General features: G+C 67.1%; 60 protein-coding genes (1 of these 60 cut by a window edge). 31 read left to right on the forward strand and 29 right to left on the reverse strand.

What is annotated here, in order from left to right:
* A partial coding sequence (locus BLQ70_RS25870; protein WP_210184348.1) for a hypothetical protein occupies window positions 1–482 on the reverse strand: 482 nt, incomplete at its 3' end.
* Between the two features lie 137 nt (window positions 483–619).
* Here BLQ70_RS25870 and BLQ70_RS23965 point away from each other — a divergent pair.
* Together BLQ70_RS23965 and BLQ70_RS23970 are read left to right on the forward strand one after the other, a co-directional pair.
* Window positions 620–2,644, forward strand: a complete 2,025-nt coding sequence (locus BLQ70_RS23965; RefSeq protein WP_091862462.1) for a M23 family metallopeptidase — start codon at window positions 620–622, stop codon at window positions 2,642–2,644.
* A gap of 112 nt (window positions 2,645–2,756) precedes the next feature.
* Window positions 2,757–3,674, forward strand: a complete 918-nt coding sequence (locus BLQ70_RS23970) for an AEC family transporter (protein ID WP_091862467.1) — start codon at window positions 2,757–2,759, stop codon at window positions 3,672–3,674.
* A 5-nt stretch (window positions 3,675–3,679) separates the two neighbouring features.
* Here the strand turns inward: BLQ70_RS23970 and gluQRS are convergent, their stop codons facing one another.
* Window positions 3,680–4,576 carry a tRNA glutamyl-Q(34) synthetase GluQRS gene (gene gluQRS, locus BLQ70_RS23975; RefSeq protein ID WP_091862470.1) on the reverse strand — a complete coding sequence of 299 codons (897 nt, stop codon included), beginning with the start codon at window positions 4,574–4,576 and terminating at the stop codon, window positions 3,680–3,682.
* 85 nt (window positions 4,577–4,661) lie between these two features.
* On the opposite strand from gluQRS, the gene BLQ70_RS23980 reads away from it, so the two are divergent.
* Window positions 4,662–5,306, forward strand: a complete 645-nt coding sequence (locus tag BLQ70_RS23980) for a DNA-3-methyladenine glycosylase family protein (protein ID WP_091862473.1) — start codon at window positions 4,662–4,664, stop codon at window positions 5,304–5,306.
* 61 nt (window positions 5,307–5,367) lie between these two features.
* Here the strand turns inward: BLQ70_RS23980 and BLQ70_RS23985 are convergent, their stop codons facing one another.
* Window positions 5,368–6,147 (reverse strand): HpcH/HpaI aldolase family protein, encoded by a 780-nt coding sequence (locus tag BLQ70_RS23985; RefSeq protein WP_091862476.1) that lies wholly within the window; start codon window positions 6,145–6,147, stop codon window positions 5,368–5,370.
* 149 nt (window positions 6,148–6,296) lie between these two features.
* Window positions 6,297–6,620: a DUF1476 domain-containing protein gene (locus BLQ70_RS23990; RefSeq protein WP_061966535.1), complete on the reverse strand. Its 324-nt coding sequence runs from the start codon at window positions 6,618–6,620 to the stop codon at window positions 6,297–6,299.
* Between the two features lie 315 nt (window positions 6,621–6,935).
* Between BLQ70_RS23990 and purC the strand changes: the two genes are divergently transcribed.
* The 4 genes from purC (at window position 6,936) to purQ (ending at window position 9,385) form a co-directional block, all read left to right on the forward strand.
* Entirely contained in the window at window positions 6,936–7,730 is a 795-nt protein-coding gene (purC, locus tag BLQ70_RS23995; protein WP_061966534.1) for a phosphoribosylaminoimidazolesuccinocarboxamide synthase, read from the forward strand.
* 41 nt (window positions 7,731–7,771) lie between these two features.
* Window positions 7,772–8,359 carry a hypothetical protein gene (locus BLQ70_RS24000; protein ID WP_091862479.1) on the forward strand — a complete coding sequence of 196 codons (588 nt, stop codon included), beginning with the start codon at window positions 7,772–7,774 and terminating at the stop codon, window positions 8,357–8,359.
* An 84-nt stretch (window positions 8,360–8,443) separates the two neighbouring features.
* Window positions 8,444–8,686: a phosphoribosylformylglycinamidine synthase subunit PurS gene (purS, locus tag BLQ70_RS24005; RefSeq protein WP_061966532.1), complete on the forward strand. Its 243-nt coding sequence runs from the start codon at window positions 8,444–8,446 to the stop codon at window positions 8,684–8,686.
* A 3-nt stretch (window positions 8,687–8,689) separates the two neighbouring features.
* A complete protein-coding gene (gene purQ / locus BLQ70_RS24010) occupies window positions 8,690–9,385 on the forward strand; it encodes a phosphoribosylformylglycinamidine synthase subunit PurQ (protein WP_091862482.1) in 696 nt (231 codons plus the stop codon).
* 128 nt (window positions 9,386–9,513) lie between these two features.
* Here purQ and BLQ70_RS24015 read toward each other — a convergent pair whose 3' ends face one another.
* The 4 genes from BLQ70_RS24015 to BLQ70_RS24030 form a co-directional block, all read right to left on the reverse strand.
* A complete protein-coding gene (locus tag BLQ70_RS24015; protein ID WP_091862485.1) occupies window positions 9,514–10,107 on the reverse strand; it encodes a DsbE family thiol:disulfide interchange protein in 594 nt (197 codons plus the stop codon).
* A complete protein-coding gene (gene ccmD / locus BLQ70_RS24020; RefSeq protein ID WP_091862489.1) occupies window positions 10,104–10,289 on the reverse strand; it encodes a heme exporter protein CcmD in 186 nt (61 codons plus the stop codon). The genes BLQ70_RS24015 and ccmD overlap by 4 nt, the downstream gene beginning before the upstream one ends.
* On the reverse strand, window positions 10,286–11,047 hold the full coding sequence (locus BLQ70_RS24025; RefSeq protein ID WP_091862492.1) for a heme ABC transporter permease: 762 nt from the start codon (window positions 11,045–11,047) through the stop codon (window positions 10,286–10,288). The genes ccmD and BLQ70_RS24025 overlap by 4 nt, the downstream gene beginning before the upstream one ends.
* A gap of 109 nt (window positions 11,048–11,156) precedes the next feature.
* Window positions 11,157–11,396, reverse strand: coding sequence for a hypothetical protein (locus tag BLQ70_RS24030; protein ID WP_061966527.1), 240 nt, complete (start codon window positions 11,394–11,396; stop codon window positions 11,157–11,159).
* A 201-nt stretch (window positions 11,397–11,597) separates the two neighbouring features.
* Between BLQ70_RS24030 and BLQ70_RS24035 the strand changes: the two genes are divergently transcribed.
* Entirely contained in the window at window positions 11,598–11,825 is a 228-nt protein-coding gene (locus BLQ70_RS24035) for a hypothetical protein (protein ID WP_061966526.1), read from the forward strand.
* Between the two features lie 5 nt (window positions 11,826–11,830).
* On the opposite strand, the gene ccmB is transcribed toward BLQ70_RS24035, so the two are convergent.
* Together ccmB and ccmA are read right to left on the reverse strand one after the other, a co-directional pair.
* A complete protein-coding gene (gene ccmB, locus BLQ70_RS24040) occupies window positions 11,831–12,499 on the reverse strand; it encodes a heme exporter protein CcmB (protein WP_061966525.1) in 669 nt (222 codons plus the stop codon).
* The gene (gene ccmA / locus BLQ70_RS24045; RefSeq protein WP_061966524.1) at window positions 12,496–13,119 is read right to left on the reverse strand and encodes a heme ABC exporter ATP-binding protein CcmA; all 624 of its coding nucleotides are present in this window, start codon (window positions 13,117–13,119) and stop codon (window positions 12,496–12,498) included. The genes ccmB and ccmA overlap by 4 nt, the downstream gene beginning before the upstream one ends.
* Window positions 13,120–13,354: 235 nt before the next feature.
* Between ccmA and acnA the strand changes: the two genes are divergently transcribed.
* From acnA to BLQ70_RS24090, 9 genes are all read left to right on the forward strand, one after another.
* Window positions 13,355–16,054, forward strand: coding sequence for an aconitate hydratase AcnA (gene acnA, locus BLQ70_RS24050; protein WP_091862497.1), 2,700 nt, complete (start codon window positions 13,355–13,357; stop codon window positions 16,052–16,054).
* Between the two features lie 205 nt (window positions 16,055–16,259).
* Complete coding sequence (locus BLQ70_RS24055; protein WP_047580420.1) at window positions 16,260–16,541, forward strand: acyl carrier protein; 282 nt, start codon at window positions 16,260–16,262, stop codon at window positions 16,539–16,541.
* Window positions 16,542–16,669: 128 nt separating this feature from the next.
* A complete protein-coding gene (locus BLQ70_RS24060) occupies window positions 16,670–17,134 on the forward strand; it encodes a 3-hydroxyacyl-ACP dehydratase FabZ family protein (protein WP_061966522.1) in 465 nt (154 codons plus the stop codon).
* Window positions 17,131–18,264 (forward strand): beta-ketoacyl-ACP synthase, encoded by a 1,134-nt coding sequence (locus tag BLQ70_RS24065; protein ID WP_091862500.1) that lies wholly within the window; start codon window positions 17,131–17,133, stop codon window positions 18,262–18,264. Before BLQ70_RS24060 ends, BLQ70_RS24065 begins: the two co-directional genes overlap by 4 nt.
* 11 nt (window positions 18,265–18,275) lie before the next feature.
* On the forward strand, window positions 18,276–19,556 hold the full coding sequence (locus BLQ70_RS24070; RefSeq protein ID WP_091862503.1) for a beta-ketoacyl-ACP synthase: 1,281 nt from the start codon (window positions 18,276–18,278) through the stop codon (window positions 19,554–19,556).
* Window positions 19,553–20,299 (forward strand): SDR family oxidoreductase, encoded by a 747-nt coding sequence (locus BLQ70_RS24075; RefSeq protein WP_091862506.1) that lies wholly within the window; start codon window positions 19,553–19,555, stop codon window positions 20,297–20,299. Before BLQ70_RS24070 ends, BLQ70_RS24075 begins: the two co-directional genes overlap by 4 nt.
* 28 nt (window positions 20,300–20,327) lie before the next feature.
* Complete coding sequence (locus BLQ70_RS24080; protein WP_091862509.1) at window positions 20,328–21,350, forward strand: zinc-binding dehydrogenase; 1,023 nt, start codon at window positions 20,328–20,330, stop codon at window positions 21,348–21,350.
* A 108-nt stretch (window positions 21,351–21,458) separates the two neighbouring features.
* A complete protein-coding gene (locus BLQ70_RS24085; protein WP_425284637.1) occupies window positions 21,459–22,439 on the forward strand; it encodes a lipid A biosynthesis lauroyl acyltransferase in 981 nt (326 codons plus the stop codon).
* Window positions 22,440–22,507: 68 nt separating this feature from the next.
* The gene (locus tag BLQ70_RS24090; protein ID WP_091862512.1) at window positions 22,508–23,275 is read left to right on the forward strand and encodes a DUF1223 domain-containing protein; all 768 of its coding nucleotides are present in this window, start codon (window positions 22,508–22,510) and stop codon (window positions 23,273–23,275) included.
* A gap of 18 nt (window positions 23,276–23,293) precedes the next feature.
* Here the strand turns inward: BLQ70_RS24090 and BLQ70_RS24095 are convergent, their stop codons facing one another.
* From BLQ70_RS24095 to BLQ70_RS24105, 3 genes are all read right to left on the reverse strand, one after another.
* Complete coding sequence (locus tag BLQ70_RS24095) at window positions 23,294–23,899, reverse strand: TPM domain-containing protein (RefSeq protein ID WP_091862515.1); 606 nt, start codon at window positions 23,897–23,899, stop codon at window positions 23,294–23,296.
* The gene (locus BLQ70_RS24100; protein WP_091862518.1) at window positions 23,899–24,702 is read right to left on the reverse strand and encodes a TPM domain-containing protein; all 804 of its coding nucleotides are present in this window, start codon (window positions 24,700–24,702) and stop codon (window positions 23,899–23,901) included. Before BLQ70_RS24100 ends, BLQ70_RS24095 begins: the two co-directional genes overlap by 1 nt.
* 106 nt (window positions 24,703–24,808) lie before the next feature.
* The gene (locus BLQ70_RS24105; RefSeq protein ID WP_244492769.1) at window positions 24,809–25,360 is read right to left on the reverse strand and encodes a LemA family protein; all 552 of its coding nucleotides are present in this window, start codon (window positions 25,358–25,360) and stop codon (window positions 24,809–24,811) included.
* A gap of 175 nt (window positions 25,361–25,535) precedes the next feature.
* Between BLQ70_RS24105 and ggt the strand changes: the two genes are divergently transcribed.
* The gene (gene ggt / locus BLQ70_RS24110) at window positions 25,536–27,272 is read left to right on the forward strand and encodes a gamma-glutamyltransferase (RefSeq protein ID WP_210184349.1); all 1,737 of its coding nucleotides are present in this window, start codon (window positions 25,536–25,538) and stop codon (window positions 27,270–27,272) included.
* A 6-nt stretch (window positions 27,273–27,278) separates the two neighbouring features.
* Here ggt and BLQ70_RS24115 read toward each other — a convergent pair whose 3' ends face one another.
* The 4 genes from BLQ70_RS24115 to BLQ70_RS24130 form a co-directional block, all read right to left on the reverse strand.
* Window positions 27,279–27,758 (reverse strand): hypothetical protein, encoded by a 480-nt coding sequence (locus BLQ70_RS24115; RefSeq protein WP_091862524.1) that lies wholly within the window; start codon window positions 27,756–27,758, stop codon window positions 27,279–27,281.
* A gap of 3 nt (window positions 27,759–27,761) precedes the next feature.
* Window positions 27,762–28,988, reverse strand: coding sequence for a dual-specificity RNA methyltransferase RlmN (rlmN, locus tag BLQ70_RS24120; protein ID WP_244512143.1), 1,227 nt, complete (start codon window positions 28,986–28,988; stop codon window positions 27,762–27,764).
* 102 nt (window positions 28,989–29,090) lie between these two features.
* Window positions 29,091–29,513 (reverse strand): GFA family protein, encoded by a 423-nt coding sequence (locus tag BLQ70_RS24125; protein WP_091862531.1) that lies wholly within the window; start codon window positions 29,511–29,513, stop codon window positions 29,091–29,093.
* Window positions 29,514–29,526: 13 nt separating this feature from the next.
* Window positions 29,527–30,123 (reverse strand): hypothetical protein, encoded by a 597-nt coding sequence (locus BLQ70_RS24130; protein WP_061966510.1) that lies wholly within the window; start codon window positions 30,121–30,123, stop codon window positions 29,527–29,529.
* Between the two features lie 183 nt (window positions 30,124–30,306).
* Here BLQ70_RS24130 and BLQ70_RS24135 point away from each other — a divergent pair, with 183 nt between their 5' ends.
* Window positions 30,307–31,281, forward strand: a complete 975-nt coding sequence (locus tag BLQ70_RS24135; RefSeq protein ID WP_091862534.1) for an NADPH:quinone oxidoreductase family protein — start codon at window positions 30,307–30,309, stop codon at window positions 31,279–31,281.
* A gap of 7 nt (window positions 31,282–31,288) precedes the next feature.
* Here BLQ70_RS24135 and BLQ70_RS24140 read toward each other — a convergent pair whose 3' ends face one another.
* Window positions 31,289–31,663, reverse strand: a complete 375-nt coding sequence (locus BLQ70_RS24140; protein WP_091862537.1) for a YkvA family protein — start codon at window positions 31,661–31,663, stop codon at window positions 31,289–31,291.
* A 178-nt stretch (window positions 31,664–31,841) separates the two neighbouring features.
* On the opposite strand from BLQ70_RS24140, the gene BLQ70_RS24145 reads away from it, so the two are divergent.
* A complete protein-coding gene (locus tag BLQ70_RS24145; protein ID WP_091862539.1) occupies window positions 31,842–32,627 on the forward strand; it encodes an SDR family NAD(P)-dependent oxidoreductase in 786 nt (261 codons plus the stop codon).
* 3 nt (window positions 32,628–32,630) lie between these two features.
* On the opposite strand, the gene BLQ70_RS24150 is transcribed toward BLQ70_RS24145, so the two are convergent.
* The 4 genes from BLQ70_RS24150 to ftsY all read right to left on the reverse strand — a co-directional run bounded on the left by BLQ70_RS24150 (window position 32,631) and on the right by ftsY (window position 35,727).
* On the reverse strand, window positions 32,631–33,344 hold the full coding sequence (locus BLQ70_RS24150) for an RES family NAD+ phosphorylase (RefSeq protein WP_091862542.1): 714 nt from the start codon (window positions 33,342–33,344) through the stop codon (window positions 32,631–32,633).
* Window positions 33,341–33,754, reverse strand: coding sequence for an MbcA/ParS/Xre antitoxin family protein (locus BLQ70_RS24155; protein WP_091862599.1), 414 nt, complete (start codon window positions 33,752–33,754; stop codon window positions 33,341–33,343). The genes BLQ70_RS24150 and BLQ70_RS24155 overlap by 4 nt, the downstream gene beginning before the upstream one ends.
* A 69-nt stretch (window positions 33,755–33,823) precedes the next feature.
* Window positions 33,824–34,462, reverse strand: coding sequence for a septation protein A (locus tag BLQ70_RS24160; protein WP_091862545.1), 639 nt, complete (start codon window positions 34,460–34,462; stop codon window positions 33,824–33,826).
* Window positions 34,459–35,727: a signal recognition particle-docking protein FtsY gene (gene ftsY / locus BLQ70_RS24165; protein WP_091862548.1), complete on the reverse strand. Its 1,269-nt coding sequence runs from the start codon at window positions 35,725–35,727 to the stop codon at window positions 34,459–34,461. Before ftsY ends, BLQ70_RS24160 begins: the two co-directional genes overlap by 4 nt.
* A gap of 70 nt (window positions 35,728–35,797) precedes the next feature.
* Here ftsY and BLQ70_RS24170 point away from each other — a divergent pair, with 70 nt between their 5' ends.
* The 3 genes from BLQ70_RS24170 to BLQ70_RS24180 all read left to right on the forward strand — a co-directional run bounded on the left by BLQ70_RS24170 (window position 35,798) and on the right by BLQ70_RS24180 (window position 38,442).
* The gene (locus BLQ70_RS24170) at window positions 35,798–36,547 is read left to right on the forward strand and encodes an RluA family pseudouridine synthase (protein WP_091862551.1); all 750 of its coding nucleotides are present in this window, start codon (window positions 35,798–35,800) and stop codon (window positions 36,545–36,547) included.
* A 99-nt stretch (window positions 36,548–36,646) separates the two neighbouring features.
* Window positions 36,647–37,282: a DUF6875 domain-containing protein gene (locus tag BLQ70_RS24175; RefSeq protein WP_091862555.1), complete on the forward strand. Its 636-nt coding sequence runs from the start codon at window positions 36,647–36,649 to the stop codon at window positions 37,280–37,282.
* Window positions 37,283–37,290: 8 nt separating this feature from the next.
* Window positions 37,291–38,442, forward strand: coding sequence for a GNAT family N-acetyltransferase (locus BLQ70_RS24180; protein ID WP_170843516.1), 1,152 nt, complete (start codon window positions 37,291–37,293; stop codon window positions 38,440–38,442).
* Window positions 38,443–38,450: 8 nt separating this feature from the next.
* Here the strand turns inward: BLQ70_RS24180 and BLQ70_RS24185 are convergent, their stop codons facing one another.
* From BLQ70_RS24185 to BLQ70_RS24200, 4 genes are all read right to left on the reverse strand, one after another.
* Window positions 38,451–38,747 carry a 4a-hydroxytetrahydrobiopterin dehydratase gene (locus BLQ70_RS24185; protein WP_061966499.1) on the reverse strand — a complete coding sequence of 99 codons (297 nt, stop codon included), beginning with the start codon at window positions 38,745–38,747 and terminating at the stop codon, window positions 38,451–38,453.
* Window positions 38,744–39,316 carry an RNA 2',3'-cyclic phosphodiesterase gene (thpR, locus tag BLQ70_RS24190; RefSeq protein WP_061966498.1) on the reverse strand — a complete coding sequence of 191 codons (573 nt, stop codon included), beginning with the start codon at window positions 39,314–39,316 and terminating at the stop codon, window positions 38,744–38,746. The genes BLQ70_RS24185 and thpR overlap by 4 nt, the downstream gene beginning before the upstream one ends.
* 222 nt (window positions 39,317–39,538) lie before the next feature.
* Window positions 39,539–40,594, reverse strand: a complete 1,056-nt coding sequence (locus BLQ70_RS24195; RefSeq protein WP_091862561.1) for an aldo/keto reductase — start codon at window positions 40,592–40,594, stop codon at window positions 39,539–39,541.
* A gap of 80 nt (window positions 40,595–40,674) precedes the next feature.
* On the reverse strand, window positions 40,675–41,283 hold the full coding sequence (locus BLQ70_RS24200; RefSeq protein WP_091862602.1) for an arylesterase: 609 nt from the start codon (window positions 41,281–41,283) through the stop codon (window positions 40,675–40,677).
* A gap of 180 nt (window positions 41,284–41,463) precedes the next feature.
* On the opposite strand from BLQ70_RS24200, the gene BLQ70_RS24205 reads away from it, so the two are divergent.
* From BLQ70_RS24205 to BLQ70_RS24220, 4 genes are all read left to right on the forward strand, one after another.
* Window positions 41,464–42,165 carry an ABC transporter ATP-binding protein gene (locus BLQ70_RS24205; RefSeq protein ID WP_091862564.1) on the forward strand — a complete coding sequence of 234 codons (702 nt, stop codon included), beginning with the start codon at window positions 41,464–41,466 and terminating at the stop codon, window positions 42,163–42,165.
* A 2-nt stretch (window positions 42,166–42,167) separates the two neighbouring features.
* A complete protein-coding gene (locus tag BLQ70_RS24210) occupies window positions 42,168–44,753 on the forward strand; it encodes an ABC transporter permease (RefSeq protein ID WP_091862567.1) in 2,586 nt (861 codons plus the stop codon).
* A 219-nt stretch (window positions 44,754–44,972) separates the two neighbouring features.
* Window positions 44,973–45,755 (forward strand): Bax inhibitor-1/YccA family protein, encoded by a 783-nt coding sequence (locus BLQ70_RS24215; RefSeq protein ID WP_061966494.1) that lies wholly within the window; start codon window positions 44,973–44,975, stop codon window positions 45,753–45,755.
* 107 nt (window positions 45,756–45,862) lie between these two features.
* Window positions 45,863–46,399, forward strand: a complete 537-nt coding sequence (locus BLQ70_RS24220) for a GNAT family N-acetyltransferase (protein ID WP_091862570.1) — start codon at window positions 45,863–45,865, stop codon at window positions 46,397–46,399.
* 20 nt (window positions 46,400–46,419) lie between these two features.
* Here BLQ70_RS24220 and BLQ70_RS24225 read toward each other — a convergent pair whose 3' ends face one another.
* Both BLQ70_RS24225 and BLQ70_RS24230 read right to left on the reverse strand, forming a co-directional pair.
* Entirely contained in the window at window positions 46,420–46,788 is a 369-nt protein-coding gene (locus BLQ70_RS24225; protein WP_061966492.1) for a DUF2794 domain-containing protein, read from the reverse strand.
* A gap of 347 nt (window positions 46,789–47,135) precedes the next feature.
* Window positions 47,136–47,684 carry a peroxidase-related enzyme gene (locus BLQ70_RS24230; RefSeq protein WP_061966491.1) on the reverse strand — a complete coding sequence of 183 codons (549 nt, stop codon included), beginning with the start codon at window positions 47,682–47,684 and terminating at the stop codon, window positions 47,136–47,138.
* A 181-nt stretch (window positions 47,685–47,865) separates the two neighbouring features.
* On the opposite strand from BLQ70_RS24230, the gene BLQ70_RS24235 reads away from it, so the two are divergent.
* From BLQ70_RS24235 to BLQ70_RS24250, 4 genes are all read left to right on the forward strand, one after another.
* On the forward strand, window positions 47,866–52,698 hold the full coding sequence (locus BLQ70_RS24235) for an NAD-glutamate dehydrogenase (protein WP_091862578.1): 4,833 nt from the start codon (window positions 47,866–47,868) through the stop codon (window positions 52,696–52,698).
* A 108-nt stretch (window positions 52,699–52,806) separates the two neighbouring features.
* Window positions 52,807–53,004 carry a Trm112 family protein gene (locus BLQ70_RS24240; RefSeq protein WP_061966490.1) on the forward strand — a complete coding sequence of 66 codons (198 nt, stop codon included), beginning with the start codon at window positions 52,807–52,809 and terminating at the stop codon, window positions 53,002–53,004.
* A 64-nt stretch (window positions 53,005–53,068) separates the two neighbouring features.
* On the forward strand, window positions 53,069–53,338 hold the full coding sequence (locus BLQ70_RS24245; protein ID WP_091862580.1) for a CopG family ribbon-helix-helix protein: 270 nt from the start codon (window positions 53,069–53,071) through the stop codon (window positions 53,336–53,338).
* A complete protein-coding gene (locus tag BLQ70_RS24250; RefSeq protein ID WP_091862582.1) occupies window positions 53,335–53,640 on the forward strand; it encodes a type II toxin-antitoxin system RelE/ParE family toxin in 306 nt (101 codons plus the stop codon). Before BLQ70_RS24245 ends, BLQ70_RS24250 begins: the two co-directional genes overlap by 4 nt.
* Before the next feature lie 9 nt (window positions 53,641–53,649).
* Here BLQ70_RS24250 and BLQ70_RS24255 read toward each other — a convergent pair whose 3' ends face one another.
* Window positions 53,650–53,824, reverse strand: the final stretch of a protein-coding gene (locus BLQ70_RS24255) for a ubiquinone biosynthesis hydroxylase (RefSeq protein WP_091862585.1). It continues 1,076 nt past the right edge of the window; 175 of the gene's 1,251 nt are visible here — the last part of the coding sequence; its start codon lies beyond the right edge, outside the window — the gene reads right to left on this strand; it ends in the stop codon at window positions 53,650–53,652.

Consider the following 53,824-nt stretch of genomic DNA (forward strand, 5'->3'; position numbering starts at 1 on the left):
CCGTCCGGCGAACCGGCATCAGCCTCAGCGTCCTTAGGAAGCGCAGAAGAGGCGCCGCTCAGCGGCGGCGCCGTCTCGATGGCCGGTTTATAGGCCAGGCCCGGATTGGAAGTCAACACGCTCGATGAAGTTTTTTTGACGAAGCGCGTTTCTTTTTCCCGAGGCTGCCAAAACCCGCCTGGAGAGCCTGTTTCCTGGGGTTTTGGACAGGTTCGGCACCGGGCTTGGCTTTGCCCGCCGCAGCTAGCTTGCTCTGCCGCTGTCGGCGCGCGCAGATTTTGCCAGGCAAGGACCGGGGGATCGAGAAGCCTGGATGTCCCGCCTCGCTCGCCTTGCCTTTTCCGATCGATGAGCCGGCGCTTGGAAAGCCGGTATTCAGTACGTGTGGGCATGCGCGCGCAAGCATCGCGCGGGATCCCGCGAAGGCCGCACAGGCCGTTTCCCAAAACAGCCGCAATCTCTCCGCAGAGGAGATCGTCCACGACCGAGCGGATTGATTCCGGCTTCCGGCGCGGGCATGGTCCTGGCGCGCTTTCGTCAGGACGCGCTCAGGGCGCCTTCGCTGTGCGGAGTTGCCACCAAGGTCTCGAGACAGCCCGCAAGAAGCAGCCGCCACGATATGAACGCCCATCCCGAGTTCGCACAGCCGGTCGAGCCGCTTGCCCCCGAGGCGGCGGCCCTGCTGGTCGATCTCGGCATCGAGCCGCCGATCCAGCCCGGCGACTCGCGCCAGCAGCCGCTCGACCGTCGCGGCGTCTCGCTGCGCTGGCTTTTTGCCTGCGCCCTCGTCGGCTCCTGCGGCGCAGCCCTGCTCGGCGCTGCGATCCTCGTGGCGATGCGCGGCGACACCAGCTATCCCGAGCAGCCCGAGACGGTCGCCATCCGCGCATCCTCGGCCGCGGGCGATGGCGGCGGGGCCCGCAAGGCCGACAAGCTGGTCACCGACCAGCCGGTCATGTCGGCGCGCCATGCCATGCGGGCGCCGATGTCCCAGCGGACCGGCGACCGCGAGGTCATCCGCGTCCGGCCCTTCGTCCGCCTCGCTTCCAATCTGTCGCTCACGACCGGCGTCTACGCTTCCAATATCCCGCCCTTCAACCCGCTTCGCCTCTTCGCCGAAGGCGGGCAGCCCGAAGAGCGCTATGCCGAGCCGGCCCAGGACATGCCGGATGCCGACGTCACCATCGTCAAGCGCGACCTCGACGATCTGACCCTGCCCTCCGGCAAGCCACAGCTCAGCGATGCCGAAGTGATCTCCCAGATCGAGGAAGAGCGCGCCAACATGGCGAATTCCGGTCGCCAGCGTGCGCTGCCGATCCCGCCGCAATTGATGCTCAGCCGGACGCTGACCGGTGCGGCGGCGCCGGGCACCGACCTCCTGGCTTATGCTCCGGCGACCGATACCCGATTCTCGGGGATCGAGGTCCGCGTCGTCCCGGAGAACCTGACCAACGCACCGAAGACGCCGATCCCGGCTTCGCGCGAGCCCCTCGTCGAGGACAAGCTGCTGATGGCCAAGCGCGGCGAGAATTTCGAACAGGTCATGCGCGGCGCCGGCGTCGCCCCCGAGCAGATCCGCGCGATGATCACCGCCTTCGGCGGCAAGGTCCGCACCTCGGCCCTGCCCGATGGCCAGGTCTTGCAGGTGCTCTACGCGCCGGGCCCTCGCCCCGGCGATTCCCGCCAGATCATGCGCATCTCGCTGCTCAGCAACGGCCAGCCCGACAGCACGATCGCGATGAACGACAAGGGCGCCTTCGTGCCGGTCGACCTGCCGCGCCAGGATGTGGTCGGTCCGCAGAAGCCGCAGCGGCGCAATACCGAGGACGGCGACGAGGATGAGGGTTCAGGCGGCGCCCGGCTCTACGAAAGCCTCTACGAGACCGGCGCGCGGCACGATCTGCCGCGGCCGCTGGTCGACGAGCTCGTCCGGATCTTCTCCTACGATCTCGATTTCCAGCAGCGCGTCCATGGCGGCGACAATCTGGAGGTGATCTTCACCGAGGAAGATGAAGGCGAGCGTGCCGAGATCCTGTCCGCAACCCTGACCGTCAATGGCGAGGCGCGCCGGGTCTTCCGCTACCAGGCGCCCGATGACGGGCTGATCGAGTATTTCGACGACGAGGGCAAATCGCTCAAGAAGTTCCTGCTGCGCAAGCCGGTCGCCGATGGCGAGCTGCGCTCCGGCTTCGGCATGCGCTACCACCCGATCATGCGCTATTCGAAGATGCATACCGGCATCGACTGGGCGAACCGGATCGGCACGCCGATTCTTGCCGCCGGCAACGGCACCGTGCTCAAAGCCGGCTGGTCCTCCGGCTACGGCAAGCATACCGAGATCCAGCACGCCAACGGCTATGTCACCACCTATTCGCATCAATCGAACTTCGCGGCCGGCATCGTGCCGGGCGCCAAGGTCCGCCAGGGCCAGGTGATCGGCTATATCGGCACCACCGGCCTCTCCACCGGTCCGCACCTGCATTACGAGGTCCTGGTCAACGGCAACTTCGTCAACCCGATGAAGATCCGCGTGCCGCGCGGGCGCGAATTGCAGGGTACGACGCTGGCCGAATTCAAGCGCCAGCGCGATGAGATCCGCAGCCTGATCGAGAAAGCCGGCGGCACGCTCGCTCAATTGCGTTGAGCGCATGACGGCAGGGCGTTCCGCCGCCCGCTGCGCTTCAGCAACTTGACAGTACGCGCGCAAGCGGACACCGCGGAAGCAGGCATTCCTCTATCGCGCGAGTTCCGAAGCCATGGTCGCTTCCCTCCTCGTCGTCCTGCCCGTCTTCGGGCTGATCGGCCTCGGCTATCTCGCGCGCTGGACGAAGCTCCTCCGCGAGACCACGGGTGAGGGTCTGTCGGATTTCGTCTTCGTCCTCGCCGTGCCCTGCCTGCTGTTCCGCACGCTCGCCAAGGCCGACATTCCCCTGACCCAGCCATGGGGGTACTGGGTCGCCTATTTCGCCGGCCTCGCCGTGGTCTGGGCGCTGGCCATGGTCATCGCCTCCCGGTTCTTTGCCCGCAAAGGGCCTGAGCTTGTCGTTTCCGGCTTTGCCGCCGCGCAGTCGAACACCGTCTTCGTCGGCGTGCCGATGATCCTGAAGGCCTATGGCGATGCCGGCGCCGTGCCGCTCGGCCTGCTGCTCGCCGTCCATCTGCCGGTCACGATGACGGCAGCGACCTTGCTGGCGGAGGGACGCTCGGCCTCGATCCCGCTGCTGATCAAGCGCCTCTTCACCCATCCGATCATCATCGGCATCATCCTGGGCTCGGCGGTGCGCCCGATCGTCGCCTTCATTCCCACGCCGGTCTGGACGCTGGTCGACCTGCTCGCCGGCGCCGCCGTGCCCTGCGCGCTCATCAGCCTGGGCATCGCCATGCGCCGCTACGGCCTCGAATCGGGGCTCGCCCTGCCGACGGTGCTGAGCGGGCTGAAGCTCGGCCTGCATCCGCTCCTGGTCTATTGGCTGGCGACATGGGTCTTCGAGATGCCGGCCCACTGGTCCGGGGTGGCGGTGCTGTTCGCCGCCTGCCCTTGCGGGATCAACGCCTATCTCTTCGCCGAGCGCTACCGGCAGGGCGTGGCCGATGCATCGAGCGCGATCACGCTCTCGACCCTGCTTTCGCTGTTCTCGACCGCGGCTTGGCTGACTTTCCTCGGCGTCGGCTGAGTTCTTCAGGCGAAGCCGAGCTGCCGGCGGATATCCGCCGCGGTGACGCCATCGTTTCGGAGCGCCGCGAGGCTTTGCGAATCCCGGCTCTTGGCGAGCTTCTGCCCGTCATCGTCGAGCAGCAGGCGATGGAAGTGATAGAGCGGCGTCGGCAGGCCGAGCAGATGCTGCAGCAGGACATGGACATCCGTCGCCGCTTCCAGATCGCGGCCACGCACGACATGGGTCACGCCCTGCAAGGCATCATCGACAGTGACAGCCAGATGATAGCTTGTCGGTACGTCCTTGCGGGCGAGCACCACGTCGCCCCAGCGTTCCGGCGCGATCTGGACAACGTGCCGGACGTCATCCGCATCGAACACCGTATAGCCCAATGATCCCCCCGCCGCGGCGATCGCCGCCGCCATGTCGAGGCGCAACACATGCGGCTCCCCGGCCGCGATACGCCGCTCCGCCTCGTCCGGACCGAGCACCTTGCAGAGATTAGGGTAGAGCGGCGCGCCATCGGGATCGACCGGCCAGGGCCGTCCAGTGACCGCTTCCCGGGCCACGACCGCGTTGCGGATCTCCTGCCGGGAGCAGAAGCAGGGATAGATCAGCCCGCGCTGGCGCAGACTGGCCAGCGCTCCGGCATAATCGTCGAAATGCGCGGATTGCCGGCGGAAGCCGGGCTCGAACCCGATGCCCAGCCACCCCAGATCCGTCTCGATGCCCTCGACGAATTCCGGCCGGCACCGTGTCAGGTCGATATCCTCGATCCGCAATAGCAGGCGCCCGCCGAAACGCCGGGCCAGCGCCTCGTTGGTCAGGGCCGACAGCGCATGGCCGAGATGGAGGCGGCCGTTCGGGCTCGGAGCGAAGCGGAAAACCGGCCGGCTGGAATCGGGTGGAGCGGACGCCATCTCTCCTGTCTAGGGATTGCGCGCACCTGCGCCAAGCCGCTCCCTGCTGACGAAACCCGTCGCCTCTGCCATCGATACCGGGACCATGATCGAGAGAATCACATCCAATGCCGATCTCGAGGAGGGGATGGCCGCGCTGGTCGCCCTCCACCCGGACTGGCAGCCGATCGTCGCGCGCACCGGCCTGCCGCCGCTGAGACTGCGCGAAGGCGGCTTTCCCGGCCTCGCCGCGATCATCGTCTCGCAGCAATTGTCGGTCGCCAGCGCACGGGCCGTCTGGAACCGCTTCGCCGCGGTCTTCGTGCCGCTGACGCCGGAGCGCGTGCTGGCCGCGACGGATGATGATATGCGCCTCTCCGGCCTGTCGCGGCCGAAGCAGCGGACCTTGCTCGCGCTCGCAAGCGCACTGGTCGAGCGGCGCTTCGCCTTCGAGGCGCTCGAACACGCCTCTCCGGAGGAGGTCCATGCGCAGATGACAGCGATCTCGGGCATCGGTCCCTGGACTGCCGATGTCTATCTGCTGTTCTGCCTCGGACATCGCGACGGCTTCGCGGCCGGCGACCTCGCCATCCAGGAAGCCGCCCGCCACGCCTTCGGTCTGAGCGCTCGCCCGAAACCGGCCGAGCTTCAGGCGATGGCGGAGGCCTGGCGCCCCTGGCGCGGCGTCGCGGCGCGGCTGCTCTGGGCGGATTATGCCCTGCTGAAGCGCCGCGAGGGCATCAACGCCTGAGCATCACGCCCTCGCGTGGAAACGCGGGTCATCCCGGAGGGGGCGAAGCGGAAATCCGGGATCAGCTCCGCGTGATCTTCAGCGCCGTCTGTGCGGCGGCGCGCAGCATCGACGAATCGCTCATCACGGTGACCATGCGCGCGCCCATGGCAAGGCCCTGCTTGGCGCGCTCCGCCGTCGCGCAATAGAACGCGACCGGCTTGTTCACCGCCGAGGCGCGGGCGACGACATGCTTGAGCGCTTCATCGACCTCGCGCGCGGTCGCATCGACCTTCGCCCCGCCGGACAGCGCGATCGACAGGTCGGACGGCCCGACGAACAGGGCATCGATCCCGTCCAGCGCCAGGATGTCGTCGACGATCGCCATCGCCTCGCGGGTCTCGATCATCGCGAAGGTCAGCGAGAAGCGATTCGCTTCCTTCAGATAGCTGTTCTGGTCGAGGCCGGAGGCGCTCAGGCCCCCGTAGCTGCCCCAGCTCCGCTCGCCCATCGGCGGATACTTGGCATAGGCCGCGAAGCGGCGGGCGTCCTCCATCGTGTTGATCATCGGTGCGATGACGCCGGAGACGCCGCTGTCGAACAGCTTCGAGACGTTCTGGAACTCGCCGACCGCGATGCGGGCCACCACCGGCTTGCCGGCAGCGTTGATCAGCGGAATCGCCCGGATGACCTCGGCCAGCGTGATCGGCCCGTGCTGCATGTCGAGCGTGATCGTATCGAAATCCTCCTGCGCGAGCGTCGCCGAGACGGAGGGGTCCGGCAGGCCGCACCAGGCCGAGACGATGCTGTCCCCTTTGGCGAAGCGATCGGCAAGGGAGGACAGGACGGTGGGCTTGGCCATGGTGCGTTCATCCGGTTCGAAGCCGCGCTTCGGACGTCGCGGCCATCGACGCAAGGTTGACCAGTGCGGAGCCGGAAAAGCAAACGGGCGCCCATGCGCCCGTTTCAGAGACGTCCTGCGTCAACCGGGATGCGCCCGGCAGGTGTAACTTACCGACCGGCCTGGATGTCGTCGGCCGCCTTGATCAGCAGCTCGGTCATCACGGTGCGGATCTCGGTATCCGCGACGGTGATCCCGGCGAGCGCGAAGTCGTTCTTGACCTTGCGCACCACGTCCTCGTCGCCGGCCTCCTCGAAATCGGCCACGACGACCGACTTGGCATAGGCTTCGGCATCCGCCCCGCTCTTGGCGAGCTTCTCGGCAGCCCAGAGCCCGAGCAGCTTGTTGCGCCGGGCGGTCGCCTTGAAGCGCAGCTCCTCGTCATGGGCGAACTTGTTCTCGTAGGCGTCCTTGCGCTGGTCGAAGGTCGTCATGCGGCGTCCATGTCCTCGTCTGGGGAAATACCGTTCAATCATATAGGTCGCCGGTCGAGCGAGGGCCAGCCTCGATCCGTGTCTTCAGCGGTCTTTAAGCGTCCGCAGGCACGCAAATGCCGGTTTGTTGCGTTTGCGGCGCGGAGGCTCCATATAGCAGGCGCGGGGCCACCTCCGGTGTTTCCGCACGCAACCGGCACCGTTGCCGCCGCTGGATTCGCACCCGCCGAGTCCGACAGGCCGACGACGCCGGCAAGAACAGAACAGGGGCCAGATCCCGCCGCGACCCCATCGCGTCCAGAGAAGGGCCGACCTTTGGATTTCCTCAAGCCACGGTACATACCCATGAATCGCCGCCGTCGCATTTACGAAGGCAAGGCGAAGGTCCTCTATGAAGGACCCGAGCCCGGTACGCTGATCCAGCATTTCAAGGATGACGCCACCGCCTTCAATGCCAAGAAGCATGAAGTGATCGACGGCAAGGGCGTGCTCAACAACCGCATCTCCGAGCACATCTTCTCGAATCTCAACGATATCGGCGTGCCCACGCATTTCATCCGCCGGCTGAACATGCGCGAGCAGCTCATCCGCGAGGTCGAGATCATCCCGCTCGAGGTCGTTGTGCGCAACATCGCCGCCGGTTCGCTGGCGACGCGCCTCGGGCTCGAGGAAGGCACGCAGCTGCCGCGCTCGATCATCGAGTTCTACTACAAGAACGACGCGCTCAGCGACCCGATGGTCTCGGAAGAGCACATCACCGCCTTCGGCTGGGCAACGCCGCAGGAGATCGACGACATCATGGCGCTCGCCATCCGCGTCAACGACTTCCTCTCCGGCCTGTTCTTGGGCGCCGGCATCCGCCTCGTCGACTTCAAGATGGAGACGGGCCGCCTCTGGGAAGGCGAGATGATGCGCATCGTCGTCGCCGACGAGATCAGCCCCGATTCCTGCCGTCTCTGGGACATCAAGTCCAAGGACAAGATGGACAAGGACCGCTTCCGCCGCGACATGGGCGGCCTGATCGAGGCCTATTCCGAGGTGGCCCGCCGCCTCGGCATTCTCGGCGAGAACGAGAACCCCGGTCCGGCCGGCCCGCGCCTGGTGCAGTGAGCGCCATCGCACGGCCACGATTGCGAATGAAACGGGAGCGCATGCGCTCCCGTTTTCATGTCGCGGCCCTGCTTCTTGCGAGTAGCCTCCTGCTCGGCGCCTGCTCGCATCATTTCGGGCCGGGCATTGCCGACCTGCCGGCCTCGCAGGGTTGGGAGCCCCTGCCGATCGGCTCCTGGGTGCTGAACGACGGGCTCGAAGCCCGCTCGATGGTGTTCTGCCCGCGCGACAGCTGCACGCGGCAGGGCTTCGCCGCGGTCATCGCCCTCGAAGGCGATCAGGCCCGCGACATGGAAAAGGCCCTGTCGGAAAGTCCGGCGAGCCTCGGGCAGGCCTTCGCCCGCTTGGCGGCAGCGAAGGCGGCCGAGCGCCGCAAGGCGCAGCGCAAGCAGAAGAAGAAGCCGGATGCGAAACCGGAAGCCCGCAGCGCGACCGATGTCGCCCGCATCGATTCGACCGAAGCCAAGGGCGTTCTCGTCACGATCCGCTCGCTCGACAGGACGGATCGCCAGGCCGTCACCGCGATCATCTATGGCCGCGAAAGCGACCGTCTCGTTCTGGCCCTCGCCGTGAGCGAGACGGCCGAGGCCGCTCGCCGCGATGCCCAGGCCGCCTGGCGCAGCCGCTGATTCACGTGAAACCGCGGGAAACGGTTGAGCCCGCCCCGATTCGCCTCTAAAGCACCCCGATAAAGCCCGCGCTCGGAGAACCCCATGAAAGCCCGCGTCACCGTCACCCTGAAGAACGGCGTGCTCGATCCGCAGGGCAAGGCGATCGAGGGCGCGCTCAAGTCGCTCGACATCGCCGGCGTCGAGTCGGTGCGCCAGGGCAAGGTCTTCGACATCGAGCTCTCGGGCTCGGACAAGGCCGCTGCGGAAGCCGCCCTCAAGGCCGCCTGCGAAAAGCTCCTCGCCAACACCGTGATCGAGAACTACCGCGTCGAGATCGGAGCCTGAGCGATGAAAGCCGCCGTCATCACCTTCCCCGGCTCCAACCGTGACGGCGACGTCGCCAAGGCGCTGAAGCAGGCCGGCGCCGAGGTCAATCATGTCTGGCACGGCGATACCGAACTGCCCGATGGGACCGACCTCGTCGTGCTGCCGGGCGGCTTCTCCTATGGCGACTATCTGCGCACCGGCGCCATCGCCGGCCGCGCCCATATCATGGACGCGACCCGCGCCCATGCCGCCCGCGGCGGCTATGTGCTGGGGATCTGCAACGGATTCCAGATCGCCTGCGAAGCGGGGCTCCTGCCCGGCATCCTCGTGCGCAACGCCCATCTGAAATTCGTCTGCAAGCGCCAGCATCTGAAGGTCGAGCGCAACGACACGCCCTATACGAGCGCCTATGCCAAGGGCCAGGCGATCGATGTCTGCATCGCCCATGGCGAAGGCAACTACATCGCCGATACCGAGACGCTCGCGCGCCTCGAAGGCGAGGGCCTCGTCGCCTTCCGCTATGCGGATGAGCAGGGCAACGTGACCCCGGCAGCGAACCCGAACGGCTCGCTCAACAACATCGCCGGCATCTACTCGCCCGGCTTCAACGTGCTCGGCCTGATGCCGCACCCGGAAAACCTGATCGATTCGCTGGTCGGCGGCACCGACGGGCGCGGCCTGTTCCAGAGCCTGGTCGGCAGCCGCAAAGCGGCCTGAAGAAGGCGGCGTGCGGGAACACGCACGTCATTCTCGGGCGAAGCGAAGCGCAGACCCGAGAATCTCTGTCAGGATAAATCGCCCTTTTCGGCATGAGATGCTCAGGCCAAGCCGAGCATGACAGCAGTTTAGCGCGCCTTCAGCGCCCGCTGCAGCAGCCGGCTCGCCGCCGCCTGGTCGAGCGGGCCGACATGCTTTTCCAGGATATGGCCGTCCGGCCCGATGACGAAGGTCTCAGGCACGCCGTAGACGCCCCACTCGATCGCGCCGCGCCCGGCCCGGTCTGCGCCGACCGCCGAGAACGGATTGCCGAGCGCGCCGAGGAATCGGCGCGCATTCTCGGCCTCGTCCTTGTAGTTCATCCCGACGAGAGCGACCTTGCCCTGCTTCACCGCATCGGTTTCGGCGAGGCCCATCAGTACGGGATGCTCGACGCGGCAGGGCGCGCACCAGCTCGCCCAGACATTGACCAGCGTCGCCTTTCCCTTCGCGAGATCGGCATTGCCGAAGGCCGGCACGGGCTTGCCGTCCCGTTGGAGCCCCTCCAACGGCGCGAGCGCGATCGTCGGTGCGATGCGTCCGATCAGGGCGGAGGGCACCTTGCTCTTGTCGCCGCTGAACAGCCCGATGCCAAAGACGATCGCGAGCCCGCCGAAAATGATCAGCGGCGCGAGGAAAACCAGCGGCGAGCGCCGTTGCGGTGCGGCCTCAGTCTGGCTCATGCCGCCTCCCGGCCCGAACGGCGGCCGGCGCCGCGCCGCTCCAGCGCATCGAGCGCCCGCTTCTGGGCGGCATGATCGCGCAGGATCGCCAGCGTCAGCCCGGCGAGAACGAGCGCCGCCGCGCCATAGGAGGCCAGGATGAAGCCGGCATGCGGCCCGATTGCGTCGAGAAAGCCGCTCATGCCGGCACTCCCTGCGCCGCCAGCCGGTCGAGCCGCTCGGCTTCGAGGATGGTCAGCGTCCGCACGCGCCGGCGCATGATCTCGGCGCGCATCGCGACCATGTGCAGCGACAGAGCCATCAGCGTAAAGCCGACCGCCAGGATCAGGAGCGGCCAGAGCATCGCGGGATGGATCGTCGGCCCGCCCATGCGCAGCACCGAGGCCGGCTGGTGCAGCGTGTTCCACCAGTCGACGGAGAACTTGATGATCGGCACGTTGACGAAGCCGATCAGCGTCAGGATGGCGACAGCCCGCGCCGCCCGCGAAGGCTCGTCCAGCACCCGCCAGAGCGCGATCAGGCCGAGATAGATCAGCAACAGCACGAGCATCGATGTCAGCCGCGCATCCCAGACCCAGTAGGTGCCCCACATCGGCTTGCCCCAGAGCGCGCCGGTAACCAGGCAGACCAGCGCGAAGCAGGCCCCGATCGGGGCCGCCGCCTTCTGCGCGACATCGGCGAGGGGATGGCGCCAGACCAGCGTACCGAGCGCCGAGAGCGCCATCATCGAATAGAACATCATCGCGAGCCAGGCGGCCGGCACATGGATGAACATGATGCGGATGGTCTCGCCCTGCTGGTAATCGGCAGGCGCCTTGAACCAGGCGAGATAGAGCCCGACGACGATCAGCAGTGTTGCAATGGCGGCAAGCCACGGCAGCACTACGGCCGAGAAACGCATGAAGCGCGTCGGATTGGCGAGGTCGATCAGGCTGGCCATGATGCCGGCGATGTCAATTGCGGGGGCTTGAGCGCCATGAGCGCAGCTTTAGCAATCTCGACGGGTTCCAAGCAATGCATGCTTGAGGGATGCGACAATCACGCTTCGGCTAGGCATCCTCGTCTGCCGAGGCATCCGCGCCGCCCTTGTCGACGATACCGAACTGCTTGGACCGGATGCCTTCGCCGGCCAGATCGAACCCCTCGGCCGCCAGACCCCGCCGCAGAAGCTCGCGCACGGCCGCCGCCCGACTCGGCATGCGCTTGTCGAATCGCCAGTTTTCCAGGGCCCGCAACTCGTCCTGGTTGAGCATGATCTGGAGGCGTTCGCCCCGTTCTTCGGATGGCATTTTGTTGCAACCACATCAAAATGAGTAAGTGACGATAACAGCGCCTGGGACTGGGATGCAAGAGCCTGCGCCGGTGCCGTCATCAGCAGCAGTTCCTGCAATTTATTATCTTGCTAAACTATTGAATTAATTCGTTTATTTATCGAATCCGCATTGCTTTCGGCAGCACGCCGCGCTAGCTTGCCTGCAGGAGGATCGACCATGTTGATCAAGCTGTCGGAGGACATGCAGCGCGCCGTCGAGACGAAGGTGCGCAGCAAAATCGACGAGGTGCTCGTCCTTGACGTCAACGCCACCGCCGAGGAAATCCGCCGCGCGTTTGTCGAGCGGAACGTCGCACTTGAGGATATCGCGGTATCCGTCGCCAAGTTCGCGACCCAATGCGGCTACCCGATCGAGTTTGCGCCGCAGGCACCCCAGCGCGACTGAGCCGCCTATTCGGCCGATCTCAGGGCTGCCGCCGCAGCCACCGTGCCCACCACGATCGCACCCAGCGAGATCGCGCACAGGATCAGGAACGGCGTCAGGAAGGGCACGGTGCCCCCCACAGCCGCATTGGCAGCGGAAACACCGAAGATCAGGACCGGCACCGTCAAGGGCGCGACCAGCACAGGCACGATCAGCCCACCCCGCCTGAGGCTTGCGGCAAGTGCCGCTCCGCCCGCCCCGATGAAACTCAAGGCCGGCGTGCCGACCAGAAGCGTCGCGACCAGCGGCAGGACGCCTTCGCCCGGCAACGCCACCAGCAAACCGAGCAACGGCGAGACCAGCGCCAGAGGCAGGCCCGTCGTCAGCCAATGCGCCAGCCCCTTGGCCAGCACCGCGAGTTCGAGCGGCAGGGCGGAAGCCCGGATCAGGTCGAGCGAACCGTCCTCCTCGTCGCTCTGGAACAGCCGATCGAGCCCGATGAGGACAGACAAAAGCGCCCCCAGCCAAAGGATCGCCGGGCCGATCCGCGAGAGCAGGTTGAGATCGGGCCCGAGCGCGAAGGGCACGAGCACGACCATTGTCAGGAAGAAGACGAGCGCCAGCTCGCCACCACCGCCGGCCCGGCTCGCAACGGCAAGATCGCGCTTCAGGATCGCCAGGAAAGCGCGCCTCATGGCCCGATCCTGACTTCGCGCGCACCCTCGATCCCGAGCGGACCATGGGTGGCCGCCAGGATCGCACCGCCCTCGGCGAGATGATCGCGCATCAGCCCGGCGACCATCGCCTGCGAAGCCGTGTCGAGCGCCGAAAGCGGCTCGTCGAGCAGCCAATAGGGCCGGCGCGAGACCAGAAGCCGCGCCAGCGCGACGCGCCGCCGCTGCCCGGCCGAGAGATAGCCGGCCGGCAATTCCGCCGCATGGCCCAGCCCAACCACCGCCAAGGCTTCGTCCGGCGTCGCCGCGGCGTCGCCCAGCACATCCTGTGCGAAGGCGAGATTCTCGCGCGCCGTCAGCGCCGTCTTGAGCCCGTCGCGATGGCCGACAAGATGCGAAAGCTCGGCGAGATCGGCCTCATCCTCCGAGCCGGTCAATCGGATACGGCCGCCATCAGGCCTCAGCCGCCCGCAAAGCATGGCGATCAGGCTCGACTTGCCGGCGCCGTTGCGGCCGGTCAGCGCGATCGCCTCGCCGGGGCGAAGCACAAAGCTCAAGCCTTCGAAGATCAATCGGCCGCCGCGGCGGCAGGCGAGATCTTCGGCGTGAAGGCTGGTCGGTGGGAAGGAGGCGGGTTTCAAGCCAGCGCTGCCGCAGATGCGTTCGAGCTCATTTCGTTCATCTAGCGCGCTTCTTGGAATTGCTCTATAGAACCCGCGGCTACGCCGCACGCCGATCCGGCGCGGGGCTCGGGCACTCCCGAGGCGGCGCGCGCGTCATGCGCATTAGGCCTTCGAACGGCATCGTCCGCAAGGGCAGTATCCCTTGAAGACATGTCGGTCGCGACCGCAACCCCTTGATCAGGATCAAGCCCGAATGGCCTCGCTCGACTCATTCAAAGCCCGCAAGACGCTCACCGCCGGCGGCAAGACCTACACCTATTACTCCCTGCCCGATGCCGAGAAGAACGGCCTCGCCGGCATCTCGAAGCTGCCCTTCTCGATGAAGGTGCTGCTCGAGAACCTGCTGCGCTTCGAGGATGGCCGCTCGGTCACCAAGGCCGATATCGAGGGCTTCGTCGCCTGGCTCGACGACAAGGGCACCGCCGGCAAGGAAATCGGCTTCCGCCCGGCCCGCGTGCTGATGCAGGACTTCACCGGCGTTCCCGCCGTGGTCGACCTCGCCGCGATGCGCGACGGCGTCAAGGCGCTCGGCGGCGACGCCCAGAAGATCAACCCGCTCGTTCCCGTCGATCTCGTCATCGACCATTCGGTCATCGTCGACGAGTTCGGCACGCCGAAGGCCCTCGCGCAGAACGTCGAGCTCGAATACGAGCGCAACGCGGAGCGCTACAAGTTCCTCAAGTGGGGCCAGGGCGCCTTCGACAATTTCCGCGTCGTCCCGCCCGGCACCGGCATCTGCCACCAGGTCAATCTCGAATACCTCGCCCAGACCGTCTGGACCCGCAACGAGACGATCGACGGCGCCGAGGTCGAGGTCGCCTATCCCGACACGGTCGTCGGCACCGACTCGCACACCACCATGGTCAACGGCCTGGCTGTCCTCGGCTGGGGCGTCGGCGGCATCGAGGCCGAGGCCGCCATGCTCGGCCAGCCGCAGTCGATGCTGCTGCCCGAGGTGATCGGCTTCAAGCTGACCGGCTCGCTCAAGGAAGGCATCACTGCGACCGACCTCGTGCTCACCGTCACGCAGATGCTGCGCAAGAAGGGCGTCGTCGGCAAGTTCGTCGAGTTCTTCGGCCCCGGCCTCTACAACCTGACGCTGGCCGACCGCGCCACCATCGCCAACATGGGCCCGGAATACGGCGCGACCTGCGGCTTCTTCCCGGTCGATGCCGAGACGCTGGATTATCTCACCACCACCGGCCGCAAGTCCGACCGCATCGCACTGGTCGAGGCCTACAGCAAGGCGCAAGGCCTCTTCGCGACCCGCGAGACGCCGGATCCGGTCTTCACCGACACGCTGGAGCTTGATCTCTCGACGGTCCAGCCCTCGATGGCCGGCCCGAAGCGTCCGGAAGGCCGCGTCGATCTCTCCGGCGTCAAGGCCGGCTTCGCTGCCGCGATGGACACCGAGTACAAGAAGGGCGCCGAGCTTTCGCGCCGTGTCGAGGTCGAGGGCGAGGATTTCGATCTCGGCCATGGTGACGTCGTCATCGCGGCGATCACCTCCTGCACCAACACCTCGAACCCATCGGTGCTGATGGCGGCGGGCCTGCTCGCCCGCAACGCGGTCGCCAAGGGCCTCAAGGTCAAGCCCTGGGTGAAGACCTCGCTGGCGCCCGGTTCGCAGGTCGTCGCCGAATATCTCGCCAAGTCGGGCCTGCAGAGCGATCTCGACAAGCTCGGCTTCAACCTGGTCGGCTTCGGCTGCACCACCTGCATCGGCAATTCCGGCCCGCTGCCGGCACCGATCTCGAAGACGATCAACGAGAAGGGCCTGATCGCGGGCGCCGTCATTTCCGGCAACCGCAACTTCGAAGGCCGCGTCTCGCCGGACGTGCAGGCGAACTACCTGGCCTCGCCGCCGCTGGTCGTCGCCTACGCGCTCGCCGGCTCGGTCCAGATGGACCTGACGACGCAGCCGATCGGCACGGGCTCGGACGGCAAGGACGTCTACCTGAAGGACATCTGGCCCTCCAACAAGGAGATCCAGAGCTTCATCCAGCAGAACGTCACCCGCGCCATCTTCGAGGCCAAGTATGCCGACGTCTTCAAGGGCGATCAGCACTGGCAGGCGGTGAATGCGCCGACTTCGGAGACCTATGCCTGGGACGACGATTCGACCTATGTGCAGAACCCGCCCTATTTCCAGGGGATGCACCGGAAGCCCGATGCGATCACCGATATCAAGGGCGCGCGCATCCTCGGCCTCTTCGGCGACAAGATCACCACCGACCACATCTCGCCGGCCGGTTCGATCAAGGCGGCCTCGCCGGCCGGCGCCTATCTCACCGAGCATGGCGTTGCGGTCGCCGACTTCAACCAGTACGGCACGCGCCGCGGCAACCATGAAGTCATGATGCGGGGCACCTTCGCCAATATCCGCATCCGCAACCACATGCTCGGCCCGAACGGCCGCGAGGGCGGCTACACCATCCATTATCCGACGAAGGAAGAGCTGCCGATCTACGACGCGGCGATGAAGTACCAGGCGGAGAAGGTGCCGCTGGTGATCTTCGCCGGCGTCGAATACGGCAACGGCTCCTCGCGCGACTGGGCGGCCAAGGGCACCAACCTGCTCGGCGTCAAGGCGGTGATCGCCCAGAGCTTCGAGCGCATCCACCGCTCGAACCTGGTCGGCATGGGCGTCGTTCCCTTCACCCTGCAGGAGGGCACGAGCTGGGCTTCGCTCGACCTGAAGGGCGACGAGATGGTCACCATCCATGGGCTGGCCAACGTCAAGCCGCGCCAGATGATGGAAGCCGAGATCACCTATGCCGACGGCTCGGTGAAGAAGGTGCCGATCCTCTGCCGCATCGATACGCTGGACGAGATCGACTACTACAAGAATGCCGGCATCCTGCATTACGTGCTGCGCGGCCTCGCCGCGTAAGCCGCAAACGCAGCAACGAGACAGGTCATGGCCGGCGCAAGCCGGCCATGATGCATGGGGGACGCCTCCCGGTTGTCCTCGCGCCCGCCGCAGTGTAAGGGGGCGGTTCAGTCATCCTCGGTGGCGACTTGGGGCAGGCGCAGGGCGATATCCCGCGCTCGGATGTCGTCCGCCATCACCGATACCAGACGGGAGCACCCGCAGCATGTCCGCCACGTTCGAGACGGTCGCCGGCATCATTTCCGAAACCTGCGATATTCCGCGGGAGAAGATCACGCCGCAGAGCCACGCGATCGAAGATCTCGGCATCGATTCGCTGGCCTTCCTCGACATCGCCTTCGCGATCGACAAGGCCTTCGGCATCAAGCTGCCGCTCGAGCAGTGGACGCAGGAAGTCAACGAGGGCAAGGCTCCGGCCGAGCAGTATTTCGTGCTCGAGAATCTCTGCAAGCGCATCGACGACCTCGTCGCCGCCAAGAAGGCGTGACGCCTGCGCCGAACCGCCGGACTTGAGCCGGCGCTTCGCTCCCGATAGAGCATAGGGGCCGTCGCGCGGATCACCCGATCCGTGCCGCGGCCTTGCGCCGTTCTGGCGCTCATCAGGCCAAGGATCGCATGCGCCTCGAATATTTCGACATGATCGACAGGGTCGTGACCTTCGATCCGTCGCAGAAGCGCATCGTGACGCGCTCCACCGTCCCCGCCGAAAGCCCGGTCTTCGAGGGTCATTTCCCCGGTCACCCGCTGGTGCCCGGCGTACTCTTGACCGAGACCATGGCGCAGGCCTCGGGCTATCTCCTGCTCGGCCTCAACGGCCTCTCGCAGATGCCGTTCCTGATGACGGTCGACAAGGCGCGCTTCCGCACCTTCGTCGAGCCCCGTACTGAGCTGGAGACCAGCGCCGAGCTGGTGATCGAAGGTTCCGGCTACGCCGCGACCAAGGTGAAGCTGACCAGCGCAGGCAAGCCGATCTGCGATGCCGAGCTGCGCTTCCGCCTGATGCCTTTCCCCGCCGATATGCGCGCGCTGATGCTCAGCCGCATCGAGACAATCGGCCTGACGCCGGAGCCCGCCCCATGAACCGCCGCGACGTGGTGATCACCGGCATCGGCATCGTCTCCAGCCTCGGCGAGGGCATCGAGACGCATGCCGCCGCGCTCGCGGCAGGCGGCCCGCCGGTCGTCGATACCGAAGGCTTCAAGCCCTATCCGGTCCATCCGCTTGCTGCACTGGAGCTGGACAGGCAGATCCCGAAGAAATCCGACCAGCGCCAGATGGAGCCCTGGCAGCGGCTCGGCGTCTACGCGGCCGGCCTCGCCCTCGATTCCGCCGCACTGAAGGACGACACCGAGGCGAAGAGTGCCCTGCAGGTCATCGTCGCCGCCGGCGGTGGCGAGCGCGACCATGCCGTCGATGCGACCATCCTGGAAGGGTTACGTGGTGCGGGCGAGCCGGGCGCCTTCCTCAACGAACGCCTGATGAGCGATCTCCGGCCGACGCTCTTCCTCGCGCAGCTCTCCAACCTGCTCGCCGGCAATATCGGCATCGTCCACGGCATCACCGGTCCGTCCCGCACCTTCATGGGCGAGGAGCAGGCCGGCGTCGACGCGATCCGCACGGCCCATGCCCGCATCGCGTCGGGCCAGTCCGACCTGATGCTGGTCGGCGGCGCGTACAATGCCGAGCGCCGCGACATGCTGCTGCTCTTCGAGCTCGGCGGCTATCTGCACCGCGACGACTTCAAGCCGGTCTTCGAGCGCGAGAAGGCGCCAGGCCTGATCACCGGCAGCGCCGGCGCCTTCCTCGTTCTCGAATCGGCCGAGCGCGCCGCAGCGCGGAGCGCCAGGGCCTATGCGAAACTGAGCCATGCCGGCGCCGCCCGCAGCCGCCGTGCCGCCGGCACCGTCGAGACCGCTCTGAACGGCTTGCTGGCCGGCTTCGGCCCGATTGCCGGCGATGCACTGGCCATCTCCGCCGCCACCGGCTGCGCCGGGATCACGGGCGAGGAAGCCGCGGCCATCGCCGCAGCCGCTCCGACCGCCAAGCGCATCGCGGCCGGCGATCTGGTCGGACATGGCGTCGAGGCGGCCTTCCCGGTTTCGGTGGCGCTCGCCGCGATCGCGCTGTCAGTCGGGCAGGCCAGGGAGGCGATCGTCACCGGCGCCGGCCATTGGCGCGGCGAAGGCGCCGCGCATCTCGTTCAAGCGTGAGGGTTGAAGCCATGACCACGCATCGCGACGCCAAGGGCCGTCCGCTCATCGCCGTCACCGGGCTGGGTGTCGTCACCTCGCTCGGCCAGGGCAAGGACGTCAACTGGCAGGCCCTGACATCGGGAAAATCCGGCATTCACCGCATCGACCGCTTCCCGACCGAGGGGCTGAAGACCAGCATCGGCGGCACCGTCGATTTCCTGTTCGACGGCCCGTTCACGGCCCCTCAGCTCTCGGAGAAGCTCGCGACGCTGGCGGCCGAGGAAGCCGTCGGCCAGAGCGGCATCGGCACGGAAGGCGATTTCCCCGGCGAGCTCTTCATGGCGGTGCCGCCGGTCGAGATGGAATGGCCGCAGAAGCAGGAGATGGCCCGGGCCACCTCGGGCGAAGCCGATTATGACGGTCTGCTGCGCACCGCCGCGACTGGCCAGTTCCGGGCGATGCACGAGCTCTTCGTCTTCGGCGGCGTCGCCGACCATATCGCCGACCGTTTCGGCACCAGGGGCTCGCCGATCTCGCTCTCGACCGCCTGCTCCTCGGGCGCGACCGCGATCCAGATGGGCGTCGAGGCAATCCGCCGGGGCGATACCCAGGCCGCCCTCTGCATCGGCACCGACGGCTCGATCCATGCGGAGGCGCTAATCCGCTTCTCGCTGCTCTCGGCGCTGTCAACCCAGAACGACCCGCCGGAAGGCGCTGCCAAGCCCTTCTCCAAGGGCCGCGACGGCTTCGTCATGGGCGAGGGCGCAGGCGCCCTGGTGCTGGAGGACTACGACCATGCGCTGGCGCGTGGCGCGACCATTCTCGGCATCGTCGCCGGCTGCGGCGAGCGTGGCGACGGCTTCCACCGCACCCGCTCGAGCCCGGACGGCAAGCCTGCGATCCTCGCCATGCAGGACGCGCTGGCCGATGCCGGGCTGACGCCGGACGATGTCGACTATATCAACGCCCACGGCACCTCGACGCCCGAGAACGACAAGATGGAGGCGATGAGCTGCGCCGCCGTCTTCGGCGAGCGCATGGCGAGCCTGCCGATCTCCTCGAACAAGTCGATGATCGGCCATACGCTGACGGCGGCCGGTGCCGTCGAGGCGGTGATCTCCTTCATGACCATCGCCAACGGCATGATCCCCCCGACGATCAACTACGCCAATCCCGACCCGGCTATTGCGCTCGACGTCGTGCCGAACGAGGCCCGCAAGGCGAAGGTGAGGACGATCATCTCGAACTCCTTCGGCTTCGGCGGCCAGAACACCTGCCTCGTGCTGACGGCGCCTCCGGAGGCTGCATGACAAAAATCCTCGTCACTGGCGGCGCCAAGGGCGTCGGCGCGGCGATCGTGCGTGCGCTGGCCGCGGCCGGCCATGATGTCGATTTCACCTTCCGCTCCTCTGCCGACCAGGCGAAGGCGCTGGCGGAGGATATTGCTGCGACCCATCCTGGCCGTACGATTACCGCGCTGCCGCTCGACCTCTCCGACAAGGAGGCGCTCGACGCCTTCTGCGAAGCCCGCGAAGGCGAGAGCTATTTCGGCCTCGTCCACAATGCCGGCCAGCCCTATGATTCGCTTGCCGCGATGATGGTACAGGACAAGGCCGAAGCCGCGATGCAGGTCAATTTCTGGGCCTTCACCCGCCTCGCCAAGAGCCTGATGCGCAACATGATCCGCGCCCGCACCGGGCGCATCGTCGCGATCGGCTCGGTCGCGGCCTTGCGCGGCAATCCCGGCAACGCCGCCTATGCAGCCTCCAAGGGCGCGCTGATCTCCTATGCCAAGACGCTCGCGGTCGAGACCGGCAAGCGCGGCGTCACCGTCAACGTGATCGCGCCGGGCTTCGTCGACACCGACATGATGGCGCCCTACGCCGCCTATCGCGACAAGATGCAGGCGCAGATCCCGGCCGGCCGCTTCGCCAAACCCGAAGAAGTTGCCGGCCTCGCCGCCTTCCTGATGAGCGAGCCCGCCGCCTATATCACCGGCACCGTGCTGCCGATCGACGGCGGCGTGACGGCGCAGCTCGGCGTGCACCGCTGACAAGATTGTTCCGAAAGGTCGAAAACCGATGCGTTCCCTCCAGCTCCACGGCGATCGCGACCTGCGCCTGGAAGAGATCGAGCCGCCGCCGCCGCCCGCTCCGGGCGAGGTGCAGATCCGCATCAAGGCGGTGGGCCTGAACTATCTCGACCTCTGGGGCTTCCGCGGCATGGCCTTCGCCAAGCGCAAGATGCCGCAGGCGGCAGGCGTCGAGGCCGCCGGCGAGATCGTCTGCGTCGGCGAGGGCGTGACCGGCTTCGCGCCCGGTGACACCGTGACGGCCTATGGCGCCGATACCTGCGGCCAGTGCAAGGCCTGCCGCGAAGGCCGCGACAATCTCTGCGAAAACGTCGCCGGCATCATGGGCTTCCATATCGACGGCTTCGCCCGCGAATTGCTGAACCGCCCGGCCCGCCTCACCATCAAGGCGCCCAAGGGCGTTTCCTTCGAGGATGCCGCCTGCGCCCCGATCGGCTTCGGCACGGTCCAGCACATGCTGTTCGACAATGCGAAGCTGGAGCCCGGCGAATCCGTGCTCGTCCACGCCGGCGGCTCCGGCATCGGTACCGCCGCGATCCTGATGGCCAAGGCGATCGGCTGCACCGTCTACACGACCGTCGGCGACGACGAGAAGGGCGCCAAGGCCAAGGCACTCGGCGCCGACCATGTCATCAATTACCGCGAGGACCGCTTCGAAGGCGTCGTGCGCAAGCTCACGGGGCGCAAAGGCGTCGATGTCGTGTTCGAACACGTTGGAGCCGACACCTGGAACGGCTCGCTGCTCTGCCTGAAGCGCGGCGGCCGGCTCGTCACCTGCGGCGCGACCTCCGGCCCCTCGGCGACGATCAACCTGATGCAGCTCTTCCAGCAGCAATACCGGATCACCGGCTCCTTCGGCTGCCGCATCGAGAACATCGCGCAGTCGCTGGAGAAGATGGCCGGCGGCATGAAGCCGGTGATCGACTCGGTCTTCCCACTCGCCGAATTCGAGAAGGGCCTTGCCCGGATCGAGGGCCGCAAGGTCTTCGGCAAGGTCGTCATCGCCTTCTGACCGGGACCTGTTTCCCGCCAAGGACTTGACGCGGGCGGCTTCCTGCCCCAGATCGCCTTTTTAGGCCCGGTCTTGCTCTCGGCACGGGCGTTTCACGCAGGACCGACCTTGAGACGATTGAAGGCTATCGCCGCGCGCGCCGGCGCCGCGGTGATGATCGGCGTGATCCGCGCCCTGTTCGGCTTCCTGCGCCTGCTCGGGCCCGAGCGCGCCAGCGATCTCGGCGGCTGGCTTCTGCGCAGCGCAAGCCCGCTGATCCCGGTCAACCGCGTCGCACTCGCCAATATCCGCGCAGCCTTCCCCGAGAAGGACGAGGCCGAGGTCAGGCGCATCGCGCGCGGCGCCTGGGAGAATCTCGGCCGCGTCGCCGGAGAATACGCCCATCTGAAGACCCTCTTCGATTACGACTACCACAACCCCGACAAGCCCTCGCGCGTCGAGGTCAAGGGCATCGAGCACTTCATCACGCTCAAGGACGATGAGAAGCCGGGCCTGATCTTCTCGACCCATCTCGCCAACTGGGAGCTGCCGGCGATCTGCGCCCAGGCCTACGACCTCGAAACCACCGCCGTCTTCCGGGCTCCCAACGACCCGGCGATCGCCGCCGTCGTCCACGAGATCCGTTCGGGCGCGATGGGTGGGCTTGCCGCCGCGAAGCAAGGCGCCGCCTTTGCCATGCAGGGCGTACTGGAGAATGGCGGCCATCTGGGCATGCTGATCGACCAGCATTTCACCCGTGGCGTGGTTGTCCCGTTCTTCGGCCGCCCGGCCCTGACCAACCCGATCATGGGCAAATTCGCCAGGCGCTTCGAATGCCCGGTCCATGGCGTGCGCGTCATCCGCCTGCCGAACCACCGTTTCCGGCTGGAGCTGACCCCGCCGCTCGACCTGCCGCGCGACGCCAATGGCGAGATCGACGTGCAGGGTGCGATGGCGATGATGACGGCCGTCGTCGAGGGCTGGGTGCGCGAATATCCCGAGCAATGGCTCTGGATGCATCGCCGCTGGCGGCCCAACATGATCTCGGCTGCCGCGCGCGAGGCCTTCGATCACGCTCACGCGACCGTGCCGGTTTTCAAGGCAACGTGATTTCCCTCGTGACGGGATTACGGGCTTTGGTAACCTCCGGAAAAGAAGTCGTCCGCAGAGTCCTGATCATGTCCCCTCGCCCGCGCCATCTCGCAGCGACCGTTGCAGCCCTTGCCCTCGGCATGGCGGCGGCCCAGGCGCAGACGCCCGCGAAGCCTCCCAAGGCGGTGATCGAGCTCTTCACCAGCCAGGGCTGCTCATCCTGCCCGCCGGCCGATGCGCTCGTCGTCGAGCTGGCCAAGGACCCCGAGCTGATCGCGCTCACCCTGCCGGTGACCTATTGGGATTATCTCGGCTGGAAGGACACGCTCGGCAAGGATTCCTTCGCCAAGCGCCAGAAATTCTACGCCAAGGCCCGTGGCGACGGGCAGGTCTACACCCCGCAGGTCGTCATCAACGGCGCAGCCCATGCCATCGGCTCGGAGCGGGCCGAGATCGAAAAGGCGGTGAGCCAGTTCGCGGCGACAGGGTTCGCTGCCCGGATCGCCCTGAAGGAAGAGAACGGCGCGCTCCAGATCCAGGTCGCTCCGATCGGAGGCGAGAGCGAGGCCACCGCCGGTATCTGGGTATTGCCGACCACGCATCAGGCTGCCGTGCCGATTGCGCGCGGTGAGAACCAGGGCCGCACGCTGTCCTACGCCAATGTCGTGCGTGGCATGGTCCGCGTCGGCGACTGGACCGGCAAGGAGACGACCGTCACCGCGCCGCTCTCGGCGACCGAGGCACCCGAGGCCGACGGCTATGTCGTCATCGTCCAGGCCGAGCGCCCCAGCAAGTACGGCCATATGATGCCCGGCGCGATCCTCGGCGCCGCCAAGGGGCCGGCGAAGCGCTGAGCTTCAGCGCGCTGCGATCTAAAGCAGGATCACCTTGTTCGAGAGCTCGTTGGTATCGCCGGGCACGGGTGGCACATGCTGCCCCAGTACCGTCCCGACCGAGCCGACAGCCGCGATCAGCCCTTCGGTCAATCGATCCTCCCGCGCCGCCGCGAGCAGGGGTTCGATGATGCCGCGCCAGGTATCCTTCTCGACCAGCCCGTCGATGCCGGTATCGGCGAGGATCTCCGCATAGCGCTCCTGCAAGGCGATATAGAGCAGCACGCCGGTGCGCCCCTTCGTCCGGGTCAGGCCACGCGCCGTGAACTCGCGTAGCGCCACATCATGCGCGCGCCCGCGCTTGACGAAACCGGGCACGAAGCGCCCGCCGCGGCCATACCAGAGCAGGCTCGCCAGCAGGCCGACGGCGCAAAGCAACTGGATCAGGAAAATCCGCTGCGCGCTCATCACCGTCAGCGACAGGAGCGGCCACGGCACGACCAGCGCCAACGTCAACGCCAGCATCACCGGGATATTGCGATAGCTCGACGCCGCCCGGTCGATCACCACGACGATCTCGCCGGCCGTCTGCAACTCGGCCCGGCGCACGGCCTCCGCGATCGCGTCCCTGTCGGCTGCGTCCATCACCAGTCTCCCGAAGCCCCGCCGCCGCCAGACGAGCCGCCGCCACCCGAAAACCCACCGCCGCCCGAGCTCCAGCCGCCTCCGCCGCCGCTCCAGCCCGAACTGGACCCCGAACCGGTGCTCCAGCCCGTGCTCTGTGGCAGCGTCACCCACTGCCCGTTGCGCAGACGATGCCGGCGCGCGCCGCCCTGCCGGCTCAGGCCACGCAGGAAGGCGACGATGAACAGGAAGATCAGGATCATCGCGATGACCACCGCGATATCCTCGCCCAGCGTGCTCTCGTCCGAGCGCACCTCGGCGCGGCGCTGCCATTCCTCGGCATCTCCAGCGAGAATGGTCAGGATCGCGTCGACCCCGGCCTCGATTCCCCCGGCGAAATCGCCGGTCTTGAATTTCGGCGCGATCGCCGTGGTGATGATGACCTTCGAGAGCGCATCGGTCAGGGCCCCTTCCAGCCCGTAGCCGACCTCGATGCGGACCTTGCGTTCCTTCGGCGCGACGATCAGCAGCGCGCCGTTGTTCTTCGCCTTTTCCCCGAGCTGCCAGTGGCGGAAGAGGCCGTTGGCGAAATCCTCGATGGTGATGTCCTGCAGCGAGGGCACGGTCGCGACGACGACCTGGTCGGAGGTCTTGTCCTCATGCGCCTTGAGCTTGTCCTCGATCCGCTGCCGGACGTCCGGTGCCAGCAGGTTGGCGCCATCGACCACGCGCCCGGTCAGCGCAGGATAGGTCGGCTCGGCGGCGAGCGCGGGGAGTCCACAGAGGAGAAGAAGCAGGGCGGCAACCGTATGCCAGAGCGTCATTCTCGGGCGCAGCGCAGCGCAGACCCGAGAATCTCGGGCAGGAGATGCTCGGGTCAAGCCCGAGCATGACGTGCGAGCGGATACCACCGGCTTCAGCCGATCGACCTCAGAACTTCACCGCGGGCGGCCGCTCCGCGCCGGCGGTCGCCGTGAAGGTCTCCATCGGCTTGGCGCCCCAGAACAGCTTTGCCCAGATCACGCCCGGGAAGGTGCGGATCTCGGTGTTGAAGGCCTGCACCGCCTGGATGTAGTCGCGCCGTGCCACCGCGACGCGGTTCTCCGTGCCCTCGAGCTGCGACTGCAAGGCCAGGAAGTTCTGGTTGGACTTCAGCTCCGGATAGCGCTCGACCGTGACGAGCAGCCGCCCGAGCGCGCCGGTGAGCTGGTTCTGCGCGTCCTGGTATTCCTTGAACTTCACGGGGTCATTGATGGTCGAGGCATCGACCTTGACCTGGCTCGCCTTGGCGCGGGCCTCGACCACGGCGGTCAGCACCTCGCGCTCCTGCGCGGCATAACCCTTTACGGTCTCGACGAGATTCGGGATCAGGTCGGCGCGGCGCTGATACTGGTTCTGCACCTCCGACCAGGCGGCTTTCGCCTTTTCCTCCAGCGTCGGCACGTTGTTGTAGCCGCAGCCGGCGAGCACGAGGCCGAACATGCCGAGGACAAGCCAGGCGAGCGGGCGGCGAAGATGGGTCGCGAAAGACATGCCGAAAACCCCTTTTGGCAACGTCAGAACAATCGATTCGGACCTTACCCGCCAGCGCCCGCCCATCCAAGCTGTCAGGTCGCGGCGAATGGCCTATCCTGCGATTCCTCACCGGAGCTTCGCCATGCGCCTGTCTCTTTTCCTCTCCCTGCTCCCCGCCTTGCTGGCCGCCCAGATCGCCGTCGCCCAGCCACAGGCGCCCGCTCCCGAAGCCGCGACCGGGCGCACCGTCAAGACGTTGGGAACGGCCCAGCGCTTCATGGCCGCCGCCGCCAATCCGTTGGCCGCGACGGCCGGGCGCGACATCCTGCGCGCCGGCGGCAGCGCCACAGATGCCGCCATTGCCATCCAGCTCGTCCTCAATCTGGTCGAGCCGCAGAGCTCCGGCATCGGCGGCGGCGCCTTCTTCGTCCATTGGGACGAGGCAAGCCGCAAGGTGACGACGCTGGACGGGCGCGAGACCGCGCCGGCCGCCGCAAAGCCAGACCGCTTCATGAAGGACGGCAAGCCGATGCCGTTCCGTGAGGCCGTGGTCGGCGGCCGCTCGGTCGGCGTGCCCGGAACGCTGAAGCTGCTGGAAGAAGCCCATCGCCGCTGGGGCAAGCTGCCCTGGGCCGACGTCGTCGCGCCCGCGCTGAAGCTGGCGGAGGAGGGGTTCGCGATCTCACCGCGCCTGAATGGGCTGCTGGCCGGAGAAAAGGATCTGCCGAAGAACGTGCTCGCAGCCGCTTATTTTTACGAGCCGGACGGAAAGCCCAAGGCGGTCGGCACCGTCCTGAAGAATCCCGCCTTCGCCGCGACGCTGCGTGCCGTGGCGGCGCAAGGTGCAGAGACCTTCTACAAGGGGGCGATCGCCGCGGACATCGTCGCGACGGTCACCGACCATCCGACCAATCCCGGCGACATGACGCTGGCCGATCTCGCTGGCTACAAGGTCGAGGAACGCGAGCCGGTCTGTGGTGCCTACCGGATCTGGCGCCTCTGCGGCATGGGCCCGCCCAGCTCCGGCGCCGTCGCGCTCCAGCAGATGCTCGGGGTGCTCGAAGGGCAGGACCTGCGCCGGATGGGGCCGGGCACTGACGCCGCGCACTGGTTCAGCGAGGCCGGGCGCCTCGCCTTCGCCGATCGCGCGCTCTATCTCGCCGACCCCGCCTTCATCAGCGTGCCCGTGCGCGGCCTGATCGACCGCGACTATATCCGCTCGCGCGCCGGTCTCGTCAGCCCGGATCGCTCCATGGGCCGCGCCAAGCCCGGCGATCCCCCGAACAAGCGCGCGCAATTGCTCGCCCCTTCCGACGGGATCGAGAACGGCACCAGCCATATCTCGGTCGTCGACGCCGACGGCAACGCCGTCGCCATGACCACCACGATCGAGGACGGTTTCGGCTCGCGCCTGATGACCAAGGGCGGCTTCCTGCTCAACAACGAATTGACCGATTTCAATTTCGCGCCGGAGGAGGACGGCAAGCCGGTCGCCAACCGCGTCGAGCCCGGCAAACGCCCGCGTTCGTCGATGGCGCCGACATTGGTCTTCGATGCCTTCGGCCGGCTCTATGCCGTGGTCGGCTCGCCCGGCGGCAGCCAGATCATCGGCTATGTCGGAAAAACGCTGGTTGCCCTGCTCGACTGGAAAATGGATCCGCAGCAAGCCGTCGATTTCGGCAATTTCGGCAGCCGCAACGGCCCGACCGAGTTGGAGAAAGGCACCGAAGCGGAAGCCTGGAAGACCGCACTGGAGGCCAAGGGCCACGAGGTCCGCCTGCTCGAGATGACCTCAGGCACGCAGGCCATCGTCAAGACACCGGAAGGCTTTCTGGGCGGCGCCGATGGCCGCCGCGAAGGCGTCGCGATCGGGGATTGAGCAGAGCTAGGCTTGCGCCGGGCGCTCGCCACCAGCGCCGCGCCCGGCGATCAGCCAGTAGACGAAGCCCGTCGCCGCACCGACCAGGAAGAGCCCGGAGATGATCTGGATCTCGGCCGTGCTCGGCGCGCGCGACAGCCTGAGCATGGCAAGCGGCAGCAGCGCGGCGAGCAGACCGGTGAAGCCGCTTTGGAGCAACCCGCTGCGCAGGCGAAACAGTTCCGAACCGACGGCGACCAGCACGACCGGCGCGACGATGATCGCAAGCCCCAGCCGGGCGATCAGGGCAAAGGCCGCCTGCGCGGCCGGCCCCGGATCGACGCCGCTTTCGGCGAGCCCGAACAGGATGTCGACGAGCCGCTCGATACCGCCGCCGATCAGCATCGCCACGGCCGGCGAAGCGAAGCTCGCCACGCCCAGGAAGAACACGCCTGCCCCCATTGCAACGAGGCAGGCGAACGGAATCAGAACAATCCAGCGCAGCAAGGCTTATTCCGCCGCCACGGCCGGCGCGTCGGCCTGCGCCTCGTCCAGCATCAATCGGGCGCGGGCGGAGAGCTTCTCGGTCTCGCTCTTGAGCTGGCCGCAGGCGGCGAGGATGTCGCGCCCGCGCGGCGTGCGCACCGGCGAGGCATAGCCGGCACGGAAGACGATCTCGGAGAAGCGCTCGATCCGGTCCCAGTCGGAGCACTCGTATTTCGTGCCGGGCCAGGGATTGAACGGGATCAGGTTGATCTTGGCCGGAATGCCCTTGAGCAGGCGGACGAGCTCACGCGCCTCGGCGTCGGAATCGTTCACGCCCTTCAGCATGACGTACTCGAAGGTGATACGCTTCGCGTTCGAGAGGCCGGGATAATTCCGGCAGGCCTCGAGCAGGTCCTTGATCGGATATTTCTTGTTGAGCGGCACCAGCTCGTTGCGCAGCTCGTCGCGCACCGCATGCAGCGAGATCGCCAGCATCGTGCCCATCTCCTCGCCGAGCGGGCCGATCTGCGGCACCACGCCCGAGGTCGAGACGGTGATGCGCCGGCGCCCGATCGACAGGCCCTGATCGTCGGTGATCACGCCGATCGCATCGCGCACGCCGTCGAAATTATAGAGCGGCTCGCCCATGCCCATGAAGACGATGTTCGAGACGAAGCGCCCGCCATCATTCGGCACGAAGGCGCCGTCCGGTGCTGTCCGGTTCGGGAAATCGCCGAGCCGGTCGCGCGCCACCATCACCTGCGCGACGATCTCCTCGGTGGTGAGGTTGCGCACCAGGCGCTGGGTGCCGGTATGGCAGAAGGTGCAGGTCAGCGTGCAGCCGACCTGGCTGGAGACGCAGAGCGTGCCGCGATCGACCTCCGGGATATAGACGCATTCGATCTCGGCGCCGCGGTCATGCGGGCCGGTCGAGGGCATCCGCATCAGCCATTTGCGGGTGCCGTCGGTCGAGACCTGCTCGGCCGTGACGCTCGGCAGATCGAGCGAGAAATGTTCGGCGAGCTGCCCGCGTAAGCCCTTGCCGATCGTCGTCATCGCGTCGAAGTCGCGTACGCCGTAATGGTAGATCCAGTTCCAGAGCTGGCCGACGCGCATGCGCCGCTCCTTCTCGGGCACGCCGATCTCAGCCAGCGCCTCGGTCAGGCCGGCGCGGGTGCGCCCCACCAGCGAGGGGCGTCGCAAAACGGGTTCGGCCGCCGGAGCGGCGGTAGCGGGAACGGATGCGGTCATCGGAGCTCTGTCGTCGCCCATCGGGGAAGGCGCGGGATTTCGCGGCTCCCTAGCACAAATCACAGAAAATCGGAAATTGCGCGATTCGAAGGCGGTATCCGCCTAATTCGCATGCCCCTCGAACTGCGGGAGGTCGTCGGTGATCTCGTACCAGGGCGCCTTCGAGCCGACGAAGATGTGATGGTCGGGCCGAATACCCGGCGCATCGTCGAGCGTGCCCAGGGCGACATGGACATACGCCCCGTCGCGAACCACCGAAAACAACAGCGAGCCGCAGCGGCTGCAATGCGCGTTGTGATTGTCGGCTTCCCCGACGATCAGCAGGGCATCGGCCCCTGCGGTGACAGCGAGCTTGGCACGCTCGATCCCGGCGAAGGGCTTGAAGGCCGATCCGGTCGTGCGCCGGCATTGCGCGCAATGGCAATTGGCGGCGTAGCGGAAGGCATCTGCAACCTCGAATCGAGCCTGCCCGCAATAGCAGCGGCCCTTCAGCCGGCGTTCCGGTGCAGGAGCGGCCGAGGCCATGGCCCGAAGCGCCTTACTTGCAGGCGTCCTCGGCCCGCTTCACGATCTGGCTGATGCCGGCGAGCGAATACTTGTCGCTGGTCGGGTTGCCGCGCTTGGAGGTGCCCTTGACCTCGAGTCCGGCGCCGCGGCGCAGCGCATCGAGCATGCGCGGCTCTTCGGCCGGGTTCTTCAGCCACATGTTCTGGCCCTTGGCGACCAGCGCGAAGCGCTCGCTGCCGATGATCGCCTGATGCTCGACCCCTTCCTTGAGGTCGAAATTCATGACGAAGCTGATCTCGTTGCGCACGCCCTCGCCCGGCCGGCTCGAAACGAAAAGCAGGCCTTCGACATCCTTGAGATTGGCAGGCATGCGGGCCTCGGCCTTGGACAGGGCGTAGCAGACCTTGGAGCGGCCCTGCTGGGACGAGAACGCCTGCCATTTACCCGCGGTCTCGAGCAGCATGGCCTGGCCCTGGCCCGAGCTGGCCGCGGCAGCGGCAGGCTTCGGTTTGGCAGGCGCGGCCTGCGCCGGAAGGGCGGCAGCGCCGAAGACGCCAGCCATCAGGCAGAGCGCGAGGGCGGAGCGGGAAGGAGCGGCGTCGCGGATGCGGAGGAACGAGCTGATCATGGACCGCCATCAGTCACTAAAAATCTTAATACCGCGTTTACCACCTGTTGATCGGGCGGATCGCGCGGACGGCGGCATAGAGTGTCACGATCCTGGCGAAAATACGAATGGCGGCAGGCCGGTTCCGTGCCGCTTGCAGTCATGCCAGAATCGGGACCGGTAACGGCGAATGGCGGATCGACGATGAAAGCCCTGCTTTGCGAACATCACGGCCCTGCCGAGGACCTGGCGATCCGCGATCTGCCCGATCCGGAACCAGGCCCCGGCGAGGTCGTCGTCGCCGTGAAGGCCGCCGCCCTCAACTTCTTCGACACGCTGATCATCCAGGGCCGCTACCAGACCAGGCCGGCCTTCCCCTTCTCGCCAGCGGCCGAATGCGCTGGCACCATCAGCGCCGTCGGCGAAGGCGTGACCGGCTGGCAAATTGGCGAACGCGTCGCGGCCTGGCTCGGCTACGGCGCTGCACGCGAAAAGGTCGCGGTCTCCGCCGATCAGATCATCCGCATTCCCGAGCGGCTCGACGATGCGCAGGCGGCCGGCCTCTTTGTCACCTATGGCACCGCGATGCACGGCCTGATCCAGCGCGCCGGCCTCAAGCCCGGCGAGCGGCTCGCCGTCCTCGGAGCTTCCGGTGGAGCGGGGCTCGCCGCGGTCGAGATCGGCGCTTTGCTCGGCGCCCATGTCATCGCCTGCGCCTCCTTGCCCGACAAGCTTGCGCTCGCCCGCGAGCACGGCGCGCAGGAGGAGATCGACTATGCGCAGGGCGACATTCGGGCCGAACTGAAGAGGCTCACCGAAGGCCGCGGCGTCGACGTGCTCTACGACACCGTCGGTGGCGAGCTGGCTGAGCCGGCCTTGCGTTCGATGGCCTGGGAAGGGCGCTATCTCGTCGTCGGCTTCGCCGGTGGCGAGATCCCGAAGATTCCGCTCAACCTGCTTTTGCTGAAAGGCTGCGACCTGCGCGGCGTATTCTGGGGGCAGTTCGTCGCACGCGAGTCGGCCGCCCATCGCCGTAACATGGAACGCCTGCTGGACTGGGCGGCGAACGGCCATATCCGCGCCCATGTCCATGCCAGGATCCCGCTCGAACGCTGGACCGAGGCCTATGCGCTGATCGCCGACCGCAAGGCGAAGGGCAAGATCGTGCTGACGCTGTGACGGAGCCTCAGAGCTCCGCCAGCGCCTGCTTCGCCCGCTCGCGATGCTCGGGTGTGATCGAGCCGGCGACGGCCGCGATGGCAGCCGCGATCACCGCTGCGTCATCGGTGAAGCCGAGCAGTGGCATGATGTCGGGAATGGCATCGACCGGCAGCACGAAATAGCCGAGCGCGGCGAGCAGCGTCATCCGCACGCGTCGCGGCGTCGCCGGATCGCGCGCGCAGAACCACGCCGCCAGCAGATCCCCGGCAAACGGAATGCGCTTCGCGACGCGCTTCAGCCGGGCCATGAAATCGGACCCGAACTTCGCCTCGTCGCGCAGGCTCTTGCGGATCGCCTCGATCTCCTCGCGGCTGAAGCTTGCGCTGAACCCCTCGCTCATCCCTGTCTCGCTCCTTTGCGTCCGATGACGCTCATCATCGCGCGCTCCCTCGTGAGCCGCCATGTCGAAAGATGGCCCCGCCGCAATCCTGCACAAGAGGCCACCCGTAAAACCCGCTTGGAGCGGCACGAAACGCCCTCTAAACCGTCTTCAGAACACGATTGACGGGAAACGCGCCATGAAACTCGACTCCTCCCTTGCTGCCGTCGTCACCGGCGGCGCCTCCGGCCTCGGCGAGGCGACCGCGCGCATGCTGGCGAGCGAGGGCGTCAAGGTCGCGCTGCTCGACCTCAACGCCGAGCGCGGCGAAGCGACCGCCAAGGAGATCGGCGGCGTCTTCGCCCATTGTGACGTCACCAGCGAGGCTTCGGTCGACGAGGCGCTCGCCAAGGCCCGCGCCGCCCATGGCGTCGCCCGCATCATCGTCAACTGCGCCGGCATCGCGCCCGGCCGCCGCGTCGTCTCGAAGAAGCGCGACACCGGCGAACTGATCGCGCATGACCTCGCAACCTTCGAGAAGGCGGTCGCGATCAATCTGACCGGCACCTTCCGGATCATCGCCAAATCGGCGGTCGCGCTGGCCGGGCTCGATCCGGTCACGGCCGATGGCGGCCGCGGCGTCATCATCTGCACGGCTTCGGTCGCGGCCGAGGACGGCCAGATCGGCCAGGCCGCCTACGGCGCCTCCAAGGCCGGCGTTGTCGGCCTGACGCTGCCGGTCGCGCGCGATCTCGCCGGCGTCGGCATCCGCATCGTCACGATCATGCCCGGCCTGTTCGAGACCCCGATGTTCGCCGGCCTCCCCGACGACGCCAAGGCCTCCCTCGCAGTCTCCGTGCCGCATCCCTCGCGCCTCGGCCGCCCGGCGGAATATGCGGCGCTCGCCCGCAGCATCATCGAGAACGACATGCTGAACGGCACCGCGATCCGCCTGGACGGCGCGATCCGGCTGGCACCGAAATAGGCTTCAGACGATCCGGAAAACCTCGCCGGCGCTGCGGTCCCGGTAGAGGTCCACCCGCTCGCCGTTCCAGTGATAGTCGAGATGCCGCCCCTGCACTGGGTGGCCCGCACCATCGGGATAGAGCAACCCGGCGCATTCGCCGCCGGGACAGCGCACGCTGGGATAGACGATGCCGGCCGAGCCGATCGCCCGCAGAGCGATGCCGAGCGCCTGGCTCGCGGTATAGTCGGCGGGATCGAGCACCGCAGCGGCTTCGGCCTCGAGCGGCCTGATATCGTGAAGCTCCGCGTCGACCTCAAGCACGATCTCGCGGAATTGCGAGGTCCAGCCCGAGGGTTGCGTCGTCGCCAGCATGAAGCGGGCATGGTGGTGGATCGTCTCCAGCAGCGCCACCTCGAAGCGGTCGCCGACATAGAGCACGCCGAAGCTGCCATCGCTGAAACGGCTCGGCCGGTCCGGGCTGACATGGGTGAAGGGCGCCATCAGCCAGCTCGCGCCCGGCCCCGAGACGCGCCGGTCGGCCGGTACGAGGTCGAGATTGCCGATCGTCTCCATCAGGCGCGGATTGGTCTTCTGCTCAGCCGCGATCAGGAGCGGCCAGTCGGCGGGGTCGGCGATATCCTCGAACAGGTCGATCGGCGGGAAGATGCTGCGGATGATCCGGACCGCCCCGCGCCATTCGATCTCCGCGATCGGCAGGCTCGCCGGATCGATCACCAGGCGCCCCGCTCGGCATCGAGCAGGCGGCGCACCCGCATCAGGTCGGTCAGTTCGCCGCCGAGCATGACATCAACAGCCGATTTGCCGCCGAAATCAGCATTGGCCCGCTTGATCCAGTCATAGCCGCGCTGCGGCTCGGTGAAGATCAGGCGCAGCGCCTTGTGGATGCCCATCAGGTTCGAGAGCCGAGCCTTGCCGTCGCGCGAAATCCGGCCGATCTCGCCGGCTTTCCAGCGCCGGTAGCTCCTGACCGGCAGGTCGACCAGGACCGCGGCTTCCTCGTCGGTGATCCGCCAGAGCCGGAACAGGTTGACTGCGGCGCGAAACATCGCCGCCGCCTCGTCATCCGTGATCGGATCGGGGACGAAATCGCGCTGGGCCGTCTCGATGCGCAGCAGGCCAGTCATGGCATTGCTCTCCATTTGGCATAAAATGGAGATAATATTGCCAATTGGCAAGAGCAGCCAGAAACCCGGCTATTCCTCGGTCTTCGCCGGCTTGATCTCGTGCTTCAGAATCAACGGCGTCTGCGCCAGGGCGAAGATCATGGTCAGCGGCATTACGCCCCAGACCTTGAAAGCGACCCAGAAATCCTGGGTCTGGGTGCGCCAGACCACCTCATTGATGGCCGCCAGCACGAAGAAGAACAGCCCCCAGCGGAAGGTCAGCTTGCGCCAGCCCTCGGCATCGAGCTGCAGCACCGTCTCCAGCACCAGCGAGAGCAGCGAGCGCCCGAAGAACAGCCCACCGAGCAGCACCGAGCCGAACAGCGCGTTGACGATGGTCGGCTTGACCTTGATGAAGAAGGCGTCGTCCAGCGCCAGCGTCAAACCACCGAAGACGGTGACGACGATCGCGTTCACGATCGCCATGCGCGGCAGATAGCCCATCAGCACCCGCGACAGCACCAGCGCCACAAGCGAAGCGGCGATGAAGATGCCGGTCGCGACGAAGATGCGCCGGTCCTCAGCCACGTGGAACAGCCGGTCACCGTAGGAATTGGCGAAGAAGAAGATCGCCAGCGGCCCGAATTCCAGCGCCAGCTTGAGCAACGGGTTGACCGCCTTGCCCTTACCCGCCGCCTCGACTGGAACCTGCTGAGTCGTTTCGCTCACGCCGCTTCTCCCAATCCCGCCACGGCTCGCGCGAAATCGCGCGCCGAGAACGGCTCCAGGTCATCGACGCTTTCGCCGACGCCGATGAAATGCACGGGCAGGCCGAACTGCGCCGCCAGCGCCACCAGGATGCCGCCGCGCGCCGTGCCGTCGAGCTTGGTCATGACCAGCCCGGTCACGCCCGCCGTCTCGCGAAAGGCCTCGACCTGTGAAATCGCGTTCTGGCCGACGGTGGCGTCGAGTACGAGCAGGGCCGCATGCGGGGCGTTCGGGTCCTGCTTGCGAATGACGCGCACGACCTTGGCAAGCTCGTCCATCAGCCCTTGCTTGTTCTGCAACCGGCCGGCGGTGTCGATCAGCAGCACATCGGTGCCATTGGCCTTGGCCTTCTGCAGCGCCTCGAAGGCGAGGCCCGAGGCATCGGCGCCCTGCTGGCCGTAGACGACCTCGGCCCCGGTGCGCTCGCCCCAGACCCGCAACTGCTCGATCGCCGCGGCGCGGAAGGTGTCGCCGGCCGCGAGCATCACGGATTTGCCCTCAGTGCGGAATTTCGCGGCGAGCTTGCCGATCGTCGTGGTCTTGCCGGAGCCATTGACCCCGACCATCAGCAGCACGAACGGCTTTTTCGTGGCGTCGATCACCAGGGGCTGGGCGACGGGCAGGAGGATCGTCTCGACCTCGCGCGCCAGGATCGCCTTCACCTCGGACGGCTCGATCTGCTTGTCGTAGCGCCCGTCGCCGACCGCTTTGGCGATCTTGGCTGAGGTCGCAAGGCCGAGATCGGCCTGGATCAGGATGTCTTCCAGATCCTCCAGCGTGCCGGCATCGAGCTTTCGCTTGGTGAAGAGCTCGGTGATCCCCGTCGTCAGTGCCGAGGAGGTCCGCGACAGCCCCTCGGTCAATCGCCGCCACCAGCTCCGCTTCGGCTGCGGCGCAGGGACGGGAGCGGGCTCGGGAGCAACGATCGGCTCGGGCTGCGGAGCGACGGCAACGACAGGTTCCGGCTCGGGCTCCGCCGGAGGTGCAGCCTCCTCAACCGGAACAGGCGGCGCAACGGGTTCAGGGGTCACCGCCTCGACGACAACCGCTTCCGTCTCGACAGCCGGGGCAGGAGCGATCTCTTCGGCTTCCGGCTTCAGCTCCTCAACCGTCTCAACAACCTGCTCGGTCGCCGTCTCGGGCGCGGGCGCCGGTGTGGCCGCTTCCTCGTCGCGTCCGAACAGCCTCGAAAAGAAGCCGCGTTTCTTCGGTTCGGTCTCGCTCATCGTCGTCCTGTCTTCGGTTCGGCAGGCATCTTCGGTTGCGCCGCCGGGCCGGGTTGGGTAGCGCAATGCCATGGCAGCGCCGGACCGACCAGAAAATTCGCAATCACCCGGGCAGATCGACGACGAGCTGCCGGTGCCGCTGCTCTATCGCGACGCCATGATGCTCGTCATCGACAAGCCTGCCGGCCTGCCCTCGCATCGCGGCCCGCAGGCCAAGCGCCGCGTCATCCCGGTCCTGACCGATTATCTCGATGCCCTGCGCTTCGGCCTGCCACGCAAGCCGGAAGCCGCGCATCGGCTCGACAAGGACACCTCCGGCTGCCTCGTGCTCGGCCGTCATCCCCGCGCCATGGCCGAGCTCAACCAGATGTTTCGCGACGGGCGCATCGACAAGACCTATTGGGCGATCGTGCAGGGCCATCCCGCGCAGGATGAGGGGCTGATCGATCTTCCCCTGGCCAAGCGTTCGCCCGAGCGCGGCTGGTGGATGAAGGTCGATCCCGCCGGCCTGCCCTCGCAGACCCGCTATCGCGTGCTCGGCCGGGGCGAGAGCGAGCATGGCCCACTCGCCTGGCTCGCGCTGGAACCATTGACCGGGCGCACCCACCAGTTGCGCGTCCATTGCCAGGCCTCGGGCTGGCCGATGCTCGGCGACGAGATTTATGGCGATGCCCCGCGCGAAGGCGGGCCGGGCCTCCAGCTTCATGCCCGATCGATCGCGATCCCACTCTACAAGAAGCGCGATCCGATCACGGTCGAGGCGCCGCCGCCGCCGCATATGCTGGCGGCGCTCACGACTTGCGGCTGGAACAGGGTTTAGAACGCGTCAACGCAGCGCTGGCGACATGCCGGCAGCGATCAATCCTTCGCTAATCCGGGGCTGCTATGCCACGGCTGCACCTTCTCCCGTCATGCAGCCATGACCGATAGCGCCAGCGCCGATCCGCAGCTCCTGACCTTGCCCGAAGCCCGCGCCCGCTGCGCGGACGGCGCCGCACCGCCGCTGGCCGTACTCGTCGGCTGGGTCGAGACTTACCTGATGAGCAGCCATGTCGATCTCGGCCGGACAGGCGCGGTCTGCCCCTTCACCCGCCAGGCTGCGAAGCTCGACATGGTGCGCCTCGGCATCTCCACAGCAACGGCAGCCGATGAGGGCACGGCCTTCGCGGCCGTGCATCGCAGCTTCGCCGATCTCGACGCGATTCCCGCGCAAGCGACCCTCCAGCATTTCCGCACCGTGATCCTCGGCTTCCCCGGCTGCGCCGATCCGGCCGGCACGGCGATGCTGCAACGGGTCCAGAAGCGCCTGAAATTCGCATCCCTGCGCCGCTTCCGCATGATCGGCCTGATGCACCCGGACTCGGAGGCGCCGGGCCTGTGGAACCCGCAGTTCCGCCCCTTGCGCGCGCCCTTCCCGGTCGTCGCCGTCCGCCACATGGTCGAGCAGGACGCGCCCTTCGCGGCGCGCCACCCGCTCCTGATGCTGCCCTATCTCGCCCGCTTCCGCATGGCGGGCGCGAAACGCCTCATCGCGCATCTGCGCACGGGGCCATGAACGCGGCGATGCCCTTGGCCACCCGGCCGGACGACGCCGTGACGCTCGATCTGGTCGAGGATGTCGCGGGCTTCCTGGCGCTGCGCCGCGATTGGGAGGCCCTGTTCGAACGCTCGGCTGCGCCATCGCAGCTCTTCCAGAGCCATGTATTCCTGCGCCATTGGACGACGCATTACCTCAGCCCCGATACCCGGCTCAGCATCGTCATAGCCCGCCGGGCCGGTGAACTGGTGATGGTCTGGCCGCTCATCCGCCAGAGGCGCTACGGTCTCGACACCTTGCGCTTCATGGGCGTGCCGGTCGCCCAGTTCGGCGACGTGCTCGTCGGCGATGGCGAGGACGCCCTGCTGAAAGCCGGCTGGGCCTTCATCCAAACCCTGCGCGCCGATCTCTTCGAAGCCCGCAAGCTGCGCGCCGATTCGCATCTTGCGCTGAGCCGCCTGCTCGATGGCGCGGCCCATGGCGACCGGCAGGAGGCGCCCTTCGCGGACCTCACCCGCCGCGTCGGCGAATCCGGCCCAAGTCTCGCCTATACCGCACGGGAACGCTCGAACCACCGCCGGCGCCTGCGCCGCCTGGAGGAACGCGGCCCGGTCGCCTACGCCATGCCGCCACCGGGCCCCGACGCGGCCCGGCTCGCGGCTACGGCGATCGCGATGAAGCGGGCGACCCTGGCACGGCGCGGCATCGTCGCGCCGGTCATCAACGATTCCCGCTTCGGCGCCTTCTTCACCGATCTGGCGGCAGACGCCTCCGGCGAGGCCACGCTGCGGATCATGTGCATCCTCAGCGATGGCGCGCCGATCGGCATCGACCTCTCCTTCGACTGCAAGGGCCACAGCTTCGCCCATGTCCTCGCGACCGATCCGGATCATGAGCACGACGGCATCGGCAAGATCCTGATCCACCACAGCTTCGCCGGCGCCCGCGCCCGTGGCAGCACGGTCTTCGACCTCCTGGCTCCGGCCGAGCCCTACAAGCGCGAACACGCCGATGGCTGCGTCGCGGTCAGCGACCGGCTCCGGCCGCTATCATTGAAGGGGCGGCTGGCCTGCCATCTCGGCATCCAGCATTGGCGACCGATGTTGAAGAGCGTGGTGAAGCGCCTGCCGGCAGGCCTCTCGCGCCATGTCATGCCCGCACCGCGGCAAGGCAGCTAGGCAGCGACCTAATCCGAGATCGCGTCGATGGCGCGGGCCAGCTTGACGTCGAGCTCGGTCAGGCCGCCGGCATCATGGGTTGCGAGCGTGATATCCACGGTCCGGTAGACATTCGCCCATTCCGGATGATGGTTCATCGCCTCGGCCAGCAGCGCGACGCGCGTCATCCAGCCGAAAGCCTCGCTGAAATCACGGAAGACGAAGCGCTTGGCGATGGCCTCGCGCCCCTGCACCAGCTTCCAGCCGGTCAAGGTCGCCAGCGCTTCGGCCTGCGCCTCGGGGCTCAATCGTTTCGGCCGTGTCATCGGCGCATCTCCCGCGGCAGGCGATTCGGGTAGGACGGGCCGAGCGGATAGGCCGCCTCCAGCACATAGGGCCCGCCGCCGATCGAATCGCGCGATGACATCAGCGCCACCCGGCGCGCGGTGAAGACGAAGGGCCTGACGATCGGGTGCTGGCCGAGATGATGCGCGACCTCGCCGGGCGAGGTGTCGCGCAGCCGTGCCAGCGTGACATGGGGCACGAACTTGCGCGCCTCCGCCGGCAGGCCGAGGCGGCGCATCTGCCGCTCGAGATCGCCCTGGAGGTCGCTCAGCGCCTTGCTCGGCTGCACCCGCGCGAACAGCGCGCGCGGCTTGTCGCCGCCGAAGCTGCCGAGCGCATCGAGCGTGACCTCGAAGGGATAGGCCGTGAGATCGGAGAGCATGTAGTCGACATCGTTCGCCATGCGCCGGTCGACATCGCCCAGGAAGCGCAAGGTGATGTGATAATCGGCCGGCTCGATCCAGCGGGCACCCGACAATCCGCCGCGATGCAATGTCAGGCCGGTCGCGACTTCGGCGGGGATTTCCAGAGCGATGAACAGCCTCGGCATGAGCGAATCCCTGCCAAGCGATTGTGACTCTGGCGAGACGGTAGAGCAGGAAGCCGGCTTAGGGGAATTGTTTTTGCGCCCTCATCCCCACTCCCGCGCGGTCATCCCGGACAAGCCGCGATAGCGGCGCCGATCCGGGATCCATGCCGGAACCGTTCCGGAATGGATCCCGGGTCTCCCTTCGGTCGCCCGGGATGACCGTGTGTGGACTGGAAACGAAACCTACGGGCAGGGATTGCCGACGAGCTGATGGATCGCGTCGATCTTTGCCTCAACCTCCGGCGAGAGCTTCACGTCGATCGAGGCGATGTCGGTCCTGAGCTGCTCCATCGAGGTCGCGCCGATGATGTTGGCGGTCACGAAGGAACGGCTGTTGACGAAGGCGAGCGCCATCTGCGCGGGGTCGAGCCCGGCTTCGCGGGCGAGCGCGATATAGCGCTTGATCGCCTCCTCCGCTCCGGCCGTCTGGTAGCGCTGGCCGCGGTCGAACAGCGTCGTGCGGGTTCCCGCCGGGCGGGCGCCATCGAGATATTTGCCGGTGAGAAAGCCCTGCGCCAGCGGCGAATAGGCGAGCAGGCCGACATCCTCGCGCAGCGCCACTTCGGCGAGCGCCGTCTCGAAGGTGCGGTTGAGCAGGCTGTAGGCGTTCTGGATCGACTGCACCCGCGGCGTGCCCCGGATTTCCGAATCGCCAACGAAGCGCATCGTGCCCCAGGCGCTCTCGTTGGAGAGGCCGAGATGGCGGATCTTGCCGGCCTTGATCACCTCCGCGAAGGCATCGAGCTGCTCGGCGATCGGCGTTTCGTCGGCCGGCTGCTCGAAGGCTGCCTTGGAGAATCGCGTCGGATTCGAGCCCCAGGGCATCGGCCGCTCCGGGAAATGGATCTGGTAGAGGTCGATATAATCGGTCTGCAGCCGCTGCAGGCTCTTGTCGACCGCTTCGAAGATCTGCTTGCGCGTCACCCGCGTCGGGCTCTTGTCGTCGCGGAACCAGGTATTGCCGCCGCGTCCGCAGATCTTCGACGCCAGAATGATCTTGTCGCGCTTGCCGCGCGCCTTGAACCAGCTGCCGACGATCCGCTCGGTCGAGCCTTGCGTCTCCGGCTTCGGCGGGATCGAGTACAGCTCGGCGGTGTCGAAGAAATTGACGCCCTGCTCGACGGCATAGTCCATCTGGGCATGGCCTTCGGCCTCGGTGTTCTGCTCTCCCCAGGTCATGGTTCCCAGGCAGATCACCGAGACCTTGAGATCGGTGCGTCCAAGGCGGCGGTATTCCATGGCGAAGCAACTCCGGGAGCGGGGCCGGCGGGCGGCGATGCGGAAACGGAAATACGCCGCGCGGAGAATCCGCGGGCGGATCAGGACCTGGGTGGCAGGCTGGCGATGAAACGCTCGACCGTCGGCAGGATGGTCCGGACGATGACGGCGACGCCCTCGGCCGTGGGATGCAGCCCATCCGCCTGGTTCAAAGCGCGGTCTCCCGCGATGCCTTCCAGGAAGAACGGGTAAAGCACCAGCCCGTGCGTCTTCGCAAGCTCGGGATAGATCGCATCGAAGCGTTTCGCATAATCTTCGCCGAGATTGCGCGGCGCATACATGCCAGCGAGCAGCACCGGGATCTTCCGCTCGGTCAGGCGCACGATCATCGCCTCGAGGTTTTTGCGGGTCAGGGCGGGGTCGACGCCGCGCAAGGCATCGTTGGCGCCGAGTTCGAGGATGACGCCGTCGGTGCCGTCGGGCACCGACCAGTCGAGCCGTTCGAGCCCGCCCTGCGTCGTGTCGCCGGAGACGCCGGCGTTCACGATTTCGACAGCCAGACCCTTCTGGCGCAACGCCTGCTCCAGAACGGTGGGGAAGGCTGCGCTGCCCGGCAGGTTGTACCCCGCCGACAGCGAATCGCCGAAGGCGACGAGCTTCAGCGATCGCGCCGCGCTCGCGTTGGAGGGAGGAGTCTGCGCGCCGGCCATGTCAGGGGACCCGATGAAAAGCAGCAGGAACGCGACCAAAAACGTCGCAGCCGATTGGACAAGCGCGAAGCTGAGCCCATATGGCCGCAGACCGTACCGTGCCGAGAACCTGCCCCGTTCGGGGCGCGATTCCGTGCGAACGGGGATGGCGATGGGTCGTGAAATCAGGATCATGGCGTGATGAGCGAGAAGGCCGCTTCGGCAATCGAGTTGCAGGATGTCCACCTGAGTTTGGGGCGCGGCGCCGCCCGCGTCCATATCCTCAAGGGCGTCTCGGTGTCGCTGGCGGATGGTGAGGCGACCGGCCTCGTCGGCCCCTCCGGCTCCGGCAAGTCGACGCTGCTGATGACCATGGCCGGGCTGGAGCGCCCCGATTCCGGCCTCGTCAAGGTCGCCAGCCAGGATCTCGGCGCCCTCGACGAGGACGGGCTCGCAATCTTCCGCGGCCGGCATATCGGCATCGTCTTCCAGTCCTTCCACCTCGTCCCGACCATGACGGCGCGCGAGAACGTCGCCCTGCCGCTGGAACTCGCCGGCCACACGGACGCCTTCGCCCGCGCCGAAGCGGAACTGCGCAATGTCGGCCTGGGTCACCGCATGGACCATTATCCAGCCCAGTTGTCCGGCGGCGAGCAGCAGCGCGTCGCGATCGCACGCGCCGTCGCGCCCGACCCGGCGATCCTCGTCGCCGATGAGCCCACCGGCAATCTCGACGAATCGACCGGCCGCGCGATCGTCGACCTGATCTTTGCCCTGAAGCGCGAGCGCGGCGCGACGCTGGTGCTCGTCACCCACGATCTCTCACTCGCCGCGCTCTGCGAACGCACGGTCCGCCTGCGTTCCGGCGTGATCGAGGCCGAGCCCGAGACGGTGGTCGCCTGACGATGCACGCTCCCGTCAAGCCGCCGCAAAGCCCGGCCTATCGAACCCTAGGCATCGGCCTCGTCCTGCGCCTCGCGATCCGCGACCTGCGCGCGGGCCTGCGCGGCTTCGGCATCTTCATCGCCTGCCTCGCGCTCGGCGTGATGACTATCGCCGCCGTCGCCTCCGCCTCGCGCGGCCTGACCGAGGGGCTGGCCCGCGAAGGCCGTCGCATCCTCGGCGGCGACGCCGCCTTCAGCCTGATCCATCGCGAGGCGACACCGCCCGAACTCGCCTTCCTGACCGCACGCGGCACCGTTTCCAGCATCGCCACCATGCGCGGCATGGCCAATGCAGGCGAGAAGGGCGCGGCTCTCGTCGAGATCAAGGCGGTCGACGCCGCCTATCCCAGCATCGGCACGGTCGAGACCGACCCACGGACGCCGCTGTCCGGCCTGCTCGACCAGCGCGACGGCGTCTATGGCGCGGTCGCCGACCCTGTCCTGTTCGGGCGGCTCGACCTCAAGCCCGGCGACATCGTCACGGTCGGCGGCGCGAAAATCCAGCTGCGTGCCAATCTCGTTTCCGAGCCCGACAAGATCGCGGCTGGCGTCGGCTTTGGCCCGCGCCTTCTGATGTCGCAGGAGGCCCTGAAGGCGACCGGCCTGATCCAGCCCGGCAGCCTGATCCGCTGGACCTACCGCCTCCAGCTCCCGCAAGCCGCGACGAGCGATACCGATCTCGAGAAGCTGATCGCCGATGCCGGCGCGCAGCAGCGCGATGCCGGCTGGGAAATCCGCTCCCGCGCCAATGCCGCGCCGAGCTTCCAGCGCAATCTCGAGCGCTTCACCCAGTTCCTGACGCTGGTCGGCCTCACCGCCCTGCTGGTCGGCGGCGTTGGCGTCGCCAATGCGGTGCGCCGCTTCGTCGAGGCAAAGAAGCTCGATTTCGCCACGATGAAGGCCGTCGGCGCCACGGGCGGACGCGTCGTCGCGATCCACCTGACCGAGGTCATGCTCGTCGCCGCGATCGGCACAGCGATCGGCCTCGTGCTCGGCGCCGCCGCGCCCTTCGGCCTCGGCGCCGTCGTCCAGAGCATCCTGCCGGTGCCGTTCGAGCCGACGCTGGCGCCGGGCGAGCTCGCCATCGCCGCGCTGTACGGCCTGCTGACGGCGTTCGTCTTCGCGATCATCCCGCTCGGCCGCGCCCATGACATTTCCGTCTCGGCCCTGTTCCGCGACAAGGTCGAGCCCGATCCGCGCCGCCCGCGCGCGATCTATCTGGTGCTCTGCGCGCTTGCGCTGGCCGGTCTCGCCGGCGTCGCCATCGGCTTCGCCTATGATCGCCGGATCGCGCTGATCTATATCGGCGTGATGTTCGGCGTCTTCCTCCTGCTGCGTGCCGTCTCGTTCGGCCTGATGGCAATCGCCCGCCGCATCCCGCGTCCGCGCCGCCCGGCGCTCCGCATGGCCCTCGCCAACAGCCACCGGCCGGGCGCTCTGACGCCCGCGCTCGTGCTCTCGCTCGGCCTCGGCGTCGCGCTGCTCTCGGCGCTCTCTTTCATCGATGTCAGCCTGACCCGGCAGCTCACCGGCGCCCTGCCCGACAAGGCGCCGAGCTTCTTCTTCCTCGACGTGCCCAGCCGCGATTCCGAGCGCTTTGACGCCTTCCTCGCGGCGGAACGGCCGGGAGCGAAGACCGAGCGCGTGCCGATGATGCGCGGCCGCATCGTCTCCGTGAACGAGACCCGCGCCGAAGACATCAAAGCGAGCGAGCAATCCGCCTGGGTGCTCGATGGCGACCGCGGCATCACCTATGCCGCCACCCTTCCGGAAGGCTCGCGCGTCTCCGCTGGCGAATGGTGGCCGGCCGATTATCGCGGCGAGCCATTGGTCTCCTTCGACGCCCAGAACGCTGCCGGCATCGGCCTGAAGATCGGCGACAAGCTCACCGTCAACGTGCTCGGCCGCAACATCACCGCCCGTGTCGCCAATTTCCGCACGGTCGACTGGCGCTCCTTCGGCATCAATTTCGTCATGGTGTTCTCGCCCAATACCTTCGCGGGCGCACCGCACACCAATCTCGCCACCGTCGCGTCGAGCCCCGACGGCAAGGGCGCGACCGACGCCGTGCTGATGCGCCGCCTCGCGCTCGATTTCCCGGCGGTGACGGCGGTGCGGGTCAAGGACGCGCTCGAAGCGGTCAACACCATCGTCGCCCAGCTCGCCATGGCGATCCGCGGCGCCTCCGGCCTCGCCATCGCCGCCAGCCTGCTCGTGCTCGGCGGCGCACTCGCCGCCGGACAGCGGGCGCGGCTCTATGACGCGATGATCCTGAAAACGCTCGGCGCCACCCGCCGCTTCATACTTTCGTCGTACGCCCTTGAATACGCCGCCATCGGCCTCGTCGCGGCCGTCTTCGGCGTTGTCGCGGGTACTGCGGCGGGCTGGGGCATCGTCACGCAAGTGATGCGGATCGAATTCGTCAGTGACCCGACCGGTGCAATACTCTCTGCGACTGCTGCTGTCGGGGTTACCGTCCTGTTCGGTCTGGTCGGTACGATAAAAATACTGACGAAAGCGCCAGCTTCTCATCTCAGAAATTTATGATGACTATCTGAGATCGAGCCTCGATAGACATTAAAATCCTGTAATTCTGCATGGCAGCGGCACCGAACTTCTATCACCCGCCGGGCCTTAACCATGGCGGGGTCTTGTAAGGAAAGCGAAAGCCCCTCATATTCCCGTCATCGCGACGATCGATCGCGAGGACGGCTGGTGCCTGCGCGCTTGCCGTCGTCCGAAACACCGTCAGGGGAAACTCGCTTAATGAGCAACTTCGACCGCAATGCTCCAGTCTGGGGTGCCGGCCGCGCACAGCAGACCAGCGCCGTCGAGATGGATCAGGGCCTGCGCTCGTTCATGCTCGGCGTCTACAACAACATGGTGATCGGCCTTGCGATCTCGGCGCTGTTCGCGCTGGGCATCAACAAGATGGCCGTGACCGATCAGGCCAACGCCGTCGCCAAGATCGGCAACACCTATCTCACCTCCTTCGGCCAGCTGCTTTATGGCACGCCGTTGATGTGGGTGGTCGCGCTGGCGCCGCTGGCCTTCATCTTCTTCTTCTCGTTCCGCGCCGACAAGATGTCGGCCTCGTCCGCCCGGACGATGTTCTTCGCCTTCGCGGCGGTGATGGGCGTCTCGCTTTCGACGATCCTGATCCGCTACACCGGCGCGTCGGTGGTGCAGGTCTTCTTCATCACCGCGGCGGCCTTCGGTGGCCTCAGCCTCTACGGCTACACCACCTCGAAGTCGCTCTCCGGCATGGGCTCGTTCCTGGTCATGGGCCTGATCGGCCTGATCCTGGCCTCGATCGTGAACATCTTCCTGGCCTCGGGCGCTCTGGGCTTCGTCATCTCGCTGGTCGGCGTCGGCATCTTCGCCGGCCTGACCGCCTGGGACACCCAGCGCCTGAAGGAGATGTATCTCTACTCCGAGCTCGGCCCGGAGGAAGCTGCGAAGCTCTCGGTGAACGGCGCGCTGTCGCTCTACCTGAACTTCATCAACATGTTCCAGTTCCTGCTCGCGCTGATCGGCAACCGCGAGTGAGAATGACAGGCTCCTGAACAGGAGCGCACGAGCCCCGGCCTCACGGCCGGGGCTTTTTCTTTGAGCGGGCCTTCCCTTCTGGCACGCAGATTGCTCATGCTTTGGGCATGACGCCGCCTTCGATCCGCCCGGCCGCAACGGCCGACATCCCCGCCATCGCCGCGATCTACACCCATGCGGTGCTGCACGGCACCGCCTCCTGGGAGCTGGAGCCGCCGGGCGAGGCCGAGATGCAGCGGCGCTACGAGGCGATCCTGGCCGGCGGCTACCCCTATCTCGTCGCGGAGCGGGAGGGTGCCATCCTCGGCTATGCCTATGCCGGCGCCTACCGGCCGCGCCCGGCCTATCGCGCCACCGTCGAGAACTCGATTTATCTCGCGCCCACCGCGCAGGGCCTTGGCATCGGCAGCCTGCTGCTCGACGCCCTGATGCAGGCCTGCGCCGCGCGCGGCTTCCGCCAGATGATCGCGGTGATCGGGGACGGCACCGGCGCCTCGATCGGCTCGCGCCGCCTGCATGAGCGCGCCGGCTTTCACCTGATCGGCGTTGCCGAGAAGGTCGGCTTCAAGCACGGCCGCTGGCTCGATCAGATGCTGATGCAGAAGGAACTGGGCGAGGGCGACCGCACGCCGCCGGGCATCTGAACCCGGCGCGGGCAGGCCTGTCAGCTCACCACGCTGAGCTTGTTGTCGAGCACCTTGAGCACGCGCGAGAGTTCCGAGCCGCGCTTCAGGATCAGCCCGGTCGCCGCGACGACCGAATAGGCGCCCTGCCGCCGCGCCAGCGCCGGATCCTTGACGATCCGGTAGAGCGGCATCTCCGACGAGCGCCGGAACACCGAGAACTGCGCCTTGTCCTTCAGGAAATCGATGGCGTAGTCACGCCATTCGCCGGCCGCGACCATGCGGCCATAGAGGTTGAGCAATTCGCTGAGTTCGCGCCGGTCGAAGGTCACGGGCGCCGGGCGCGCCGGCACCGGGAAATTGACGACCGCACCGGCGGCTTGCGATTGCGGCGTTTCGCTTTCGCTCATGGCGCCTCCCTGTCCGGGGCCTCACCAAATCATTCCGGGATGATGCGCCCGCAGTCCTGCGCTGGCAAGGGATGCCGGCGCAGCAATCACATTCGCGCGTGAGTCGAGCCCTCACGGCGATTGCCCCATTTTCGCCGCGAACGCGTCAAGCGAGCGCCAAGTTGCGCCGTTCAACTCTCCTCGTTGCCTCGACGGCCCGGTTTCGCTGATCACCGGTTTGTCAGCCCCCCAGCCCCCCGGAGTTCGGGCGGAGCCGGGCCACCGAGTCGGGGCCAACTAGCGGCTGGCATTGCGCCGGCCGTTTTTCTTTTGTGGCAATGCTCGCGGCCGGCGCGCCGGAACCCGGCTCACCGCACCTGCCGGTGATACTCGGCGTTGGGCCGCATATCGACCGCCGAGGCCATCCGGTTCGACATGTTGTAGAAGGACGCGACGGCGCCGATATCCCAGATGTCGCGCGCGTTGAAACCTGCCTTGCGCAGGCCTTCGCGATCCTCTTCCCCGACGAGATGCGGGGTTTCCGTCAGCTTGACCGAGAAATCGAGCATGGCGCGGTGCCGCACCGAGAGATCCGCTGCCCGGTAGTTCATCACCAGCAATTCGCCCAGCACGGGATCGCCCGAGAGCTGGCGCACCGCCGCACCATGGGCGGTGAGGCAATAATAGCAACGGTTCACGCTGGAGACCGCCACCGCGATCATCTCCCGCTCCAGCTTCGACAGGCCGGAAGGCGCCAGCATCAGGTCGTTGTAGAAGGCGGCGAAGGCCGTGAGCTTGGCATCGTCATGCGCATAGGAGGTCAGCACGTTCGGCACGAAACCGAGCTTCTCCTGGCATTTCGCGAAATAGGCCTGGTTCTCGGCCGAGAGCGCACCGGGCTTCAGATCCAGAGCCATCACGCTCGGGGGCGAATCCTGCCGCGCCGGCTCTTCTCCCACCTTGGGTTTGTCATGCTTTGTTGCCATGGTGTGTCCTGTCGAGTCGGGGGAGCGTCAGTTTGCCGCTTTTTCAGGCACGGCAAGTTGAAAGGCTCCGCAGCCTATGTCATCGCTGCGGCAAAACAACTGGGGTTGGGATATGGGCAAACGGGTGACGAACGCGACTGCGAGTGCAATCGCAGCGATCGAGGCCGCAGCCACCGGACTGAAGAGTTCGATGCCCGCCGAGTTCCCCCGCCTGCTCTTTGGCCGTTCCGTCGCCGAGGATCTCGAGGCCCTGCCGGCCGAAATGCTGGCTCACACCGCGGCCGCGGCCTTCGAGCACCTCGCCCAGCCGCGCAAGCCCGAGACGATCAACCTGCGTTTCCGTGACGAGGAATTCGGCGAGGGCGAGCGCAGGAACCAGCTCACCGTTCTCGAGGTCGTCAACGACAACAAGCCGTTCCTGCTCGATTCGACGCTGGCCGAACTGCAGGAGCAGGGCCACGAGCCGCGCCTCGTTGCCCATCCGATCCTCGCGGTCGCCCGCGACGCCAAGGGCAAGTTCGCCTCGCTCGCCGGCGAAGCCGCCGGCCGCGCGCCCGAAGGCACGCGCCGGGAGAGCCTGCTCCATATCCACGTCCCGCGCATCGACACGCCGGAGGCGCGCGAAAAGCTGCGCATCGGGCTCGAGCGCGTCTATGCCGATGTCGCGCTGGCGGTCGACGATTGGGCCGCGATGCGCGGCCGCATCACCGAGGTGATCCAGGCCTACCGCGCCAATCCGCCGCCGCTGCCGGAGGACGAGATCAACGAGGCGCTGCAATTCCTCGAATGGATCGCCGGCGACAATTTCACCCTGCTTGGCATCCGCGCCTATCGCTTCCCCGGCGGCGACGTCGCCGCCGACCCGATCGAGGGCTCGGGGCTCGGCATTCTCCGCGACCCGACGGTCAAGGTCCTGCGCAAAGGCCGCGAACTGGTCACGGTGACACCCGAGCTACGCTCCTTCCTGGCCAAGCCCCAGGCGCTCATCATCACCAAGGCCAACGTCAAGAGCCTGGTCCATCGCCGCGTTCATCTCGACTATGTCGGCGTCAAGCTGTTCACGCCGGATGGAAGGCTCGACGGCGAGCTGCGCATCGTCGGCCTGCTGACCTCGAACGCCTATACCGGCTCGGCCCGGGCCATTCCTTATCTGCGGCTGAAGGTCGCGCGCGTAGCCAAGAATATCGGCTTCGACCCGGCGAGCTATTCCGGCCGGGCGCTGATGAACGTGCTCGACGCCTATCCGCGCGACGAGCTCTTCCAGATCGACGTGGCGACGCTGGAGCAGTTCGCCCTCGACATCCTTCAGCTCACCGAGCGGCCGCGCATCCGCGCGCTTGCCCGCGTCGACGAGTTCGACCGCTTCGTCTCGATCCTCGTCTTCATCCCGAAGGACCGCTACGACACCACGGTGCGCCAGCGCGTCGGCGATTTCCTGGCGCGGGTCTACGGTGGGCGCCTCTCCGCCGCCTATCCCGCCTATCCCGAGGGGCCGCTCTCGCGCACCCACTACATCATCGGCCGGGACGAGGGCAAAACCCCGCGCGTCGAACGCGCCACGCTGGAATCCGGCATCAGCGCCATCGTCCGCACCTGGGGCGATGGGCTGAAGGACGTGCTCGACCAGGAGAAGGCCGGCCCGGCCGCCCGTGCGCTGGCCGAGCGCTATGCCGCGGCCTTCGGCGCCGCCTATCGCGAGCGCTTCTCGGCGGCTGACGCGCTCGTCGATATCGAGATGCTCCAGCAGCTCACGCCGGAGCGGAGCCGCGCCGTCAATCTCTACCGGCGCGAGGGCGACGACGCCAAGCGCGCCAATCTCAAGGTGTTCTCGCGCGGCGCGCCGATCTCGCTCTCCGCCCGTGTCCCGGTGCTGGAGAACATGGGCTTCCGCGTCGTCAACGAGCGGACCTACAACGTCATGCCGCAAGGCAATGGCGACACTGTCCGCATCTGGCTGCACGACATGACGCTGGAGCGCGCCGACGACGGCGAGATCGATATCGAGCATCTCGATCCGACCATCGAGGCGGCGCTGATGGCGCAGTTCCGCGGCCTCGCCGAATCCGATCGCTTCGACCAGCTCGTGCTCGCCGCCGGCCTCGCCTGGCGGGAAGCGGCCCTGCTGCGCGCCTTCGGCCGCTATCTGCGCCAGGCCGGCGCGCCCTACGCTCAGGGTTATATCGCCGACGCCCTGACCAGCCATCCCGACATCGCCTCGGGACTCGTCGCCTATTTCGCCGCGAAGTTCGACCCGCGTGTCCCGGCGGGCGAGCGCGAGCAGCGCATGGCCCAGAAGCATGCCGAGATCGAAGAGGCACTCGACGCCGTCACCAGCCTCGACGACGACCGCATCCTGCGCCGCCTCGTCAATCTGGTCGATGCTGCGCTACGCACCAACTTCTTCCAGATCGGCCCCGACGGCCAGCCGCGCCAGACCATCACCTTCAAGTTCGACTGTGCCAGGGTCGACGGCCTGCCGCTGCCACGCCCGCTCTACGAGATCTTCGTCTATTCGCCACGCGTCGAGGGCATCCATATGCGCTTCGGCAAGGTCGCCCGCGGCGGCCTGCGCTGGTCCGACCGGCCGCAGGATTTCCGCACCGAGGTGCTCGGCCTGGTCAAGGCGCAGCAGGTCAAGAACGCGGTGATCGTGCCGGTCGGCGCCAAGGGCGGCTTCTTCCCGAAGCAGCTTCCGCCGGCCTCCGACCGCGCCGCCTGGCTCGCCGAGGGCACCGAGAGCTACCGCATCTTCATCCGCAACCTGCTCGAGCTCACCGACAATCTCGACGGCGAGACCATCGTGCCGCCGCCGGAAACGGTGCGCCATGACGGCGACGATCCTTACCTCGTCGTCGCCGCCGACAAGGGCACCGCGACCTTCTCCGACACCGCCAACGCGATCTCGCTGGAGAAGCATCACTGGCTCGGCGACGCCTTCGCCTCCGGCGGCTCGCAGGGCTACGATCACAAGGGCATGGGCATCACGGCTCGCGGCGGCTGGGAAGCGGTGAAGCGCCATTTCCGCGAGGTCGATATCGACATCCAGACCACGCCCTTCACCGTCGCCGGCGTCGGCGACATGTCGGGCGACGTCTTCGGCAACGGCATGCTGCTCTCGCCGGCGATCAAGCTGGTCGCGGCCTTCGACCACCGCGACATCTTCCTCGATCCCGACCCGGACACGGCGAAGTCCCTGGCTGAGCGCCAGCGCCTGTTCAAGCTGCCGCGCTCGTCCTGGGCCGATTACGACAAGAGCCTGATCTCGAAGGGCGGCGGCGTGTTCTCGCGCCAGGCCAAGAGCATCCCGCTCTCCCCGGAAGTTCGGGCGCTGCTCGATCTCGACAAGAAGGAGGTTTCGCCGCCCGAGCTGATGACGGCGATCCTTAAGAGCCGCGTCGACCTGCTCTGGTTCGGTGGCATCGGCACCTATATCCGCGCCTCCGACGAGACCGACGCCCAGGTCGGCGACCGCGCCAATGATCCGATCCGCATCACCGGCAACGATCTCAGGACGCGGGTCGTCGGCGAGGGCGCCAATCTCGGCGTCACCCAGCGTGGCCGCATCGAGGCGGCTCGCAAGGGCATCAGGATCAACACCGACGCGATCGACAACTCCGCCGGCGTCAACACCTCCGACGTCGAAGTCAACATCAAGATCGCGCTCGCCGGCCCGGTGAAGGACGGCCGCCTGAAGGAAGACAAGCGCAACGAATTGCTGGCCGCGATGACCGACGAGGTCGGCGACCTCGTCCTGCGCAACAACTACCTGCAGACGCTGGCGCTTTCGCTGACGGAGGCGCAAGGATCGGCCGCAACGCCGGGCCTGCGCTTCCTGATGCAGACGCTGGAGAAGGATGGCCGGCTCGACCGCGCGGTCGAGTACCTGCCGAGCGATGCCCAGCTCGCCGAGCGCGAGAAGCGCAGCGAAGGCCTGACCCGGCCAGAACTCGCGGTGCTGCTCGCCTATGCCAAGCTTTCAGTGCACGACGCGCTGCTCGAATCCTCGGTGCCGGACGATCCCTATCTCGCGACCGAACTCGTGCGCTATTTCCCGAAGGCGCTGCGCGAGGCCTATCCGGATGCGATCGCCAGCCACAAGCTGCGCCGCGAGATCGTGGCGACGCAGCTCGCCAACGCCATCGTCAACCGTGGCGGCCCGGCGCTCGTGCCGGTGCTGGCGGCGCTGACCCGCTCGGACGCGCCGGCCATCGCCGCGGCCTACGCGATCGCGCGCGATTCCTTCGATCTCATCGCGCTCAACGGCGAGATCGATGCGCTCGACGCGAAGATTCCCGGCAAGACCCAGCTCGGCCTCTACGGCGCCGCGCAGGAACTCGTCACCAACCGGATGGGCTGGTTCCTGCGGCGCGGCGTCGCCAAGCCCGGCACAATCGAGCAGACCATCGCGCATTACGCCAAGGGCGTGAGGGAATTGTCGGAGGAACTCGGCAGCCTGCTGCCGGAGGCCGCTTCGCAGGCAAGGCTCGCGCGCATCGCGGTGCTCTCCTCGGAAGGGGTGCCAGAAGCGCTGGCCGCTCGCGTTGCCAGCCTGCCGGCGCTGGCCGAGGCGACCGACATCGTCGATATCGCCGAGCGCAGCAAGCGCAGGATCGGCGAGGTCGCCCGCATCCATTTCGGCATCGATGCGCAATTCGGCCTGTCGAATCTCAAGGCGGCGGCCGCCGCCGTGCCGGCGACGGACGACTATGAGCGCCTTGCTCGCGAACGGGCGATCGAGACGCTGGACGACGCCCATTCCAACCTGACGCAGGAGGTTTCAGCCTCGGCCAAGGGCGAGGGCACGCTGGAAAGCTGGCTGGCGGAGCGCGGCGAGGATGCGGAACGCACCCGCACCACGATCAACGCGATCACCAGCTCCGGTCTCACCTTGCCGAAACTGATGGTGGCAGCCGGCATGCTGGCCGACCTGCCGCGCAAGCACTAGATTGTCGAGTGCGTTACGCGCGAAGCGATCCAGGCTGAGTGTCATGGCATCGGACCGGAAGGCGGCATCCGCTTTTCGGTCCGATGCCCTTTTTGAACGGAAAGACCTATGACCGGCGAAGCCGACACGACCACCCGCATCGACCCGAAGCTGCTTGAAATCCTGGTCTGCCCGCTGACCAAGGCGACGCTGGAATACGATGCTGCGAAGCAGGAGCTGATCAGCCGCCCTGCCAAGCTGGCCTATCCGATCCGCGACGGCATCCCGATCATGCTGCCGGAAGAAGCACGCCAGCTGGAAGATTGAGGCCATTTGGCCCAATTCCAGCCTTGTGTTAGGATGTACACACTCTAACACAAGGATCACGGCGATGCCCGCGACGGAAACCATGACGATCCGGGTTTCAGCCGAAACCAAGCGGAAACTTGAACGCATCGCCGCCGGCACCCGGCGCAGCAAGTCCTTCCTCGCAGGCGAGGCTGTTTCAGCCTATGTCGACCGCGAGCTGGAGATCATCGAAGGGATCAAGCGCGGCCTCGCCGATGTCGAGGCCGGGCGGGTCGTGTCGCATGATGAAGTCATGGCGGACGCTCGCCGGATCATCGCGGATGCGCGGCGCGAGCGAGCCAGCCGGAGATGAAGCCGGTCATCTGGTCGGATGACGCCAGGCGCGATTATTTCGCTATCCTCAGACACATCGCCCAAGACAACCCAGACGCCGCCGAACGGACCGTTGATGCGATTGAGCAGACCGGCAATGCGCTCGGCGAGTTCGCGACCGGACGACCCGGTCGCGTGAACGGTACCTACGAAAAGCTGGTTCCTCGCCTGACCTACATCCTCGCCTATGCCATCGCATCCCAAGGCGAGCGTGAGGTCGTGGCGATTCTGCGCGTCATCCATACAGCGCGCGACTGGCGCGAAGAGGATTGGCCCGCATAAGCGAGACCCTTAGAGCGCCTCGCCCCGCAGCAGCCGCGGCGTCGCTCCGGCGACGCCCGCAGCCTCGCGGATGAAGAAGCGCTTCAGCCCCGGCATCCGGTCGACGATCCCAAGTCCGAGATCGCGTGCCAGCCTGACCGGCGTCGCATCGTTCGAGAACAGACGATTCAACCCGTCAGTCACC

The organism is Allobosea robiniae (genome assembly GCF_900102525.1).
GTDB lineage: Bacteria > Pseudomonadota > Alphaproteobacteria > Rhizobiales > Beijerinckiaceae > Allobosea > Allobosea robiniae.

Bases quoted from the DNA above. Each gene is read 5' to 3' on its own strand.
- BLQ70_RS24035 (WP_061966526.1), top strand. From the start codon at position 11,598: ATGTTGATCAAGCTGTCGGAGGACATGCAGCGCGCCGTCGAGACGAAG.
- BLQ70_RS23970 (WP_091862467.1), top strand. From the start codon at position 2,757: ATGGTCGCTTCCCTCCTCGTCGTCCTGCCCGTCTTCGGGCTGATCGGC.
- BLQ70_RS24155 (WP_091862599.1), bottom strand. From the start codon at position 33,754: ATGACTGGCCTGCTGCGCATCGAGACGGCCCAGCGCGATTTCGTCCCC.
- BLQ70_RS24200 (WP_091862602.1), bottom strand. From the start codon at position 41,283: ATGGCCGGCGCGCAGACTCCTCCCTCCAACGCGAGCGCGGCGCGATCG.
- BLQ70_RS24080 (WP_091862509.1), top strand. From the start codon at position 20,328: ATGCGTTCCCTCCAGCTCCACGGCGATCGCGACCTGCGCCTGGAAGAG.
- BLQ70_RS24145 (WP_091862539.1), top strand. From the start codon at position 31,842: ATGAAACTCGACTCCTCCCTTGCTGCCGTCGTCACCGGCGGCGCCTCC.
- BLQ70_RS24095 (WP_091862515.1), bottom strand. From the start codon at position 23,899: ATGGACGCAGCCGACAGGGACGCGATCGCGGAGGCCGTGCGCCGGGCC.
- BLQ70_RS24235 (WP_091862578.1), top strand. From the start codon at position 47,866: ATGGGCAAACGGGTGACGAACGCGACTGCGAGTGCAATCGCAGCGATC.
- BLQ70_RS24185 (WP_061966499.1), bottom strand. From the start codon at position 38,747: ATGACACGGCCGAAACGATTGAGCCCCGAGGCGCAGGCCGAAGCGCTG.
- purQ (WP_091862482.1), top strand. From the start codon at position 8,690: ATGAAAGCCGCCGTCATCACCTTCCCCGGCTCCAACCGTGACGGCGAC.
- BLQ70_RS23985 (WP_091862476.1), bottom strand. From the start codon at position 6,147: ATGGCCAAGCCCACCGTCCTGTCCTCCCTTGCCGATCGCTTCGCCAAA.
- gluQRS (WP_091862470.1), bottom strand. From the start codon at position 4,576: ATGGCGTCCGCTCCACCCGATTCCAGCCGGCCGGTTTTCCGCTTCGCT.
- BLQ70_RS24180 (WP_170843516.1), top strand. From the start codon at position 37,291: ATGCCCTTGGCCACCCGGCCGGACGACGCCGTGACGCTCGATCTGGTC.
- ccmB (WP_061966525.1), bottom strand. From the start codon at position 12,499: ATGAGGCGCGCTTTCCTGGCGATCCTGAAGCGCGATCTTGCCGTTGCG.
- BLQ70_RS24065 (WP_091862500.1), top strand. From the start codon at position 17,131: ATGAACCGCCGCGACGTGGTGATCACCGGCATCGGCATCGTCTCCAGC.
- BLQ70_RS24225 (WP_061966492.1), bottom strand. From the start codon at position 46,788: ATGAGCGAAAGCGAAACGCCGCAATCGCAAGCCGCCGGTGCGGTCGTC.
- BLQ70_RS24125 (WP_091862531.1), bottom strand. From the start codon at position 29,513: ATGGCCTCGGCCGCTCCTGCACCGGAACGCCGGCTGAAGGGCCGCTGC.
- BLQ70_RS24100 (WP_091862518.1), bottom strand. From the start codon at position 24,702: ATGACGCTCTGGCATACGGTTGCCGCCCTGCTTCTTCTCCTCTGTGGA.
- BLQ70_RS23990 (WP_061966535.1), bottom strand. From the start codon at position 6,620: ATGACGACCTTCGACCAGCGCAAGGACGCCTACGAGAACAAGTTCGCC.
- BLQ70_RS24025 (WP_091862492.1), bottom strand. From the start codon at position 11,047: ATGGCCAGCCTGATCGACCTCGCCAATCCGACGCGCTTCATGCGTTTC.
- BLQ70_RS24030 (WP_061966527.1), bottom strand. From the start codon at position 11,396: ATGCCATCCGAAGAACGGGGCGAACGCCTCCAGATCATGCTCAACCAG.
- BLQ70_RS23980 (WP_091862473.1), top strand. From the start codon at position 4,662: ATGATCGAGAGAATCACATCCAATGCCGATCTCGAGGAGGGGATGGCC.
- BLQ70_RS23965 (WP_091862462.1), top strand. From the start codon at position 620: ATGAACGCCCATCCCGAGTTCGCACAGCCGGTCGAGCCGCTTGCCCCC.
- BLQ70_RS24205 (WP_091862564.1), top strand. From the start codon at position 41,464: ATGAGCGAGAAGGCCGCTTCGGCAATCGAGTTGCAGGATGTCCACCTG.
- BLQ70_RS24240 (WP_061966490.1), top strand. From the start codon at position 52,807: ATGACCGGCGAAGCCGACACGACCACCCGCATCGACCCGAAGCTGCTT.
- BLQ70_RS24055 (WP_047580420.1), top strand. From the start codon at position 16,260: ATGTCCGCCACGTTCGAGACGGTCGCCGGCATCATTTCCGAAACCTGC.
- rlmN (WP_244512143.1), bottom strand. From the start codon at position 28,988: ATGACCGCATCCGTTCCCGCTACCGCCGCTCCGGCGGCCGAACCCGTT.
- BLQ70_RS24090 (WP_091862512.1), top strand. From the start codon at position 22,508: ATGTCCCCTCGCCCGCGCCATCTCGCAGCGACCGTTGCAGCCCTTGCC.
- BLQ70_RS24170 (WP_091862551.1), top strand. From the start codon at position 35,798: ATGGCAGCGCCGGACCGACCAGAAAATTCGCAATCACCCGGGCAGATC.
- ftsY (WP_091862548.1), bottom strand. From the start codon at position 35,727: ATGAGCGAGACCGAACCGAAGAAACGCGGCTTCTTTTCGAGGCTGTTC.
- BLQ70_RS24230 (WP_061966491.1), bottom strand. From the start codon at position 47,684: ATGGCTCTGGATCTGAAGCCCGGTGCGCTCTCGGCCGAGAACCAGGCC.
- ccmD (WP_091862489.1), bottom strand. From the start codon at position 10,289: ATGAGCGGCTTTCTCGACGCAATCGGGCCGCATGCCGGCTTCATCCTG.
- BLQ70_RS24220 (WP_091862570.1), top strand. From the start codon at position 45,863: ATGACGCCGCCTTCGATCCGCCCGGCCGCAACGGCCGACATCCCCGCC.
- BLQ70_RS24070 (WP_091862503.1), top strand. From the start codon at position 18,276: ATGACCACGCATCGCGACGCCAAGGGCCGTCCGCTCATCGCCGTCACC.
- BLQ70_RS24175 (WP_091862555.1), top strand. From the start codon at position 36,647: ATGACCGATAGCGCCAGCGCCGATCCGCAGCTCCTGACCTTGCCCGAA.
- BLQ70_RS24130 (WP_061966510.1), bottom strand. From the start codon at position 30,123: ATGATCAGCTCGTTCCTCCGCATCCGCGACGCCGCTCCTTCCCGCTCC.
- purS (WP_061966532.1), top strand. From the start codon at position 8,444: ATGAAAGCCCGCGTCACCGTCACCCTGAAGAACGGCGTGCTCGATCCG.
- BLQ70_RS24135 (WP_091862534.1), top strand. From the start codon at position 30,307: ATGAAAGCCCTGCTTTGCGAACATCACGGCCCTGCCGAGGACCTGGCG.
- acnA (WP_091862497.1), top strand. From the start codon at position 13,355: ATGGCCTCGCTCGACTCATTCAAAGCCCGCAAGACGCTCACCGCCGGC.
- BLQ70_RS24060 (WP_061966522.1), top strand. From the start codon at position 16,670: ATGCGCCTCGAATATTTCGACATGATCGACAGGGTCGTGACCTTCGAT.
- thpR (WP_061966498.1), bottom strand. From the start codon at position 39,316: ATGCCGAGGCTGTTCATCGCTCTGGAAATCCCCGCCGAAGTCGCGACC.
- BLQ70_RS24215 (WP_061966494.1), top strand. From the start codon at position 44,973: ATGAGCAACTTCGACCGCAATGCTCCAGTCTGGGGTGCCGGCCGCGCA.
- ggt (WP_210184349.1), top strand. From the start codon at position 25,536: ATGCGCCTGTCTCTTTTCCTCTCCCTGCTCCCCGCCTTGCTGGCCGCC.
- BLQ70_RS24210 (WP_091862567.1), top strand. From the start codon at position 42,168: ATGCACGCTCCCGTCAAGCCGCCGCAAAGCCCGGCCTATCGAACCCTA.
- BLQ70_RS24105 (WP_244492769.1), bottom strand. From the start codon at position 25,360: ATGTTCGGCCTCGTGCTCGCCGGCTGCGGCTACAACAACGTGCCGACG.
- BLQ70_RS24250 (WP_091862582.1), top strand. From the start codon at position 53,335: ATGAAGCCGGTCATCTGGTCGGATGACGCCAGGCGCGATTATTTCGCT.
- BLQ70_RS24195 (WP_091862561.1), bottom strand. From the start codon at position 40,594: ATGGAATACCGCCGCCTTGGACGCACCGATCTCAAGGTCTCGGTGATC.
- BLQ70_RS24000 (WP_091862479.1), top strand. From the start codon at position 7,772: ATGCGCTCCCGTTTTCATGTCGCGGCCCTGCTTCTTGCGAGTAGCCTC.
- BLQ70_RS24015 (WP_091862485.1), bottom strand. From the start codon at position 10,107: ATGAGCCAGACTGAGGCCGCACCGCAACGGCGCTCGCCGCTGGTTTTC.
- BLQ70_RS24075 (WP_091862506.1), top strand. From the start codon at position 19,553: ATGACAAAAATCCTCGTCACTGGCGGCGCCAAGGGCGTCGGCGCGGCG.
- BLQ70_RS24245 (WP_091862580.1), top strand. From the start codon at position 53,069: ATGCCCGCGACGGAAACCATGACGATCCGGGTTTCAGCCGAAACCAAG.
- BLQ70_RS24140 (WP_091862537.1), bottom strand. From the start codon at position 31,663: ATGAGCGAGGGGTTCAGCGCAAGCTTCAGCCGCGAGGAGATCGAGGCG.